A 57,671-nucleotide genomic window follows, 5' to 3' on the forward strand; every position below is an offset into this window, starting at 1 on the left:
CTGCGGAATGTGCAAAAGCAAACCCGAAAAGGTCGGCAAAAAGAGCAAGAAAGCAAAAGCCGAGTAATCAATCATTGAAAAAAAGAAAGCAAGACGTTTGTCTTGCTTTTTTTATCGAATTTTTAACTTTGTGAAATAATTAACAGATTCCCATTTAGCACTTCTTATTTTTGGACGCTTCCCGGGCGAAAATGAATTCGCGCATCAGTTTGGCGGCGATGTTGGCCGACATACCGTTGTCGTATTCGGGCGCGATTTCCATGACGTCAAAACCAACGGTGTAGGGCGCGATTTGGCGCAGCGCTTCGCGGACTTCGCGGTCGGTCATGCCGAACGGCTCCGGTGTGCCGAGTCCCGGACAGAAAGACGGATCGAGCGCGTCCATGTCCAAGGACAAATAGATGTGGGTGCTGTCCAAATATTCAAGCGTTTCCTTGATCACGTTTTGGATGCCCATTTCAAAAACATCGTCGGCAGAGAAATATTTGATGCCGGCGTCGCGCGCGTATTCCCATTCTTCTTGGGGACCGCTGCGGATGCCGATGGAAACGTATTTTTGGGTGATGTCGTCGATGATGTGGCGGGACACGCAAGCGTGGTTGTTTTTAAGGCCCCGGAATTCGGCGCGGAGGTCAAAATGCGCGTCGAGAACAACGACTGCAAAATCATCTTTGTCGTCGCAGGCTTCATAACAGGCTTTGACGGGCGCGTACGTCATCGTGTGTTCGCCGCCGAGCATAATCGGGAATTTGCCGTCGTCCACAATTCTTTTCGCGTCTTCGTAAACCCATTCGAGTGTTTCGTCGGCATTGACGGACACTTCGGAATTTCCGGCATCGTGGACGAGAATATCGGTCATGTTGATGTTGTATTTCGGGCTGTAGGTTTCGAAGTTGAACGCCATTTTCCGGATGGTGTCCGGCGCCCAGCGGCTGCCGGTTCGGAAAGAGGACGTGTTGTCAAACGGCACGCCGAAAATAACGTATTCAGCGTCGTCGTATTCATAAATGGCGTCGTACATAGTGGGTGGGAGAATCATTTTAATTCCTCAAATAAAACAATAATGTGTATCGGAAACTTAGATATTTAAAAATTGCTACAAGGTTTTCGGGGTGGCGGCATGCGCGCGCGTTATGGCGATCATTTTTCTTTTGGATTTCAAAAAGCGGGGTGCCATTTTCTTTTTAAAGGACAGCCCGTTCGTCCGGAGAATTCGAACGCTTCGCGTTCGAATCCCGGACGTTGGGTTTGAATGAGAATTGGTTGGCAGCTGCAAATCGGATCAAGAAAAGACTGTATTGTTAGAAACAGTTGATGCAAAACGGATCAGGAAAAGACTGTATTGTTAGAAACAGTTGGTGCAAAGCGGATTAAAACCTGTATTGTTAGAAACGGTTGATACAAATCGGATCAGGAAAAGACTGTATTGCCGGAAACAGTTGATGCAACCGGTCCCGCTAATTCAGACGCGTTTCGCGTCTGAATTTGCGGAATCCCATAAAATGAACAGATGGAAATTGGAAACAGATACAGTAAATAGGAACAAGAATCAACTGTATTGTAGAAACAGTTGCTGACCCAACCCATAAAATCAAAAATCTAAAATTTAAAGCCACTCGTATCCGTAAAAAGATTCAATGTTGTAATTATTCATCAGCGTCAGCTCGGAATATCCGAAAAACTGACAGCCTTCGCAATTATGAATCTTATCCATTCGTTCACTTTTGCTTTTGTTCCAAACTTCTGTAATCCCATTCACTTTGATGTTGCCGTTTTCATCAAAAACAGATTCAGACAAAACATTTCCGAGCGGTTTGTTGTGAATGCGGCAATTGTACATGTTTTCCGTGTGATCAATCGCCATGATGCTCAAATTGACTTTGCAGTTGGAAATCGGCTTCTGATCCCGCACCATCTTCAAATAAGTTTTGGAATTAATAATCGGATAACCTTTTTTCTTGAGATCAATCAGCTGATTCATGACGTCAACGAATTGCTCTTTCTGGTCTTCTTGAATCAACAAGTCGTCCCAACATGTTTCATTCATGCGTTTGAAAAGATAAATCGGCTCGATCGCCATTTTAACGCCCAATTCTTTGGCCGTATGAAGCAAATCAACGACCTCGTCCAAGTTTTTGGAACTGATGACGCAGTTCATCAACAGAGGCTGGTTCAACTGACCGCTTTCAGCCGCATAACGGATGCCTTCCATGATTTTATCGTAATTGGTTCCCCGGATTTCCTTGGTTGCCGTCGGGCCGTCCATGGAAACCGAAATGTAATCGACGTCGCCGAGATCGTTCATGCGTTTCTTGAGCAAGGTTCCGTTTGTGATCATAAACGTCTTCATGCCGACCGATTTGGCGTATTTCATAATTTCCGGCAAGTCTTTTCGAAGAAGCGGTTCGGTTGACCAAGCGTTGTAAGACAAAATACCGAAATCACGCGCAAGGTCAATAACCTTAAAAATGTCTTCAAGCGGAACGTCGGAAGACGCGCTGCCGGAAGAATCGACACCGGAAGAATTGGATTCGGAAGAGTCGGATTCCAAAGAAATCACATCCGAAGAGAGTTTTTTCTTCCACTCATCGCAAAAAACACAGCGCAGATTGCATTCCGCGTTAACGGAGTGAGAAAGAATCGTTGGGCGCCGTTTAACTTTCATTTGCCAAGCATTTTTGGCCATAAATACAGGATCGAATTTGGACACAAAGAAAAAAGCGTTTGCAGGTTCAAATAGTTTTTTAAGAATTTCCGGTTTGCATCTGCAGGTGCTATTTTTAGATTTCAGTTTGTATCTACAGGTGCTATTTTTAGATTTCAGTTTGCATCAGCAGGTGACTGTTTTCAGTTTCGGTTTCAGGTGCTGTTTTTTAGATTCCGATTGCACCTACAGTTTCCAACAATACAGATGATTCCTTGCTCCATTTTGCATCTACAGTTACTGTTTCCAATTGCATCTAACAAAACTAAAGTCCCCGCAAAAAACAGACGCCAACGGCGTCTGTTTAAGCGGAAACGGCTTTCTTGAATCTTAGAAAATGACAATGCGTTTTTGTTTGAAATCTTCAAAACCGACCCCGTCGATTTTGAAATCCAAAAGAAAATGTGTCGCCATAACGCGCGCGCGTGACGCACGCCACAAAAAACAAAACAGAAAAGGGATTTGGAAAAAATCCAAAAAAAAAGTCCCGCAGGAAAAATCCTGCAGGACTTTGGTTTTCTCAAAAGATTCAGCCGAATTAGCCGAAGAGGGCGCCGAGACCGGCCATGCCTTCTTCTTCGGAGTGGTCTTCTTCTTCGACAACCGGGGCTGCTTCAGCGGCTGCTGCTGCGGCCGGAGCTGCTGCGGCCGGGGCTGCTGCTGCTGCGAAGGCTGCTTTGGAGATGGCTTCTTCGATGTCGATGCCTTCAAGAGCGGCGACGAGGGCTTTCACGCGGGCTGCGTCGACGTCGTTTCCGGCTGCTGTGAGGACAGCGGTGACGGTTTCTTCTGTGATTGTGTTTCCGGATTTGTAGATTAAAAGTGCTGAGTAAATGTATTCCATTTGAATTCACCTTGTATTTTTTGGTTATTTGGTTAATTAATTTTAGTTAATTTATAGTCGATAATTGTTTAAAGGTTTTTTAATTCGTCGTCAACCGCATTGGCGTCTTTGACAGCCACGGTTTTGGCGACGGAAACCATTTCAACGTTTGCTTTTCCGATGAGGATTTCGACAACCGTTTCTTCGAGAATAACCGCTTCAACACCCAAGTTGACAGCTTCCCGGTGAGCCTTCTGGAGGATGGCTTCGATTGTGTCTGCGGTCGGAATCGCAGCATTGACAGACAAGTTGTTGGCTTGTTGGGCAGCGGCCACAAGGTCGGCAAAGATTTTGTCTTCGTCAACAGCCAAAACGCTCGGCAAATAGATTGTTCCGTTTTCGAAAACGGCTCTCAAATTCAATCCGACTTCAAGCGGATAAATTTCGAGTTTGTTGAGCGCTGCGGCCAATTTCGGAGAAACTTTTTCTCCGGCTTTACAAACAACTTTGGATTCCTTGATGGCAATCTTTCCGGCTTCGACAGCCGTCGGGATGCCGGCGGATTGGAATTCGCCCAAAAGCGGGCCCGGCGGAAATCCGGTCGGACCTTTCGTCACGCTGATGTCTGCGGGCGCAATCGCGCCGGCTTTGATCGGGGACGGGGTTTTGGTCTTGGACAGATTCTTGTATAATTTGAACGGGTTGTCGTTCGTGAAGATTAAAGCAGACTGACCTTCGATGTATTGCGTCATCTCGGAAATTTCGTCGCCGCTTTCGTTCAAAGCTTTGGCGTTTAACGTGTTCCGGAGAACTTTCAAGACGGCAGTGCCTTTTAAATCACGTCTCATTGTCTGGATTTGACTGGCCATGATGCCTTCAAAACTGACGACGCCGAAAATCTTGTAGGATTTGATTAAATCTTTCACGTTGTCGACTTCATCCATCTTCCATTGCGGGATTTTTTCCGCGCCACGTGATTCTGTCATCAGATCACCTTCTTGGAAGTGCCCATCGTCGTTGTGACGTGAACAGAGCGGATGTTGTGTTTTCCTTTCACCAATGCGCGTTCAACACGGCCAAGGACGGTTTCGATGTTCTGCGCCAATTTTTCCGGCGGCATGTTTCTGCGGCCGACAGAGACGTGGAACGTCATTTTGTCTTTGGATCTGATGCGAACAGCGCTTTGCTTGGTTTGGATCATATCAGCGATACTTTTTCCCGGAAGAAGCGGAACCGGCATCTTACCGCGCGGACCGAGAACGGTACCGAGGGTTTTACCGATAACCTGCATGTATTGCGTTTCCGCAATGAAGAAGTCACATTCTTCCGCGATGGTTTTGGCGTAGGATTTGTCGTCTTTCATCGCTTCAATGGCGGCATCGTCGAAGACGTAGGCAGCTCCGGCTTGTTTAGCCTGAATGCCAACGTCACCTTTCGCGAAAACTCCGATTTTTAAGTCTTTTCCAAGACCATTCGGAAGAACAACCTCTTCATCGATTCTGTTTTTTGGTTGATTCAGATCGAGATTTTTGAGATTAATCGCAAGGTCGACGCTCTCCATGAAATTGCGTTGAGGCGACTCCTCTAATAATTCTTTTACGATTTCTTCAATTGATACGTCTGCCATTTTAAGGCCTCCCCGTAGTCTTCTAAATTTCACAACGTCCTTGCTGCAAACAGATGTTCACAACGATGACGTCACAATTTTTAAGCGCAGCCGATTTGGCTTTCTACGGTTAATTTTTGAATAAAAACAACAGCATCCAAGGATGCCGATTGTTTCTATAAATGGGATAAGGATTGGTGAAAAATGATAATATTTGAAAATTTGAAATATTGCATGAGCGCCGTTATTATATCATTCAAATGATTCCGACGTCAGATAATATATTCAAATTTATTATCAAATTACCAGGATTCTTTGCTGAGGACGTCGTCGTATTTTCCGGCGTCAATCGCTTTTTGGAATTCGCGGACGTCCATGCCTTCGACGGTCACGCCGACGGAGACACCGGTTCCGGTGACTTCTTTGATGGCGGCTTTTAAGTCGTAAGACAGGAGAACATCTCTCTTCATGCGGGCGATTTTAGCGGCCTGCTGAACCGTGATGTTTCCGACTTTTTCAGCGTTCGGTTTTCCGGATCCTTTTTGGACGCCAGCTTCTTGAAGAAGAAGAGACGCGGTCGGCGGAGTTCCGACTTCGATTTGAACGCTTTTGTCATCAGCAACAATGATTTTGACCGGAACTTGCATTCCGTTGTAATCTTTTGTTTTCTCGTTAATCTGTTCGATCACTTGTTTAATGTTGATTCCGAGAGGACCAAGGGACGGGCCGAGCGGCGGTCCGGGAGTGGCTTTTCCTCCGGGGACTAAGGCTTCAACAGTGCTTACCATTTCATCACCATTTTTATTATAATTAATAAGATTGATAGTTAAATAGAAATTCCGCACTTCCAAAAATGCGGGAGTTCGGGTTCTTAATAAATCGGATTATTTGATTTAAACTTTTCTCATGAAATATCAACAAAATGAATTTGTGAAACGATTCCGTCAAAAATTCATTCCGGTCAAAATTCACAAAAAAATTCAATCATAAATTGGATGGAAAACAGGATTTCATAAACCGGTCAACCCGGATTATGAATCTGAAATCTAAAACTGAATTAAACTGAATTAATTTGTTCTTACTCTTCTTCCTTTTTCAGCACGCGAACCGTGTCGCCGCGAATCGTAATCGGAATCGGAACGACGGCGTCGAACAACTCGACGGTGATTTCGTCATGCTGGCCGGTACCGATGCGTTTGACTTTGGCTTTTTCGCCTTTGAACGGACCGGACGTGATTTCGATGATCGATCCTTCCGTAATGCCGGTGGAAATCGGCTTGGGTTTAAGGAAGTGTTCAATTTCGCCGATGGTCGAGTGGCTTTTGAGCATAGATTTGGCGTGCGGGACAGCTTGAATCAAACTGTCAATCACATCGGAGCGCGGCGTTTCAACAAAAACGTAGCCTTTCAGCTCTTCGGGAGCCAAAATGGCGCGCACGTCCAAATGCTCTTTTTTGGCCACCAAGGCCATGGACTTCGCCACTGATTTTTCCTGATTGACGGTCGTCTTCACAATAAAGATTTTGACGTCGTCGCTGCCTTCAACTTCACTCATATGATCATCTGCGGGAAGACATCCATTAACACATAGAAAAGGAAGCCCACAATACCGATGGCTAAAATACCGGCAGCGGCCACCTTCGCGATGGTCAGGAACTCTTGTCTGGAGGGTTTCTTTGCCAATTTCAAAATTCTGAAATAAGAACGAAGGGTCGGAACGATGTTGTTGATCGATTCCTTAATTTTATCTGTTTTATTGCCTGTTTCCGACAATTTTTCACATCCGAATTATTAAATAACGTAATATGTGAAGGGGCATTACGCCCTAATCATATATAATTAAATCCTTTTTATTTGCCGAAAACCGCGCGGCTTCAAAGATTTCGAGCCTCACAGGTATCCGAGCAAAAACTCAAAAAAGATACGCACGCGTAAATACGTTTCTCCTAAATATACCTTACCATTTGTGAGACGTAAAAACAAAATGCAGTTCATCCGCAACGGCGGCGCCATGCGCGCGCGTTACGGCGAAGGCTTTTCAAAAATCGTCAAAAACGAAGGACTGTTTTTAAAAACAAAATAAAAAAAAAGAGAAGAAAAGAAAAAGAGAAAACTCTTTTTCGATTTTAATTTTTAAATTATTACTCGACAAAGTCGATGCCGTATTTCATAGCGATGGATGTGCCGCTGCCTTGTCCGTAAATTTGGGAGGACTTGACGCCGGTCACGATAATCATCGTGCGGATCTTGTTTTCGAGTTTCGGGTCGACGCGGGCACCCCAAATGAGGCGGGCGTTCGGGTCGATTCTGTTGTGGACTTCTTGGACCACAGTTTGCGCTTCTTCGATGGTCATGTCCGGACCGCCGGTCACGTTCACGAGCGCAGAGGTGGCGTCGGAAATGTCGACGTCGAGAAGCGGGCTTCTGAGAGCCTTTTGGATGGATTCGACCGCTTTGTTTTCGCCGGAGGATTCGCCCAGACCAATCATGGCGACGCCGCCGTTTTGCATAATGGTGCGGATATCGGCAAAGTCGACGTTCACAAGTCCGTCTTCGGTGATGGATTCCGTGATTCCTTTCACGGCGCGCATCAGCACTTCGTCGCAAACCTTAAAAGCGGCTTGGAGCGGTAATTTCGGGACCATTTCAATCAAACGGTCGTTCGGAATAACGATAACGGTGTCGGCGACATCGCGGAGGCGTTCAAGACCGGCTTCGGCGTTGGATCTGCGCACGCGGCCTTCGACCGCAAACGGCAAGGTGACGACCGCAATTGTTAATGCGCCCGCCGCGCGGGACGCTTCGGCCACGACCGGAGCGGATCCGGTACCGGTACCGCCGCCAAGACCGGTGGTGATGAAAACCATGTCGGCGCCGTCGACCGCCTTGCGGATGTCGTCCACGCTTTCAACAGCGGCGTCTTCGCCGACTTGCGGCAAACTGCCGGCCCCGAGACCGCGTGTTTTCTTTTTTCCGATGAGGATTTTTTTGTTGGTGCCGATTTTTAAAAGGTGCTGCGCGTCGGTGTTCACCGCGTAAAGTTCAGCGCCGGAGATGCCTTCTTCAAGCATTCTTTGAATGCTGTTGGAACCGCCGCCACCGCAGCCGATGACTTTAATGTTGGTTTTTAAGCCTTCCAAAAAGGCCCGGAGTTCTTCGTCAACATCTTCTCCGGCAAGATTGACGTTGTTATAAGATGATTGGTAGCGGGTGTCGCGTTCCTCTCTGGCGGTGCGTGCGAGTGCTTCTTCGACGATGGATTTCATGTGTGAACCTCTTATTTTTTCAAAATCGCGGGCTGATTTTCTACCGGTATTTCGGTACAAAGTGGACATCAGCCATTGAAAATTCAAATCATTGAATAACCGAGATAAGATATAATTTTTAAATCACATTGACTTAAAATTTATCACAATATTAGATTATTGGTATTAATACTTTTTATTTCATTTAAAATGATTTTCCAAGAATCATTCTGGGTATATATTCCCATGGTATAATATATGTTTTTTGATACATTGATGCCAACAGCCGCAAAACGGTTATTTTTGAGACAAAATGAAAAAGAGACATCAATTTTTTCAAAAGTCAGGGAAACGTGTCGCCATAACGCGCGCGGCGGCGCCCGCCAAAAAAGAAAAAAAAGAGAAACTAAAAAAAGAAAATAATAAAGAAAAGAGAATCACCGGCCAAACCGGTGACTCAAAATTCAAACGTTGCGTTTACGAGAACATGTTTTCCGGGACCGGAAGCATTTGTTCCTTCTTCTTGGAACTCATCACTTTTTCTTTGGCGTTGATGAAGTCGATTTTTTGAATCGAATCCTTTTCCTCGCGAACGGCAAACATACCGGCTTCCGTGACGATGGCCTTTAAGTCGGCGCCGCTGGTGCCTTCCGTCATTTTGGCCAGTTCCTTGAAATTGATGTCCGGCGACAAGTTCATTTTTGTCGAGTGAATCTTCAAGATTGTCTCACGGCCGGCTTCATCCGGCAGCGGCACAAACACCATCCGGTCAAAACGGCCGGGGCGGAGAATGGCCGGGTCCAAGATGTCCAGCCGGTTGGTGGCGGCAATGATTTTCACATTGGTGCGGCGGCTGAATCCGTCCATTTCGGCCAGAAGCTGCATGAGCGTCCGGTGAATTTCACGGTCGGCGCTGGTCGTGTCGTCCAGGCGGCGGGAGGCGATCGAGTCCACTTCATCAATGAAAATGATCGACGGGGCTTTCTTTTGAGCCATTTCAAACAGCTCGTGAACCATTTTGGCGCCGTCACCGATGTATTTTTGAACCAGTTCGGAGCCGACGACGCGGATGAACGTGGCATTCGTCTTGTTGGCGACGGCTTTGGCGATCATCGTCTTGCCGGTGCCCGGCGGCCCGTAAAGCAAAGCGCCTTTGGGCGGCTCAATACCGATGCGTTCGAAAATTTCCGGCTTGATGAGCGGCAGTTCCACCACTTCGCGAATCTCGCGCAGCTGGTCGCCCAAACCGCCGATTTGTTCGTAAGTGACGTCGGACGATTCGATCAGTTCCAAAGCGGAGACTTCCGGCTCTTCCAGAATCGGAAGAACTTTGGCAATCGAAAACGTTTGCTGGTTGAGGGCAACGTTGGCGCCCGGCGGCAGCTCTTTTTCCGTCATTTCAACCGGCGCGCTCACCACGAGCTGCGGTCCGGCGGAACTGCGGACGACGACGTTTTCGTTGTCGATCATTTTGACGACCGTCCCCAAGAGAAGCGGCGTTGTCTTCATGCGGTCGAGTTCGGCCCGGAGGCGGCGGGTTTCGCGTTCAAAGTGGATACGTTCATAATCAGCCGTCTTCTTTTCGGTTTCCAAATGTGTGATCCGCTCGCGCAGGAAGGTGTTGTCTTCGGTGTTTTTGATGAGCTCGTCGCGCACTTTGGACAAATCGCCGCGGGCTTCGCTCAAGCTGTCTTTAATCGCCAGAATCTCCTTTCTGGACCGCTCAAGCGTCCGCTTCAAGTCGTCCCGTTCCTCAGACAATCTTTTGAAATCGTCCTGAAACTCTTGGGAAACCGCGACGCTCTTTTCGATTTCATTAAGGAAAGCGCGGCGTTCGGCTTCAAAGTTTTCTTTTAAGATTTTGACTTCTTCCAGTCGTTGTGCCGAAATTGTTTTTGTTCTTTTCAGCAAAGTTTCCGCTTTCTTCAGCTCGTTTTGAAGGCGGGTAATTTCCTGACCGGAGATATCTTCCGATAACGGCTTTGCCTTACCGGATTCTGAATAAATGGGTTTGTCTCTGGAATTGACCATATTTGCCATTTTGTATCCCCCTTTGTCACTGTTTTTGTGTATGTGTTCTATTCTTTGAATTTAAATTAAAGTACACCCAATAAATTTGATAGATATATATGCCTTTCTCATTTAACTCTTCTTCGGCGTTAATAAAAGGACTTTTCAACGGCGTTTTTTTCACCGGTTCGATTCGGAAGTGAACCCATAAACAAAAATAAAACTATTAATATATAAAAACGTTCATAATAAAATATCTTCGCAAAAATAAAATCATTAAATTGAAATAGAAATGATTCTTTTCATCCCACACTTTCCATTCATTATATAATGTATAGATGCGAATTTAAGAGACAATAATTTTAAAAAAGAACAACAAAACCAAAAACAAGTGATAATTCTATGGAAGCAAAAGAATGTGAGATTTGCGGTAAAAAGATCAGAGGAGACACCACAACCATCAAAATCGAAGGCGCTGAATTCAACGCCTGCCAAGAGTGTACGAAACTCGGCCCTGTCGTGGTGAAAAAGCAAACGATTGCTCCCCAGGTCAGTTCGTCCGCGCCTGTGAAGCACGTCAAAAGTCCAACCGGCACCCGCCCCGCTAAAAATTACTTTGCGGACTTGGACAACGAGATTGTGGAAGATTACGACGTCGTGATCAAAAAAGCCCGTGAAGCCAAAGGCTTGACGCAGGAAGAGCTGGCGCTTCAAATCAAAGAAAAGGCGCCCTTGATTAAGAAAATCGAAAGAAAGGAAATTCATCCGGAAGAAGCCGTCATTCGAAAACTGGAAAGAGCGCTCGACATTCAGTTGATGGAATCCAAAGAAACCGGCGAAACGTTCCAAAGCCACAAAACCGGCGGCGCAACGCTTGGCGACATCGCTTTTGTGAAAAGAAAATAATTTGAAAAATTATTTTCTTCTTTTTTTTAACAACGTTGACTGTACAAATATTTTATAAAAAATAAAAATCAAGAATCGGAGATGTCACTATGTTTAACGAACCCGCGGATGAAAATATGAACAGCTTGGATGAGTTTGCAAAACAGCGTGTTTTGATGCAAGCCGATATCGCCGCTTCAGAAAAATCATATGGTGTCGGCGGTGTGTTGATTAACCTGAAAACCGGCGCGTTCATTAAAGAGATGCATAACACGGTGATTGCAAGGGATAATGACCACGAACAAAGCCGGCTGAAAGATCCGACCGCTCACGGCGAAAGACAGCTTGTCGATTGGTATTTTATGAACAAAACCGAATTGAACCTGCCCGAACCCAAAGATATTTTGTTGGTGACGTCGCTTGACCCTTGTTTAATGTGTACCGGTTCCACTTTATCCGCCGGTTTTAACGTCATCATCGTGGCGCTTGATGAAAACGCCGGAATTAACTGGGACAGCACATACCGGTTCAACCCTCTTGAAGGTCCTGTCTTGAATCAGATAAAGAACAATTTTATTTACCCGAAAGTTGCCGGCGATCCGGTCCGCCAAGGATATGGAAAAGTTCCGCTGTTCACAAACCCGGTTTTATCTCAACAAGTGGTTGAAGGCTGTAAAAACGCTTTTACCAGCGGCGCGAACGTTGCGCGAAGCATTGTGAAGGATATTGTCCCTTATGATAAGCTGCTGGATTTGTCAATGCCGACGGCTCCGGCACATATCATTCAAGCGTTAAAAGCCGAATGTCCGGATGCTTTGGCCTACAAAACCCGATCAAAAAGCAAAACGCCGGACGAAGGGCTGGCCCAATATTTGATTGCGGCGGCAAAAGAAGATATCAAAAACGGCGGTGATGGTGATGCTGTTGCATTTATCGATCCGTTCGGCAACCTGCTGATGTGTAAATCCGGAAAGAAGAGTATTTCCCCGATTCGATCGGCTTTTATGGAAACGGTGAGAGCCTATCAAAAAGTACGGTACGATTTGTCCAAAACATCAAACACCGATCTGAAATATTTGTGCGACCCCAGCTTCGGCACTTTTGTGTTTGTGAAGGGCTTTGACAAATCCGCGCCGAGCTTCACCGATTTTGGCGCTTACGGCTCGACCATGCTCAATGCGCCGATGCCGGAGAATCTCCAATACATCATTCCGCGCATTGATCATAACGAGCTGCTCAATTACATTGGCGGAATGCCGAAACGGTACGGCAATATCATCAAACCGGTTGTGGTTAAAGATCAGAACTTAGTCAACCGCATGAAGGCGGCGTTGACAAACACGCCTTGAAATATTAATACAAAGAACGCGTAAACCACAGCCATGTCTCGCATCATTCCCGAAAATGAACGGTCGGCCGAACCGCTCGACACTGAAAATATCATTCACCACCCGGATATGGTCCGCGCCAACGAGTGGGTCGTGACCGAATATCAAATTCCGGTCCGGAAAATTTGCATTTTCGTCCCGTGTTCTAAGAAAAAACCGTACCATGAAAGCCCGTCCCACCGCCAGTTCGACAAAGTGATTTTTTCCATGCTGGAACAAGACGACGTTCACATTGTGACGTTCGGCACGTGCGGCGTCGCCCCGCGGGAATTGGATATGGAATATCCGTTTATGGATTATTCGTTCATGATGGGAAAATGCAATGTGGCGAAAGTGAAACGGGATTTCTTAAAAACAGAAGTCAAACGTCTTTCCGAGTATTTGATCCGCACCAAAGACAATTACGAATACAGAATCGCTTACTGCATCGGCGATTTCCGGGAAGCGATGACAAAGGCAGCTGAAGAAACCGGCATCAATGTCGTGATTATTCCGTCGGCGGAAACGATTGAAAAAAACATCCAGCCGAATAAGAAATTTGTTTACAACAGCTTGTCCTGTCCGGATTATTTGGACGATTTCGGAAACGCCATTCGGCAAGCTATGGATGCGACCGGCATTTCACCGAAAGGGAACGCGGACGTGAAATGCGAAAGCGAAACGGATGATATTGAATGGTATGAGTTGTAAAACGCATTCCAATCAATTATAATTTTAAATTTTATCCTTTTTGAAATTATTTAAAAACAGATAAAAGCAATCGTTTTTTCTAAAAAGCATGGATTTTCTGTCGCTGCTTTTTAAGATCAAAATTCTCCTCTGCCTCTTCTTTTTGGCAGCTGCGTCCCGTCAAGACTTGAAAACGCGTACCGTTTCTGATTCAATTTGGATCAAACTGTTGTTTTGCAGCCTTCCAATCCTCATTATTGAAACATATTTTTTAGGAATTTCACACGTCATTTCAATCGTCGGAACCGTGTTTTTGATGTTTGCCATTTCCGCCGCCCTTTTTTATTTCAGAATATTCGGCGGCGCCGACACCAAAGCCCTGATTTGTCTGTCGATTTTGTTTCCGGAAGACCCGATTTCGTTTTTTGAATCTGCGGCCATGACAACGCTGATGAATTCCGTGATTTTCATATTCGTTCTGCCGATCTTCTTGCTTTTGAAAAATATAAAAAATTTCAAACAACAAAACACAAAACCCGCATTAAAAGAGCTGCCGCTTTTTTTGATCGGCTGCAAAACCGATATTTTGAAATTGACGGCAGAATCGGCCGGAAAACAAAAAATAAACGGTTATCCGCTTTTGATGGAACGGTACGATTTTTCAAATTCAAATACAATAACGTCTAAAAAAATCGTTTTGACTGGCATCGATTTTCGGAACGAAGATGAACAAAGATATGTCCGAAAACTCCGACAAATGATCCGGCGCGGAAAAATTAGCCGGATGGGATGGGTAACACCCGGAATTCCGTATCTGATTCCGTTGACGGCCGGTTTTTTAATATCAGTAGAAGTTGGAAATTTATTTTTGAAAATAGTTTTAATTTTATTCAAATACATTTATATTTGTTAAGAGCAATAAAATGCGGAAAAGAACAAATAAAATTATTTTCAAAAAATGATTGGAAGACGCCTATGAATTTTTTAGACAAACTCGGTCAAAATGAATCCAAAAAAACAAAAGTGATCCGCGAGGCCAACCGAAAAACGCTCGGATGGCGGGCAACGATTTTGGAATTGATTTTAGCTTTGGTTTTGGCGGCGATTGTCGCCGGAATTTTACTTTATCTCAATGTTGAAATTGAACCGACAAGCCTGATCAGTATTCTTTTGACATTTTTACAAGTGACGGCTGCGCTTCTCGCCATCATTATCGCCAGTTTGACGATTATCGTGTCGCTGTTTCCGGAACATGATGAAAAGAAATACCGGCAAAAGGAAAAATATTTCATCGAAACCGTGATGGCGCACTATAGAAATGCACTCGGATGCTTAGTCACAATTATTATTTTGATTTTTTCAATCATCGTCACGTCTTCCATTCATCAAGTCCGCGACATTACAGATATCATCCTCAGCGTTGCGGTTTTTCTGTTTTTATATTCCCTTCTTTTGGCGCTGCGCTCCATTAAAGCGACCATCGTTTACGGATTTATTCAAGAGGACCCGGTTTTAACGGACGAAATTAAAGAAAAGATTGCGCCGATTACGGAAAATTCCGATATCATTGATTTGAAAGAAGAAAAGAAACCGGAGAAGACAGAGGAAAGCGGTGTAAAAACAGAAGAGAAGGCCGGCGAAAAAAAAGAAACCGTCAAGAAAACCGAGAAGAAGGAAGATAAAACATTGCTTGAGACGGATATGGAAAAAACGATTGAAAAGAAGAAAGCCGAAAAGGCCGAGAAAAGCGATGCCGACGGCTCTGAAAAAACCACACGTCCTGCAGAAAAATCCGTCAAAAAAGAAGATAAAAAAGAGAACAATATCAACAATTAATTGAATCATTCATTTTTCTTTTTTCATTTTTTGAAGAATGAGCGCCTTCACCAGCCGAACTTCGCCGTCTGTGCAATCGCCGTCCGATTTTTCAATAATACTTGAAGCGGCCAGCCGTTTGATAAATTCGGTTTGGAATTCTTGAATGATTTCTTCAATCTGCGCCTGTTTTTGAACTGAGATCAAAGCGCTCAAATCGTTTATTTGACCGTCCGAAATCAATTCTTCCACATGCGCCGTCACCTTGGAAATCGGCAGACCACGGATTTCGGCAATTTCACCGGCGGAAAGTCCTTGGGAAAACAAATTCAGCGTTTTGCTGAGATCGTCATCCGAAAATGAATCGTCTGAAATCAGAGAGGCGCCGGCTGCGGCATCCGAACCCGAGCTTTCGGTTTCAATGACGCTTTGTTTGGATTTGGACGGCTTTGGCGCCGGCTCTTCACCCATATAATCCACAATTTCTTCAATAAACAACCGGCCGTACTTGTGAAGTTTGTATTCCGCAACGCCCGAGATTTTCAAGAAAGCCGCGTCGTCCGCCGGAAAATCGGTCGCCATTTGTTTGAGACTGGTGTCGGCAAAAATAATATACGGCGGCAGGTTTTTGTCGGCGGCGATTTTCTTTCGGAGAACTTTGAGGCGTTCAAACAAAGCCGGATCGAACGATCCTTTTTTAACGGAGCGGACCGCTTGTTTTTCCGGCGATGCTTTCTTGGATTTGGCCGGAGCTTTTTCCGGAATCGAAATGGTTCTTGTCTCCGTTTGAACCGAAACAGTCACCGGGTTTTTGTCGAGTTCGTCCGACAAAAGCGAACGCCGGCCGTTGTAGACCATCGCGCCGCCCGACGCGTCAAAGTCGCCGCCGATTTCTTCATCGGAATCGAAATCAACCACATCGTCTTCTTCAAATTCGATATCGTCGTCACCATCTTCTGCAGCCGACGCCGGAACCGCATATTCGGAATTCACATTTGTTTTAGAAATTTTAGAGACAAGCGGCTCCGTCAGTTCAACCGTAAGCGTTCCGGCTAAAACCTTTCGGCTTTTTTCATTCATTTTGACGATCGGATAACGTTCGCCGCTGACGCTGAGGCAGCCGGACTGCACCAATTCGTTGCCGATGCGTTTCCATTCATCTTTGGAAACCGTTTTGCCTGAGCCGTGCACTTCCAAGCGGTCATGCCGGCATTCGCGAACCTTTTTGGTTCGGGCGCCGTACAAAACGTCAATGACGTGCGACATGCCGAACTTTTGACCGGTTTCGGACACGCAGCGAATCAGCATCTGCGCCTGTTTCGTGCCGTCGAATTTTTCCCGCGGGTTGGCGCAGGAATCGCAGTTGTTGCACGGCGTCGTCAGATTTTCCCCAAAGTAGCGGAGCAGTTCGTTGCGGCGGCACTCCGTGCTTTCGCAATAACTCATGATTTGAGACAATTGCTGGAAAGCCAAATCGCGTTCCTTTTTGCTCGGCTTTTTCTCAATAAAGAAACGAATTTTATGCCAGTCGCCGCGATTGAAAAAGAGAATACATTCGCATTCCAAGCCGTCACGGCCGCCACGGCCGGTTTCTTGATAATAGCTTTCCAGATTTTTCGGGAGATCGTAATGAATCACGAATCGGACGTCGGGTTTATCGATGCCCATGCCGAAAGCGACCGTCGCGACAATAACGTCAACGTCGTCGCGGATGAATTTGTCTTGGTTTTTGGCGCGCTTGTCGTCGGAAAGTCCTGCGTGGTACGGCAGCGCTGAAAATCCGGCTTTGTTGAGCCGTTCCGCCAGCCGTTCCACGGATTCACGGCTTTGGCAGTAAATGATGCCGGACTTGCCACGGTTTTTTTTCAAATAAGAAATAATTTGTTCGTTGGGATCCTTCTTTTCAACGATCTGGTAGGACAAGTTGGGCCGGTTGAAACTGGAAATTTTAACAACCGGATTTTTAAGATGCAAAACAGAAACGATGTCTTTACGCACCCGTTCGGTGGCGGTTGCCGTGAGCGCGACCATGCCGACGTCCGGAAACAGCGACCGGAGTTCCGACAGTTTGCGGTATTCCGGGCGGAAGTCGTGTCCCCATTCGGAAACGCAGTGCGCTTCGTCGATGGCAAAAAGACTGATGTCGGCTTTTTTGAGCATGGAAAGCGTTCCCGACATCATCAGGCGTTCGGGCGCCATGTAAAGAATTTTGAGATCGCCTTTCATGAGCCGGTTTTTGACATCCGCAGACTCTGTTTCCGAAAGCGTGCTGTTCAAATACGCAGTCGGGATGCCGGCGGCCAGGAGTCCGTCCACTTGGTCTTTCATGAGGGAAATCAGCGGCGAAACGACGATGACCGTCCCTTTCATCATGAGCGCCGGAATTTGATAGCAAATCGATTTGCCGCCGCCGGTCGGCATGAGGACAAAAACATCTTTCCCGGCAATGATTGACCCGATCACTTCTTCCTGATTCGGGCGAAAAGTTGTGTATCCGAAGTATTTTTCAAGAACCGTATGCATTTCCGACCGTGTTTGGGATGGGATTTCAATGGCATCGACGGCTTGGGGGCGGGTTTCCGCATAAATTTCTGACATTCTTCTCAATCTTATGTTTCATCACTTAAAAGGGCTTTTGGTAAGCAGAGTGAAAGTAAAAAACGGCGCCGGATTTTGACGGACGGGCGATGGTGCGCAACGAAGACAGCATCCGCTTTTCGGAAAAAGTAAAAAGAAAAGAAAGGGTCGGCTTTTTAAAAGCCGAAAAATGAAAACAAAAGTGATTAATTAGTATTTCGGGGCGCGTCTGACCTTTCTGGTGACGTAGCCGGCCACTTTGTTGCGGATGACTTTGCTTTCGATGGTCGTGTATTTGGACACAAGGATCTTGTTTTCGTCGAAGTCGCCGGTGAAAGTGTCGCCGTAGGTGTTTAAGAGTTTGAATGTAATCGTTTTGATGTTAGACTGTCTTATGTTTCCCATAATATCTCCTTCTGTTGTTGTTAATGTTAAATCTTCTTGAAATGATGAGCGTGATAAAAATAAAGCTGTCACGAGAGTTCGCGACATAATGTGATCTTTAAATTTATACCTTTTGATTTCGTGGAGGTCCTCAAATGAATTTCCTTATTTAAATAAATTCCGTTTCAAACTTTGAGAGATTTTTCAGGAATACACAAAAACCCACAAATTTTGATGGAAAAAATCCGTTCTTTTTTTGTTTTTTGGCGGCGGTGCCGCGCGCGTTATAGCGACACATTTTTTGAACGTACGAGTCAGAGGGCAATTTTTTAAAAATAATGCGAATCAATCCACACCCTTTTTTTTAATAACAAGCAAACCAACCCGATTAAATCAGACGCGATTCGCGTCTGATTTAATCGGATTTCGCAGTAATGTTAGATGCAGCCGGTTGCTAAATAAGAAATACAAACTGAAAAATAGTAAACAGAAGGTGCAATCAGTACAGTCAGCAGCAACTGAAAATTAAAATTGGAAACAGCAGGTGCAAATTAAAAATTAGAAATCAATTCCCAACTGCAAACTGAAAGTAAAAAATGAATAAATAAGTAATCTGCATCATATTTTTACAGCAATCCGCCAAGTTCATCCACCCTCACGCCTTCGGCGTTCGGATGTCTGAACTTGCGGTTAGATTGGGAATGTATGCGCTGTATGTGCTGTATATTGCGTATATTGCGCGTGTTAATTTCACTTGAAATTCTTCAGCCCATTCAAATCCAACGTCGCAAAATAATCGTCAATGGTTTCCGCCCGTCTGATTTGCTTAACGCTGCCGTCCGGCCTCAACAGAAGTTCAGCCGATCTGAGTTTTCCGTTGTAGTTGAATCCCATGGCGTAGCCGTGGGCGCCGGTGTCGTGAATCACGAGAAGGTCGCCGCGCTCGACTTTCGGAAGCATCCGGTCAACGGCGAATTTATCGTTGTTTTCACACAAGGAACCGGTGACGTCGTACTTTGTTGTTGCCGGCTGATTTTCTTTCCCGAGAATCGTGATGTGGTGGTACGCGCCGTAAATGCCGGGGCGCATGAGATTTGCCATACAGGCGTCGGTGCCGACGTAATCCTTGTAAATGGATTTCAAGTGGCGGACACTTGTAATCAGGTAACCGTACGGACCCGTGATGACGCGACCGCATTCCAAATACACTTTGGGAGGCGTCAGTCCGTTCTTGACGATGGTTTCATCATAGGCTTTTTGAACGCCGCTTGCGATTTTGTCAAACGACACACGGTCTTGTTCCGGCCGGTACGGAATACCGATGCCGCCGCCGAGGTTTACGAATTCGAATTGGATGCCGACTTTTTTGGAGATTTCAACAATCACTTCAAACAAAATGCGGGCGGTTTCAACGAAATAATCCGGATTGAGCTCGTTGGACGCGACCATCGTGTGCAAACCAAACCGCTTCACGCCTTTTTTCTTGAGAATTTCGTAGCCTTCAAAAAGCTGTTCGCGCGTAAAACCGTATTTGGCTTCCTCGGGCTTTCCGATGAGAGCGTTTCCTTCCTTTAAGGGCCCCGGATTGTACCGGAAACACAAAACGTCGGGGAGACCGGCCGTTTTTTCCAAAACCTCGATGTGAGAAATGTCGTCCAAATTGATGATGGCGCCCATTTCCCTGGCTTTGACGAACTCGTCCGCCGGCGTATCGTTGGAACTGAACATGATGTTTTCGCCGGTGATGCCTGCTTTTTCGGCGAGCAGGAGTTCCGGCAGCGAACTGCAGTCGGCGCCGAATCCTTCTTCTTTGAGAATTTTTAAAATATACGGGTTCGGAAGCGCTTTCACGGCAAAGAATTCCTTAAAACCATTGACCTTGGAAAAAGCCCGCAGCATGTCTTTGGCGTTGGCGCGGATGGCTTTTTCATCATAAATGTGAAACGGCGTCGGGTATGTTTGGATAATTTCTTCGATTTTTTCTTTGGTGAAAGGAAGTTCTTTTGAAACCATTTTAAGGACTCCGATTGTTTTTATTGAATTATTTTTTTATTTTATTGAATTTTATTTTTGATTCAATTGTTTTTGGATAAATCCTAATTTTGAATTGAATAGCTTTGATTCTTATATATTTTTGTTTTTATTTTGATTCTATGTCGATTTGTTTTGTTTGTATTTGTTTTGAGTTATTGTTTTGCAGTGTTTTGGCGAGCGCCGCCGCGCGCGTTATCGCGACACGTTTCATTCAGATATTAGAGACGAAGGGCGGTCTTTGTTCGAGTTGCACATTTTATTTTTAATCAGAATGTCCAATATATTCATGCGCCGGAACCATCCTTACTGTCAATCCGTCTTTTTCAAATTGATCTTTTTGATTGAACGTCACCAACGTTCCTTCCGTCAAATCAAAAAAGGCCATGGCTTCCATCAGACCGTTCAGTTCCCGTTCAAAATTCAAATCGTCGATTTTGTAACAAACTTGAACGGCTTCCTTTGCTTTTCCTTTTTCAAAAACAATGAAGTCGCATTCTCCTTTTTCTTTGAAATAAAAAAGGTCGTCGACTTTGTTTTTGCGGCGCAGATCCAGGTAAATCAGATTTTCAAACCGGTGCCCGATGTTTTCCGTAAACGCGCCGGAAATTTCAGAGATCATGCCGGTATCAATCGAATACACTTTTTTCGGGTTTCGCGCTTGGGACTTAAGTGACCAGCCGAACTGCGGCAAAAATTCAAACAAATACGAATTTTTCAAATAGGAAAAATATTCCAAAATAGTTGTGCTTGATTTGATTCCAAAAAGACCCGTCAGCTTAGAAGCCGACACCGGATTTCCGATGTTCGACATCAAATAAACAGATAATTTTCGAAGTGCTTCAACATCACGGATTGAATATCGAACGGCAATGTCGCGCATTAAAATATCGTCCATCAGCGCCGGTAAAATTCCGCCGCGTGCGGCCGGATTTTTCTTGACGTATTCAGGCATTCCGCCATCTTTTAAGTATTCTTCCAGCGATTTTTCATTGATTTCCAAATTTTTGAGCCGGACATATTCGTGATAGGAAAACGGGAACAATTCCATAGACAAATGCCGGCCGGTCAGCCGCGTTCCGAGTTCTCGGCTGAGCAGGGAAGCGTTAGACCCGGTCACAAAAACGGTATAGCCTTCCGTCAGCAGCTGGCGGACAAAAATCTCCCATCCGTCAATAAATTGAATTTCATCAAAAAACAAAACGTTGATTTTTCGCCGAACGATTTCATCACGGAGACGTGACAAATCCGATGTTTCAAATTCGGCCAGCCGAATGTCTTCAAAATTCAAATAAAGAGCGTCTGTGTATTTTTTTTGGAGCAGCTGAAGCAAAAGCGTACTTTTTCCACATCGACGGATCCCGGTGATGATGGTCGCATAAGATTCCGATATCGGAACACGCTCCAAGTATTCACGATCAAGTCCCGCATCTTTGTTCAAAAAAATATCTTTTTGCATATCAATTGTTGCGGCAATCTGTTCCTGTCTCAGCATAATTTCATTTATTCATTTGAAATATTTAAATTCATCCATTACTAATGGATGAAATCTTTCATTTGTATTGGATGAAATCATCCATTACTAATGGAAGAAACGAATAAACAATATCAATAGATGTTTTTTACACATTATTAATTCCAAATATTGACATATTTGAGTCCGAAATAACAAATGATTTTTAAAAATAAAATTTTATTAAAAATGATTGAATATATTCGAAAGCAAAATTTTATTACATTTGAGTATATATCGGTCTATTTCAAAAATTTCAACTTATAAATTGAATTTGAATCAAAATCAAACCAAACAAAATCAAACGAAATCAAATCTGTTTCATGATTTTCCTTTGACTTAAAATCAAAGCTTGAGAATCATTAGAAATCAAATATATATGCTATGAATTATATAATTATACATTCCGTATAATATGAAATCTATGTAATTCATCCGCTTTGATTTTGGTTGAATCCTATTCAAATTCAAAAAAAGGACAAGGAAAAACATGAGTGAAAAATCATTAAACGTCATCGAGCTTCTCCTGACGGCTGAAATATACAACACGGAAAACAGTTTGTATGCCAACGACATTCCGTCCGAAATCCGGCGCTCTTTTTGGGACAGCAAAATCCGCGGCATCCAAAAACCGATCAAGGTCAACAAGGCGGCCGTGAAAAAAATTTATGACATCGACAACGTCGAAGAAGCCTTAAAGGTCAACGGCAAAAAATTCAGCTACGCCATTTTTGATGAAAATTCGGGAAACATTCGTTTGACCGACGGCGGTCTTGAAGCGGCCGCCCAATGGTTTGAAAAGCAAGACGGTGCAAGCGACAGAATCAATTTGAATCCGGTTCTCGCCTACTATTTCCAAAACGTTTTGAAGCGCGACAACATCAATTACGAAAACACCGCCGCCAAAAACCCGCCCAAAGAAGCTTCCCGCGAATGGATTCAATCCATCATCGAAGAGCTGGAGGATGACAAAGGAAACGGCAAGGAATGGCTGAAATTGGCCTACATTAAAGCGCCGGAAGAAGTTCGGGAAACGATGGAAGAACTCATTTTGACTGAACGCCAGAAAAACGAGCTTCAGAAGATCGAAATGGCCATCAAAAACAAGGACCACTTGAAACAAATCGGCCTTTACGACATCGGAAAAGTGTTGTTCGTGGGACCGCCCGGCACCGGTAAAACGTCGTTTGCTAGAGCCTTATCCAAAAAATTGGCTGTCCCGATCATTGAAGTTCACTTGTCCATGATCACCGACCAATATTTGGGCGAGACGTCCAAAAACATCGACCGTGTGTTCGCGCTTTCCAAGAGATTCAATCCGTGCATCCTGTTTATTGACGAATTCGACTTTATCGCCATGTCCAGAAGCTCCGCCGACGAGCATGCCGCGATCAAACAGGCCGTCAACACCCTTTTAAAGGCAATTGACAACGTCAGTTTGGTCGAAGACGGCGTCCTTTTGATCGCCGCCACGAACCACACGCGCCGCCTCGACGACGCCGTTTGGCGCCGTTTCGATGAAATCGTTGACTTTGAAAAGCCGACCATCGAAATGCGCAAGCAAATTTTGGATTCGATCCTCAAAAAAATCGAAGGCGACATCGACACGGAAGCGATTTCCCGCCGGACGGAAGAATATACGGGATCCGATCTGAGAATGGTTGTCCGGGAAGCCGTGTTGTCGGCTTTGCTTGAAAACCGTTACAATTTGATCCAAACAGATCTGGAAAACGCCATCAAATCCTTTGACAGAAGATCCGGATTGAAATCGGCGTCTTACATCGAAAGCGTTTAAACTTTGAAATATCTTCATCGGGAAAAGGAAACTTTTTCCGATTCATTTATTTACTTCTTTTGTTTTGTTGTTCATGGCTTTTGATGTTGACATCTTGTTATGATGTTATTGTCATTTAGCTTCATTTATTGTCATTTAGTTTCATTTATGTTATTATTTCTGAATTATTTGAATAATTTATTGACTTATTTGGACGAACATCATGAAAATCACGCTTCTCGGAACCGGCGACGCCCCCGGAACGCCCACGATCGGCTGTTCCTGCCCGTCCTGTACGGACGGCAAATTGTCCGGCAGCAAGAGCTCACGCACTCGATTTTCAATTTTGGTTCAAACCGAACAAGGAAACGTGTTAATTGACACCAGCCCCGACATGCGCGCTCAGCTGCTGCGGGAAAATGTTTCTCACGTCGACGGCGTGATTTGGACGCACGGCCACTACGACCACTACGGCGGTTTTGCCGAATTTTACCGTGTTCAGCGGGACGTTTCCGTTTACGGCGTGAAAGAAACGGTCGACTACATCACAAACATTTATTTTTTCATTTCGGCCGATAAACATTACGTCAACCTTCACGAGCCGTTTTCACTCATCGGTCTTGAGTTTTCCCTTTTTGAAGTCAAACACTTCCCGGAAAAGTTGCCGGTTGGCGTTGTCATTTCCGACGGCAAGCACAAAATTGTCATCAGCGGCGACTGTGAAATCGATATTCCCAAAGAAAGTATTGATTACATGCAAAACCCGGACTTGTTTATTGTCGACGCCATCGTTCCGGAACATATGGCCGTTAACAAACATATGAATTCGACGCAGGCATTTGAAATGGCTGAGCAGATTCATGCTAAAAAGACTGTTTTTACGCATTTGAGCCACTTTTATGGGGCTCATGATGTTGAGTGTGAGAAGTATCCGTTGGGGTATGATGGGATGAGTTTTGAATTTGACTGATTTAGATTCATATTGTCGAATGGACAAAAAGAAGAGAAAGACATGAGAATTTATAGGCAATTGATAATTTCTATGATATTTGTTGGTGCTATTTCACTGATAATTTCGGGATTTTTTTATTAGTACGAATATAATTTTTGGTCAAATATTTCTATTGGAATTTTTGCGAGCAGTTGTGTTCTTTTAATTAATGGATTTATTGGGTATTATATTGAAGAGAAAAGACAAATCGCATTATTAAATGACTATATAAAAAAATTATATTGGACTCATCGTGATTTCATTATTTTTCATTTTAGTCGGAATAATTTAGAAAGAGATAATCAAACACTCCGATTAAAAGTTGACCGTGGCATTATTGATCTTTCCATTAAGGATAATGTATTAAAAATAAATGATAATATTGATGAATTATCAAATATATTATTTAGTTTAAATCCAATTGTTGAAGACATCTATTTTTTTAATCCCTGTAAACAAAAAGATTTCAAAAAGATATACGATCTTATAGAGAATTTTTGGAAAAATACTGCTAATACAAAAGAAATTCTTCGAACAGTACTGGCATCACCTAATTCATCAATTGATCAATATAATAGAAAAATCCTTGAATTTTATTCAACCGCCCAACCAGAATCAATTGACGATTTAATGGACAGGTTTGATGAATTCAAAAAAGATTACTATACGAGGTTTTTTAATATTAGAGATGAATCATGATGAAATTATAAAAACAATTATATTTATCTTTGATAAAATATGGACCTTATCAAACCAACCATGGCAGGTAATTGATGAAAATCTACTACCTGCGTCATGAAATGAAAATTATTAAGTGTTAAATAGCTTGCACCAAATTATTTTCATTTTTATTACGTATGAGTTATCTTTTTAACAACTATGTAATGGTAAATTGCCCTATTCTTTTTATTTATTTTTCTGTAAATTGGATCCTTGTGCATTGACCCTGATCTTTCTATTTCATCCAAATTACAACCCCACCCCTCAGAAATCAGATTGACAATAAATCTTCCTATATCATTACCCTCCCGATCTCCCCAATAAAAATCAAATTCAGGCCAGGTTCCTTCAATATTCCTATTATTTAATATGATAGGGTAACTAAAATCTGCCAAAAAATCAATGTTACTAAACTCAATTAATTTATCACCTTTATTGTATAATTGCTCATAGGAAATGATAAAATATTCATTAGATTCATTTTTTCGGACAATGCTTATAATTTCATCTGAACTGACATATTTGCCGTTGTGCTTTGCGATTTTTAATTTACCAGTTGTTCCCTTTAAAGATCTTGCGCAAGAAGCAATTGACACTTGAATCTCTTCATCTAGTTCAAATTTTGATAATTTTTCAACTTGACTTTCAATCCATTTGTGGAGAATATTTCTTTGTACCGTTGGAAGAACACTATCCCTTGATGCTCTTTGACTCTCCCCTTTTAGTATTCCAATAATTCCATACAAATCTGATGTTCTAAATCCACCAACGGTAACGGCACCTGAAAAATCTTTGTGCTCTACTTCTAATTCTGAATCTACAATTCTTCCAATCAAAGATGCTCGCCCTACAACTTCACCACCTTCATTAATCAAAAATTCCATATTTTCAATAGCCATATCTATTTTTGATTTATGTTGACTGCTATACAATTTCTCATATAGTTCATTACCAATCAATCTAATGATCAAATCTTTAGGAGACATTGTCATCCAATCATCTTTTTGAACAACCGTTGTTTTAATTTCATTTTCAATTACAAAAATATTGCAATCAAACCCAATGCACTGGTTCTTTATGAAATCTGATATGTTCCTGTGCCTAAACTTTTGATTATTTCCATCCAATACTCCCCGATAGATTTCATTATCAATCCAGACTTTAATTCTGGTACCACCATTTTTTATTTGCTCATCTTTTTCAGCAATTCTCAAGAGGGGACGAGAATATGAACCATCTTCAAATTCTAAAACTAAAGAATCATCCCTTCCTTTGTCACATCGGTTTGTTGTCACTTTGACTTTTTTCCCCCACATAAATACTGAAAAAAAACCAATTCCATATTTGCCGGTTGATAAAAAATTCTTTGACTCTAATCCCGGAAACTCTCGACGCATTAAATCAGTACCCCAAAATGATTGGCCAAAATCCAAAAAAGGTCCTGTTAAAACGTCCTTTGACATTCCAATGCCGTTGTCTTCAATTTCTATAAATTTTCCATGACAATCTTCATCAATTCGGAGAATAATATCACCAAAATCTTCATCCTCGTTATCTATTTTTCTTCTTGCCCTGATGGCATCGGCTGCGTTTTGTAAAAGTTCCCTTAACGGAACCTGCATATCATTTCCATAAAGTTGAGAACCACCCAACATGTTCACTAATTTTCCAACATTGCTTACTTGAATTTTGGTATCTATGGGCTGCCATCCTTCAACCGTAATTAATCTTGATAGTCTTTTGACATCTTCAATTGACTCAACACCAATGATATCAAATGTTAAATCATAGTTTTCAGACAGTAAAGAATCAACTTCTTTTAACTCTTGATCTATCATTTTAAGGGTATCAAAACAAACCCACCACGATTTATTTTCATCTTTTTTAAATGGAGATTTTGATGTAAATTTCAATCTTTTGTTTTCAACTATTGGCTGATTTAATTTTGCTTGAAAGTTCCAATGCAAATCAGAATATTTGGATGGTTTTCGCAAAGTTCTCAAAAAAAGAGGAGCACGACGATCATCAATTTGAATGGCATCTGAAATTCTTAAAATACATGATAATTTTAGAGGATCGATTGTCCATTCTTTCGGAAAACCCCCAATAGCACCCTGTATTGATGGCAATTTTTCTTCTAATTCTTCAACTTTCCACCCGTGACTGGATGCAATGAGACCGATTATATACCCATAAGAATGACGAAGTAATTCATTTTCTATCAGATAAACGTCATGATTTTCATGGTCTTTCCAGGGAGTTTCAGGCAATTTAGAAGCTTTTGAAGCATGCAAAGATCTGAGAGTTTGAATTGTTGCTTCCTTTTCAATTTCGGGGTCTAGGTTTTCAAAATCTTTTTCAGTAATATGCCGACCCAATTTTCCTTTTAAGATTGAAGCAACTGTGTCTTTCCACATTGGGTTTTTTTTAATCTCTTTGATACCACCTTGATAAGCAACAAGAGCCATACCTAGATCATGAAATAAAAAAGCGCTACCTAAAACATAAGCCTCTGCAGGATTTAATTTAATATTTGATTTATTCAGAATCATATCTGCAGAAGTCCACAATGCATCAGAATGTGTGACATCATGAACTGTATATTCTTTAAAATAATCAGAGATTTCACCAGCCAATTGAGATGATTTATCTCTTAATCTGAAATATTCCGTTCTTAAGATTTCTCTTTCTTTCTCATATTCCTTTGATTGCTGCCCTAATGTACGCTTCCAAATATCAGTTTCTTCAAAATCAACCATATTAAACCAACCTTGCCTTTTAACCACTTATTTGATATTTGACTTTATGAATCTAATTTATATTTCTGAGCAGACTTGAAATAATCATTTGTGTTTAGCCTCATTTAAAATTCAATAAAAAATAAATCTCTCTCACTCCTCTTCCCCCCCAACCCGAACCATCCTCACGCTTCTTATTTGCCCTTCAACCTCATAAACCGCCTTTTGCGTCTCCAAAGAAACTTCCTGCGCCTTCAAAGAAGCCCGTCGAGAATCTTCCGCCATACTTTTCGTCTCTTCAATCGACTTTTTAATTTCCGCCACATCCCGCGTAACGATTTCAAGACCGCCACCTTTGATGCTTTTTAAAGAATCCAAATTGAAAAGCGCATACAAAATGCAAGCAAAAAGCATGAATGTTGCCATTGCAGTTGGATATTCCATAATTGCCAGAAAAACTGAAAAAAGCAAAATGAGTATAATAAAAACAATATTGAAAATGAGTTTCAGAATACTTTTCTGCGGCTTTTGATTGAGGCCGGGCTCCGAGTTTTCATTTGAATTTTGACTCAACGAGGATTCCTCCGAATTTTATGATAAGTTTACAAATCTTTCAAAGGATAAATAAAATTCCTTTGAAAAAATTCAGCTCATATCTCTTTCCGAAAAGAATTCAAAGTCTTTTTTTGAATAATATCCGGCATAAATTCAAAATAAAATACGCGAACGTTTTTAATAGATGTCAAGAAAACCATCCCGTAACATCAACCGAAAAATTCCTTCGCTTCGCGAGGAATTTTTCAAAGGCGGTGGGATTCTGAATGCATAGAATTCGCTTCGCGAATGCTCCCTTCGGTCGCAAGAAATAATTCGGCAAATTAAAAACTCCAAGCAAACCACCCCGTAAAATCAAACGCGACAGCGTTTGTATTTTACGGATACCACTCAACAGATACAGTTAAACAGTTAACTGTAGGTGCAAACCGGAACTGTAAACAGAAATCCGATAAATTACACATTTCCAACTGATCGTAATCCGCAAAATACAGACGCAAAGCGTCTGATTTTGCGGGTTGGTTTGCTCGCTGTCGAAAGAAAAGTTTGCGGGACGGTTTGCTTGGTTCTAAATTAAAAACGGAGATGATTTTTAAAACTCAAAAAGAAAAAGTGTCGCCGTAACGCGCGCGCCGCCCCCGCCTCAATCAAAACCATTGATCCAATGTCGTTTTCTTCTTAGCAGCCCGCGCAGCATTCAACTTCTGAACCGCATTCATAACCCTGTCTTCGGAAAAGTCGCGTTTGCGGCACAAAAATTCAACCATTTTATCAGCGTCCGGTTTTTCCCACTTGACCGTATATTCCGTCGTCACCGGCGGGTGTTGGAAAAACGCTTTGGCCGCGTGGTAACTCGGCGTCAAATCCGTTTTATCCTTGGCTCGAAGAATCTCTTCAACCGTTCCTTTTTCTTTAATCAACTTGAGGGCCGTTTTGGCGCCGACGCGTTCCAAACCTTTGTTAAAATCGGTGCCGACGCACAAAGCGATGTCGATAAACTGTTCGCGCGAAATCCCGAGCCGTTCCAGATTTTTGTTCAAATCAACTTTTTCGGGAACAACATCTACGTAAACACTTTTTCCGGGCAGTTTTCGTTTGCCGGAAACCGTCAAATTCCGGACGACCGACGTCGCCCCGAAAATGAAGGCGTCGTAATCTTGCGACGACACGAAGTCGACATCTTTGTTTTCAAGCATAAAAGCCGCTTGCGCTTCGCCTTCGGACGGACTTTCGACAATCGGAATGCCCATCATGGGCAGCAGCATTTTCGATTCGTCAATCACTTGCGGGTCGATTCTGGCGGACGCTTGCGCGTACTTGTAAATTTCAGCCGGGTCGCCTTTCTCAACGGCCAGCTTCCATTTTTCGTGCGCTTTGTCCCGAATTTCGCGGCGTTTCTCGATGGTTTCGGCTTTCAATTCCGGCGGCTCGCCGTCGAAAACAAAAACCGGTTTGATGCCGGCTTCCGCAAAACTCGTCGTCCGGTAGAGAAGTCCGGCCAAGTGCGACGTCGGGTTGCCGTTGGAATCCGTCAGCGCCTGCCCGTCGCGTCCGCGAACGGTGGTCACAAATTGATAAATCACGTTAAAAGCGTCAAAAGCAACAATTTTGCCATCCAAATCTTTCATGGAAATCGTGTCGCGTTCCAACAAATCGCCGATATCTGCACCCATTTTTTCACCACAGAGGAAAAGGAAAACGTCCTATAAAATGATTTGGAGGGCGGGAACGAAAACGAGGGGCGGCTGTTGCGGCTGGTGGCGGCGCGCGCGTTACAGCGATCATTTTTTATTTGATTTCAAAAACGGTGGACAATTTTAATAAATGTCAAGAAAAACACACGCTTACAGCAGACGCGTACCGCGTCTGCTCAAGCGGGTTCCATTTTAAAGAAGGTAAAAAAGAAAATAAAAACAGAATTGAAACAGAAGGGGCAGACACTCACAAGTAACCAGAACGAAAATAGAAGTTAAAAAAGATCAAAAGGGCGGACTCTCGTCCTTCTTTTTCATATATTTTCAAAAAACGTTTAGGAGGGTTGTGTTGTGATATCAATGACGGGTCCTTCAGCCGCGTCGAATTTAGAAACAGTCAGGAGATTTCCTTTGCGCTCAACCAATGTCGCTTCGGAAATTTTTATTTGCCGCGCACCATCTTTGCATTTGTGGACAATTAATAATTTTTGTCCTTTCTCAGGATGGTCGCCGAATTTATTAACCATGCTTGTGACGACTTGCTCGAACTCCGAATAAATTAAAATTTCGGTTCTGTTCGCTTGTTTTCTAATACTGCCAATCGGTTCGACCGTAAGGAGCATATGCAGATTCCATCCCTGTTAAATGAAGTTTAACGTGAAATTCAATCAAATTCGTATTCAGATTAAAGTTTCATTTAAAATATTCATTAAATTTATTTCCGACAAATTAATGTTCGACCGCCTGAAAAGGCACCAGACATCAACTTTTCGTTAGTAGTCGATAATCAATTCGCAAGTATATATTCATTTCGTTGATGAACGTAATAAAGTTTTATGATTGGTATAACAAAAATATGCCTCCATACTCTGAAATATTCGAAGGTTAGCAAGGATACAAACAAGAAATGAATTAAAATGTGTCGAAAAATCAGGGATTTGTCGATAAAGTGAAACAGAAAAATAAAAAAATAGAGAAATAAAAAAGTGAAGGAAATAATAAAAAATAAAAAAATTAAGGAAAATATGAAAAAGATTTAAGGAAAAACAGTCCGAACGCCGTACGGCGCAATCAGCTGATATCCTTTGGGCGAATCGTACAAATAAAGAAGACAGCGGTCACCCGGTTTGAAATCCCAGCAGTGCGGCGGATCAATATTGTACATAATCACGTTATCGACCTGGCCGTCCGACAGGAAAAGAGCAATTTCATCCGAACAATTACCTTTCATTTTTCTGTCGACCGTGAAATAAACGTAAGTATGAATTTCATACTTTTCGGATTCGACATATTGCTCGATGTGGGTGACATTTGTGTTATGGTCGACCCATTCTCTTGTTTGAACGTCGCCGAGTTCGGGCGCGCTGCCATCCGGCGTTGTCCAAAAGGAACGGACTTCCTTGGCCGTCCCGTAAACCACGACATCCGAATAACTTGTCGCCGACCGTGGCGTGTAAGCGACATAATCAAGGGTGTAAAGACCTGTCGACTTTGAATAAGCCCGGATGGTTGAATCTCTCGGAATGTTTTCCGGATTTGAAACGAAAGCTTTGGTCGGAATACCTGTATAGTCAACAGCGATCGGAGCGCCGGAATAATAAAGCAAATACCTTCCCACGAGCAAATATCCGGCTGAAAAAATCGAAATCAAAAGAACCAAAATGATAAGGACGGCAATGGTTTTTCTTTTCATGGTAAATTCCCCGTTTTTAATTTAAGAAACAATCGGCCGGACGCCGTACGGTCCGACCAGATCATATTCATCCGAATATTCCTTCAAACAAAGGAAATACTGTTCGCCCGGTTTGAAATCCCAAGAAGCGGGATAATCCGTATAAGAACTGAGGCCGTACATAACGAGGTTATCCATTTGTCCGCCCGGCAGCCAAAGATTGATTTCATCCGGACAGTCGCCTTTAACGCGTTCATCCACCGTGAAGTAAATAAAAGTTTGAATTTCGGCGCCGACTTCAACCTGTTGTACTGTATATGTTTCATTTGTCGAATAATTCGTTCTTTCATAGGTCTGAACTTCACCGATGAACGGAGCTGCGCCGTTTGACGTTGCCCAAGAACATTGAATCTCTTTGACCGTTCCGTAAATGACCACATCAGATTCCTTGATGGCGTCCACCGGGTCATAAGATATGTAATCTATTGTCGTGAATGTGTTAGACATCACATAAGCCCGAATAGTCCCCTCGGGAACTGTTTCGGCGGCACCGGGACCAAAATGCTTCGTTTTAATGCCCGTATTGTCAACACTGATTGGTTTATCAGTGACGTAATCAGGCGGCTGCCATTCACCGGATTCATCCAAGATTCGGTCCAAACAACCGGCTGCTAAAACCGACATCAAAAGAATGAGTCCGACAAATACAATTTTGAGTTTCACGGCAGATCACACTCCAACTTGAAAAAATAAAAAGTTAAAGAAAATAAATTTTAAGGCACAACCGTCCGAATTCCGGATGGAATGAACAATTCGTAGTCATCCGAATATTCTTCCAAATAGAGCAAACATTGGTCCCCCTGTTTGAAATCCCAATATTTGGGGAAATCGCTGCCATACATTACAATATTGCCGACTTGGCCGCCCGGCAAATAAAGATTGATTTCTTCAGGACAGTCACCCTTCACGCATTCATCAACCGTGAAATAAACATACGTGTAAATTTCATAGCGGCCGGAATCGTAATACTCTTCTCGGTGCGTTTCGTTTGTGAAATAATCTGTCCATTCACTGGTTTGAAGTTCACCTAGATCCGGTTGGGTTCCGTCGGGAGTCGTCCAAAATGAACGGACTTCTTTTACGGTTCCATAAACAATCAGATCAGAACGCTCTGTTACATAGACCGGTTCATAAAAAATATAGTCCGTGTTGACAGAGATTGAATTTTGTTTAAAGGCCCGCACCGTGAGATTATCTTTCGGAATCTGATCATAATCGGAAATAAAACGGACCGTTTTAATGCCGGTACAATCAACAGCAATCGGCGGACCGGAATAATAGTCTTCAAACGTACGGCCACTATTGATTTCACTGATATTGCAGACACTTTCACTTGTATTGCAAATATTCATACTTGTATAATCGGGCGAACTGTTCAAGCAGCCAGCAACCAAAACCGAAATCAAAAGAACGATTCCGAGAGAGAGGATTTTGAGTTTCATGATGAATCACTGTTTAATTTGAAAAAATAAAAGAAAATAAATTTTAAGGCACAACCGTTCGAATTCCATCAGGCATGATCAAATCATATTCATTCGGATGTTCTTCCAAATAAAGCAAACATTGGTCTCCCGGTTTAAAATCCCAAGATTTAGGGAAATCACCATAATCCATCACAATGTTGCCGATTTGACCGCCCGGCAAATAAAGAGTGATTTCTTTCGGACAGCCGCCTTTCACACATTCGTCGACTTTGAAATAAACATGTGTGTAAATTTCAGAATCAACAACGACATACCTTTCCATATAAGGACCGCTGCCGTTGTTGCGCTCACGTTCCTGAATGTCGTTCGGATTGATGGTTAATGTGCCGTCCGGCGTCGTCCAAAAAGAACGGACTTCCTGAACGGTTCCGTAAACAACAAGATCAGACCCGTTTGTCGCATTTTCAGGGTCGTAAGACACATAATCAATATTCGGATTAACGATCAGATAATTGAGAGCCACAACGGTGGAATTATTTCTCAGAATACGATCCCGGTCGGATTCAAATTTGATCGTTTTAATGCCGGTGCAGTCAACACTGATTGGCGTATCGGAATAATAATCCTCGTATGTGTGATTGCGGTTGATTTCACTGATATTGCAGGCGTTCGTATTTGTGCTGTCCGGCAAATTATCTAAACAACAAGCTGCTAAAACCGAGATTAACAAAATGATTTCGAGAGAGATAAGTTTGAATTTCATGAACACACCTTCACCTTGGATTGAAGTCACATAAAATAATCAAATAATCAAATTCCCGACCCTTTGAATAAACGAGATTCTGCTTTAAGAAATAACCGTCCTGATACCGTGCGGTGCAACCAAATCCCATTCGTTCGAATACGTTTTCAAATAAAGCAAACATTGATCTCCTTCTCGGAAATCCCAGCGGTTCGGATAATCGCCGCTCGACATTACCACGTTGTCCACTTGTCCGCCCGGGATGTAAAGATTGATTTCATTCGGACAACTGCCTTTGACACGTGTGTCGACCGTGAAAATAACGTAAGTATAAATTTGATTGCTGCCGGAATCATAAAATTGGCTCACGCGAACCGTTCCGCTTTCATCCGTTTCTTTAAACGTTCGGACGTCGTCCGGATTGATGGCGAGCGTTCCGTCCGGTGTTGTCCAAGCGGACGGCTGAATTTCCTTGACCGTTGCGTAAACAATCACATCAGACCAGCCGGCAACTAATTTTGGCTCAAAAGCCGGATAACTGTCATTGACCGGCGGTCCGTAACACTGAATAATATGGTTGCCTCTCGGAACATTATATGGTTTGCCGGAAACAAATTTGACGGTTTTGATGCCGGTTTCGTCTAATTTGACCGGTTTGTCCGAATCGTAAACATTGGAATTGCCGCCCAAACAGCCGGCTGCAAAAATTGAAATCAAAAGAATGAATCCGATAAATGCGATTTTGAGTTTCATAATCCGTTCCCACCAAATTTTATTTTAAATTGAATAAAAGAAAACAAGGAGTCATACATATTAAATATTTTTAATTTTTATAAAAAAATAAAAACAAAAAACGATAAAACCTATAAATCATCCGCACAAACAAATGACGTTTAAAAAACAGGAGGCAAAATATGATTGATTTTCAAAATGGTTTTATGAAACTCTCACCGGTTGACCCGAACAGCTTATCCGACAAAATAAATCCGATGCTCATCGACGGCGAACAAATTCTGTCGGCGTTTAAAGGCATTCGCGATTCCGTCGTTTTCACCAACAAAAGAATCATCGCCGTCAACGTCCAAGGTTTGACCGGCAAAAAAGTAGACTACACATCCTTACCGTTTTCCAAAGTGCAGGCCTTTTCCGTCGAAACGTCCGGCACGTTTGACCGCGACTGCGAATTGGATTTGTGGTTCAGCTCGGTCGGACACGTGCGGTTTGAAATCAAAGGAGACTTTGATATTGTTGGTTTTAACAAATTAATCGGCAGTTACGTGCTGTAAATTTGTTTTTTTATTTGGTGCTTCCGGCAATTATTTTATAATTTCGGATGTCACCTGCTGTTTTCTATTTTTTGGGTACAGTTTCTGTTTTTGAATTTACGGTTTGCACCTACCGTTTACTGTTTAGATTATATCTGCTGTTACTGTATCCAATCCATTTCATCGGATTCCGAGAAAATCAAACGCAAAGCGTTTGATTTTTCGGGATGGTTTGCTTGAAAAAGAAAAAGGGGAAACACCGTTTTCTGATATTTTGCAAAAATGTGTCGCCATAACGCGCGCGCACGCCGCTCGTCAAAACCCAAAAAAAGAAAACAAATGAATAGAAATTAATCGACTCAATTCATTTGTTATTCATTGACAAAAAAGGCGCCGCCGGGCATAAGATAATATGTTCCTTCTTTCGGAATTGAAGAAACCGTCAAATACAAAAGGTATTCTTGACCTTCTTTTTGCTTTTCAAAATCCCAAGGCGACAATGGTCCATCAAAGAAAATTACAAAATCGTCAACTTCGCCACCCAAAAAAGTCACGACAACTTCATCGCCCGGGTTTCCTTTGGCCGGATCGGTGACAGTAAAGACGATGTCCGTGTAAATGCAATAGTTATCATAATGGAAGGCTTGCTGCGGGTTTTCCGGCGTTTGTCCGTCGGGCGTCGACCAATAAGACGGATGAATCTCTTTGACAGTGCCGTAGAAAGCCAAATCCGATTCGTTGGGCAAATCTTCCGGAGAATAGGCCGGCATCGAATTGTTGACTTGGATAAAATGGTAGAAATCCATAAACTGTTTCTGGGATGGCGTTCCGTTTTCATCCAACGGATAATACATCGGAACCGGAACATTTTCAATGCCGCCTGTGTGGAATTCAGAAACATTTTTGTTGAGCGGATTAAAAGTGTCTTCGGAATTGCTGAGGCAGCCGGCTGCCAAAAATATAAGCAAAATCGAAACGGATAAAATGATTGTCTTTTTCATTTTCATATTTAAACCCAAAAAAAGAAGGACTTCTAAAGGTTTTATATTTATTCATTTTTAAAAAAATATAAAATGAATTATTCATTCACAATAAAAAGCCCGCCACACACAATCTCGTATCTTCCGCCTTCCCCGTCTTTGGAATAAACCAAAAACTTATCCCCGGGTTCAAAATTCCACGGATTCGCATAACTTCCCTGCATAGCAAATTTTCCGACCTGCCCGCCTTCAACGGAAATAATCACGTCTTCCGTGGCCGGACCCATCACCCAATCATCAACTTCAAAAACAATATCCGTGTAAATGTATGTGTCTTGTGTAAAGGAAGATGAAACGGATTTGTATTCCCAAGAACCGGATATCCCACCCGTTGTCCTTTTGCCGGGATATGTGAAATAAAGAAACAACGGTGTTTTACCACTATAAGTTGACCAAACCGACGGCTTGACCTCTTTGACGGTTCCATAAAAAATCAAATCGGATTCCTCAATTAAAGCTTCATCCGAAAAGCACGGACGTGAGTCATTTCCCCATTTTTCATACCAGATAATGCTCTTGTTTTCCTTCAGATCTTTCGGAATATAACCACTCAATTCGTATTTTGTGATATTTTTGTTCAGCGGATTGATGGAATCAGAGTTCAAATTGATGTATTCGACATCTGTTTGTTGATTTTCCGTCCCATTTTGTTGACCGATGCATCCGGAAAATAAAATTCCGACACATAAAATCAAGACGAGGAATAATTTTTGGATTTTCATAGAAATCGCCTAAAGAATTATTCTATTTCAATTTAATAAATTTGTGCATTAATTACTGATTTCTAATTTCCAGTTTGCACCTATACTGTTTTTAGGCTTTAGTTTGCATCTGCTGTTTTCCAACAATACAGTTGATTCCTAATCCGATTTGCACCTGCTATTTCTAACAATACAGTTGTATTCTGATCCGATTTGCATCTGCTGCTATCCAATCCATTTTATCGAATTCCGGTAAATCAGACGCGAAACGCGTCTGATTTACTCGGGGATTTTGCTTGACTCAAAAATAAAAACGCCCCTTTGGTCTTAAAAACGCAAAAAGAAAAATTGTCGCCATAACGCGCGCGCATGCCGCTCGCCAAAAAACCTAAAAAAAGAAAAATGCAAATGAAACAAAGAAAATATAAAAAATAAAGAAAAACAACCGGAGAATACCGGTTGCTTTCATTTATGGAGAAAAAAACCCTAAAGTTATTTGTCCAACTCGAATTTGGTACCGTAGTAAAGAATACCATCTTCACCGTCGCTGCCGAGTTTTCTGAACACGGAGTGAACGCGTTTTCCGATGGCGGCTTTCTCCGGCTCGTCCACGATTTGCGTGGTCAGGCACGGACCTTCGTCCAACTTGACGATGGCAAGCGTGTACGGAACCAAGTCGTTGAATTCATCGGACGTGGTGTGAGTAATCGTGAGCGTCACGATTTCGCCCTGTCCTTTGAATTTGTGCTGCTCGATGTCGCCGTCGCGCCGGCAGTTCGGGCAGAGGTTTCTTGTCGGGTAGAAGTATTGCGTTAAAAAATTCCGTCGCTTCGCTAGGAATTTTTCAAAAGCGGTGGGAGACTGATTCTGTTTGAGTTCGCTTCGCGAACGCTCCCTTCGGTCGCAAAAATAAAGTTACAGTTTCAGTTCATACCTGCTGTTTTCCAACAATACAGTTGATTCCTAATCCGATTTGCATCTGCCGTTTTCCAAAAATACAGATATTTCTTGGTCTGATTTGCATCTACTACTGCTATCCAATCCATCTCATCTAAATTCTGGTAAATCAGACGCGATGCGCGTCTGATTTACTCGGGTTTTTCGCTTGACTCAAAAATAAAAATAAACAGCCGGTTTAATCGACGCAAAAAGAAAATGTGCAGCCATAACGCGCGCGCCCGACGCTCGCCAAAAAACCCCAAAAAAAGAAAAATGCAAATGAAACAAAAAAAGTAAAAAGAAAAACAACCAACGGAAAACCCCGTTGATTGCTTTCATTTATGGAGAAAAAACCCTAAAGTTATTTGTCCAACTCGAATTTGGTACCGTAGTAAAGAATACCATCTTCACCGTCGCTGCCGAGTTTTCTGAACACGGAGTGAACGCGTTTTCCGATGGCGGCTTTCTCCGGCTCGTCCACGATTTGAGTGGTCAGGCACGGGCCTTCGTCCAACTTGACAATGGCGAGCGTGTACGGAACCAAATCGTTGAATTCGTCAGACGTGGTGTGGGTAATCGTGAGCGTCACGATTTCGCCCTGTCCTTTGAATTTGTGCTGCTCGATGTCGCCGTCGCGCCGGCAGTTCGGGCAGAGGTTTCTTGTCGGGTAGAAGTATTCGTTACATGTTTTGCAGTGGGATCCGACTAAGTTGTAACGGCTCGCCTGCTCTCTCCAGAATCTTGGTACTGTCATTTAAATCACCTCTCGTTAGAGAAAATGTGCACAACAGCCGTCGCACCGGAGCCGCCGACGTTGTGAGTCATTCCATACTTGGCGCCGTCCACTTGGCGTTTGCCGGCGTCGCCGCGCAATTGCGTCACGGCTTCAACGGCTTGCTTGACGCCTGTGGCGCCGACCGGGTGGCCGCAGGACTTGAGACCACCGGACGGGTTGACCGGGATTCTGCCGCCGAGTTTTGTTTCGCCGTTGAGGGACACGAGACCGCCCTTTCCTTTTTCGGCGAATCCGAGGTCTTCGATCGCACAAATTTCGGCGATGGTGAAACAGTCGTGAACTTCGACGAAGTTGATGTCTTTGGGGGTAAGGCCCGCCATTTCATAGGCGCGCTTTCCGGCAACAACCGACGCGTCAAGCGTTGTGATGTCGCGGCGGTCATGCAAAGCGATGGTGTCGCTTGCTTGTGCGCTGGCTTTCACATAAATCGGCTTGTCCGTGTATTTTAAAGCGTCTTCGGCCGGAACCACCACAACCGCGGCTGCGCCGTCGGAAACCGGGGAGCAGTCCAAAATGTGGAGCGGGTCCGAAACCATAATGGATTTTAAAACTTGGTCGATGGTGATTTTGCTCTTGAACTGAGCAATCGGGTTGTGCATACCATTCTCGTGGTTTTTCACGGCAACCGCGGCGAGTTGTTCGCTGGTTGTGCCGTATTTCGCCATGTGCAGTTTCGCAATCATGGCGTAAATGCCCGGGAACGTGGCGCCCTGGATACCTTCCCATTCACGGTCCGCCGCAGCCGACAAAGCGTCGGTGGCGCCGGAGGAAGAAATATCTGTCATTTTTTCCGCACCGGCCGCAATGGCAACATTGCTGTAACCGGACGCGACGGCTTGAATCGCTTGGCGAAGGGCCAAACCGCCGGAGGCGCAGGCCGCTTCCACACGGGTGGAGGGGACGTGAAGGCCGCGTGCGAGACCGGAATAGTCCGCAATGAGCGCGCCCAAGTGTTCTTGTTCGACGAAACGGCCGCCACTCATGTTTCCGACATACATGGCGTCGATTTCCTTGCCGGAAATGCCCGCGTCTTCAATCGCACCGATACCGGCTTCAACAACGATGTCACGCAAGGACCGTTCCCAAAGCTCTCCGAATTCTGTCGTTTTTGCACCGACAATTGCAACTTCTCTCATGTTATCCCTCCTCATCCGAATCTAATCTTACCTTTGTGGTGCGCGTATTTACCGTAGCTCAGGTAAATCGGGTCGGCCAAAAGCTGCTGGACGGACGGCGCCAAGTTTCTCTTGGCTTCGATTTTGTCGGTCACAAGAATGCTGAACGCGTCGGATCCGGCACCGGAACCGTAGGCGGTTGCAAAAATTCTGTCACCGGGCTGTGCAATGTCAAGCGTTGCGGCGATGCCCATCAAACAGGATCCGGAGTAGGTGTTTCCGAGTTTCGGAACCACAAGTCCCGGTTGAATTTGTTCTTTGGTGAAGCCGAGCATTTGAGCGGCGCGTTCCGGGAATTTGCCGTTGGGCTGGTGGAAAACCGCATATTTGTAATCGGACGGGGTGGTGCCCATCTTTTTCATGAGGCCCTTGGCCCCGCTGGTCACGTGTTTGAAGTAACCCGGGTCGCCCGTAAAGCGGCCGCCGTGGCCGGGGTACGGTTGTCCCTCACGCCGCCAGAAGTCGGGCGTGTCGGTTGTAAAAGAGTATGTGTCTTCGATGATGGCGATGAGTTCGGATTCTTGGCGTCCGATCACATAAGCGGCGCCGCCGGCGGCCGCCGTGTATTCCAAAGCGTCGTTGGGCGCACCCTGGGAAACGTCTGCGCCGATCGCAAGTCCCAAATCAATCATACCGGAGCCGACCAATCCCATACAGACTTGAACGGCTGCTGATCCGGCTTTACAGGCAAACTCAAAGTCCGCCGCTGTCATGTCGGGCGTCGCGCCGACCGCTTCGGCCACAATCGTACTGGTCGGTTTGACCGCGTACGGGTGGCTTTCGGAACCGGTGTAAACCGCGCCGATTCTTTGCGGATCAACGCCGCCGCGTTTCATTGCGTTTCTCGCCGCTTCGACCGCAATCGTCGCCGCGTCTTCATCAACATCAGGAACCGATTTTTCAAATACTTTTAAACCGGCTTTTAAAATTTCGGCGTCGCCGCCCCAAACACTCGCGATTTCTTCTGTTTTAATCCGGTATTTGGGAATATAGGCGCCATAGGAAACAATTCCGACTGTCATTTATTCACCTTTATTTTTTTTAATAATTTCATTAAAAAAGCTTAAAGTCAAAAAAATTAAAAAGAAAAGAGAAGCATTTCAAAAATGCCTCTCGGTCTTTTTGAGGTTCTTTAGAATACGTTTTTTTATTTTATTTGTTTTTGTTGTTTACTTGGGTTTTTGAGGGAATTTAAAGATTCTTACGGTTCTTTAAATTTTTTAGGTTTGGTATTTTGATCGTTTTTCCGTTTTTGTTCTTCAAATTTTTCGTTTTTTTATTTCTAACCATTTTTTCGAGCTGACCTCTGAAACTCCGAAATTGTGCTTCCAATTCAAGAGGCACGATTTCAGAGAACTTAACCTCAAAAATGAATATGAGGTATATAAATATAACGTAGGCGACTTCGTTCTTTGACGAAGTTTTTGAATCAAATGATTCTAAAAAATACGGTATCGACGAAGTTAAAAAAATATAAGAGGGATGAAGCGCCAAATTTCGAAAACAAAAGGGGACCGAAAGAACCATATATCAAAGATTTTCGAAATAAAATAAAATTTAAAAAATAAATAGCCTGATAATTATTTTTAGTGAATACGTATCTGATTCTATGATGAATATATCTGTCAAAGGAATTCATCGAAAAATAAAAAATAAAACTGCCGCCCCTATTGATTTATTTTATAAAACGTGTTGCTGTAACGCGCGCGGGCGGCGCGCACAAAAGCAAAAAAGAGCCGAAAAAACAAAGAAATAAAAAAATAGGAATCGAGGATTAGATTCCCTTGATGGAGTATTGCCCGTATTTTTTCAATTCGGCAATCGCTTCGGTAATGTCTTTGGTGGTGCACAAGAGCGGAATCCGGTCGACTTCCGCCATTTTAACCGCCATCGGATCCACTTCGTCTTTGCCGAGGCCGTGCAAAACAATGGCGCCCGGCTTGAGGTTCGTCACGCGGATGGCGACAAGCGGCGACTTTCCGGTCGACACTTTTGTAAAAATCATAGCGCGGTCGGTGCTCCAGCCGTAAAGGCGCTGGAATTCGTACGACGACATTTCCAAAATGGAGCGCTTGCTGTCGACAACGGAAAAACCGTAAAGCGGGCGTTCCATACCGCGGTAAAGAACGTGAGCGTCGAGAAGCGACACCAGTTTTTGAAATTGAATCGGGATGGAATATTCGTAAGTCGAATAGATGGACTCTTTGGAACTGTCATTGGCCAGCATCGTTTCATACGCGTGGATTTTTTGTCCGCCGCGTTCGGTATCGATGGCCAAAAGAGATTCGACGATCTTGCTGACCATGAGCGTTCCCGGAGATTTCCGGCGGCCGCTTTCATAATCGCTGATCACCGAGGGTGAGACTTGAAGCGCGTTTGAGATGTCGGTTTGCGACACTTCGAAGTTAAGACGCCATTTTTTGAGGCATTCGCCGGGTTTTTCGGAAAGCGTAATCTCTCCGGCCATTTTCTCGGCAAGCCTTTTTTTCAAATTTTCAAAAGCTTCGTTGTCTGTCATGACAAACAAGAGAAGGGTTGAATGAAATATAAACTTAACTCACCTGTTATAAAAGTTGACAAATAAAAAAACAAAACCGAACGGCTTTTTATAAAACGAAAAATCAGATATTCGAAAAAATCAAAATTCATCACATATAAATCCATCGATTTTGAAAAAATGAAAAAGAAGATGAATACCCTCTGTTTTTTTCGGTTTATGATTCAAAAGAGCAATGACAACAGCAATGGCAGCGGTAACGGCAACAGCAATGATAAGGACAAATATTCCGCAAGACCGGAAACCGGTTTGAATTTTGAACAAAAACAAACGCGTACGACAGTTTCGGATATTCGAACGTGGCTGATTTGTCCGCGTTTGTTTTTCTTCAACGAATCCCACCGCGAAAAAAACAAAATTTCATCGGAAAGTGATGAATTTTCAAATCATATTCTGTATCAAAAAGATCCGGTTCGTTTTTTTGAAGCCGAGTTTTTGAAAGAAATCTGCTTCTTTTTGCCGGAAATGGTGACAGCGGCGGCTCAAGAAAATGAAAACGGCAACTTTTTGGATGAAAGCAAATTGAAAAAGGAATTAAAGCAATTGGCTGACGATTTAAAAGAAGAAATGACACTTTGGACGCCGGATGAAAACGAGTTTTCAAAATCAGTTTCCGTCAAAACAAAATCAGCGGACGGTCTTTATGACGCGGATTCAAAAAATCCGGTTTGGGAAAAAACGACGCGTCAAAACCCAAATCCGGCCTTCCCTTCCGCGATCGTCGCCGAAAAAACGGATTTGGGCTATCTGGCGGCTCCCGAAAAAATCAAACCGGTTTTTGAAGAAAACGCTTCGAAAACCCCGTCCGTGTTCACATCTTCCTCCTCTTCCGCCTCTTCCGCCGCCATCGACGACGCTTACGACGCTGCCGTTCGCCGGATTCCGAAATTGATTCAAAACGTTTCAAAGACAATTGAATGCTACGGTTTTTCGCTTTACGACGCCGCCGGAAATCCGGCGGCGGCAAATACATCCTATTATTATGAAAAACTGAATCTGTCGGGCGCGCCGCACAAAATCGTTGTTCTCGACGGCAAACTTCTGCCGTATTTGATTAAAACGTCAAAAACGCCGGCAAACGGCATTTGGGAGAAAGACCGGATCGCTGCGGCCGCGTATGTTCTGATTCTTGAAAACCGGTTCGGAAAAGCGAATGTTTCCGACAATTTTATTGCGGATTATGCCGGAGAATTGCGCGTCGGGCGCGTGCGTTCCGATGACAAAAAGATGGTTTTGCGGATTTTGAGGCAGATGAAAGAAGCGAGAAACGGAAAAATGCCCAACGAGCGAAACATTCGGTTTTGCAGCCATTGCCCGCACCAAGAAAAATGCCGGCCGAAGCTGACATCGTTTTTGTCCCGGCTTTTTGAATAACCGGCGGTGATTTGGGATTGAGGGATTTGGGAATTTATAAATAGAGAATCGGTATAGTTAAGAAAATCAATCTTTCAGGAAATAAACAATGGAAATCGGAAAAGTGCCGCACGATGTTTTAAAAAACATCGTTTTTGACAAATTAAAATTCTTCGACCCGGACGTCATGATCAAACCCGGCATCGGCGAAGATTGCGCGGTTTTAAATTGCGGCGAACAGCTCGCCGTTTTGTCGTGCGACCCGATTACCGGCGCGTCCAAAGAAGTCGGGCGCTTGGCTGTTCATGTTTCCTGCAACGACATCGCCGCCAGCGGCATTCGTCCTCTCGGCCTTCTGGTTTCGATTCTTCTGCCGCCCGGAACAACGGAAAACGATCTTGAAATGCTGATGACGGAAATCGCCGAAACCGCGACCGCCATCGGCGTCAGCGTGATCGGCGGCCACACGGAAGTCACCGACGCCGTCGCCCGCACCGTGATCAACATGACCGCAATCGGCATTTCCAAGAAAGATCAAATTATCCGTTCTTCCGGCGCCCGCCCCGGCGACAAAATCGTCGTCACCAAAACTGTCGGCCTGGAAGGAACCGCGATTATTGCCAACGAAAAAGAAGCCGAGCTGAAAAAGAAATTCGGCCTTCCGTTCGTCGAAAAAGCCAAGTCTTGCATCACGCAAATCAGCGTTGTGGAAGAAGGCATCGCCGCCGGTGAGATCGGTCCCGAATTCGTTCACGCGATGCACGACATCACCGAAGGCGGCGTTTTCGGCGCCGCGTGGGAAATGGCGGAAGCCGCCAACATCGGCGTCACCGTGTCTGCGGATCAGATTCCGGTCGCCCCCGAAACAAAAACCGTTTGCGAGCATTACCAATTGAATCCCTGCCGGCTGATATCAAGCGGCAGCATGATGATTGCGACGTCAAAGCCGGAACTGCTGATTGAAAAATTGAGCGAAAAAGGCGTTTTGGCAACCGTTGTCGGCGAATTCTTGGACAAAGCGGACGACCGGTTTGTCGTCAAAGGCGATGAGAAGAAGGTTTTAGAACCGCCGAAATCGGATGAATTGTATAAATTAGATTGATTGAATTATTTTTCCTTTTTTTCTTGCGCCGGCATGCGCGCGCGTTACAGCGACAATTTTTCTTTTTGATTTTAAAAAGTGTCCATGATTTTTTAATTTTGGGCCAAACAACCCGTCCCGCAAACTTTTATTTCGACAGCGAGCAAACCACCCCGCAAAATCAGACGCTTTGCGTCTGTATTTTGCGGAATCCGATCAGTAAGATGCATTCCAACTTGCAGTACTGAGTTGCATCTGCAGTTGACTGTTTTTAGGTTGGTGGTTGCACCTACTGTTTCTGAAAATACAGTTGTTTACTTGTTCCAATCTGCACCTACTGTTTCCAACAATACAGTGTTTACTTGTTCCAATTTGCACCTTCTGTTCGCAGTCCAAATTGTATCTGTTCAGCGGTATCCGTAAAATACAGACGCTATCGCGTCTGATTTTACGGGATGGTTTGCTCAACATCGTCGAAAAATCGCCGATCACTTTTCAAAAACTCGAAACAAAAAAGTGCCGCCATAACGCGCGCGCAGCGGCTCACCAAAAAAACAAAAAAAACAAAAAAGAGTTGAGAACGAATTGTCGATCTCAACAATGTTTTTCATGGCCGGCAGAACAGCCGGCGCCATCATCAATAATGACTTTCAAATCTCTCTGCCGGCACGGGATTTCGATTCCTTCTTCCCGGAAACGCTTCAAAACGGTCGTGTTGATGTAGTCGCGCGACTCCCATTTTCGGTCGAAACGGTTGGTCCAAAACGTCACCATCAAGTTCAAACTCGACTCGCCGAACTCCAGGAAAAAGACTTCCGGCGCCGGCACTTCTAAAATGTGGTCGAAATTTTTGGCGGCCTGCGTCGCCACTTCTTTCAGAATCGCTTTGACTTTTTCAATATCCGAGCCGTAGCCGACGGAAAACGCCAGACGGACTTTCAGATTGATGTCCGGCATCGCGTAATTGGTAATGATGCTGGTGGAAACCGTCGAGTTCGGAATGGTCATGAGTTCGTTGTCCAACGTTTTGATGCGCGTGCTGCGGGAGCCGACGTCGAGGACGTCGCCGACGTGGTCGCCGATTCGAACGCGGTCGCCGACTTTAAACGGCCGGTCCGCGTAAATCATAGCGCCGCCGAAAAAGTTGCCGAGCGTATCCTGAGCGGCCAGCGCCACCGCAATGCCGATGACGCCGATGCCGGCCAACAGCGGCGTGATGTTGACGTCATAGATTTTTAAAATAATGACCACGGCGACAAACCAAATGATGTATCCGGCAAGCAAATCCAAGAGTCCGAGCAGCCGCGTTGTGATGTCGTTCTTGGAACTTTGGATGACTCGGCGTCCGTAAAATTCCATGATGTTCTGAACCAGCGCCGACAAAAACCAAGCGCCGATGATGACCGCCAGCACTTCGTCGATTTCCGTCGCCAGCAATTCTTCCATACCGGCCGGCGTCAGAATGTAATTTTTAACGCCGTAATACGCCGGAATCAAAAAAGCAACAATGGTCACCGGCTTTCCGACCGACCCCAGCAAAATGTCGTCCCATTTTGTTTCCGTCGTTTCAACTTTTTTGAGCATCCATTTCCGAATCTGCCGCAATCCGAAAAAGAGCACTAGTCCCAAAACAATGAACAAGCAGCCGATAAAAAATGAAGGATCCGTGTAGTCAATATATGATAAGTAGTCCGCCATAAAATCCCGTTTAACGTTGAATTATCCTTTTTGTATATATTAATCAAATTATATATTTCAAATAATCATGTAGAATCAGATAACCTTTATAATTATTAATTTACATTCTACAATCATTCAATCTATTTATTTAATTCTGATTGAAGAAGTCGGATGAGGGCGTTTTATTTTATAAAAAATATTTAAAAAAAGATAAATAAATTAATTTTTCGGGATATTTATGCGGGCGCTGAGCGGAAAAAATTTACTTTTGGTATCGTTGTTGATTTTTTGCGGGTTATATTTGATGGGAACGGCTTTTGCAGATGAAATTATTGTTCAAACCAGTCCCGATGTTTATACGATTTATTTGGATCCGGCTTTGGTGAACAACAGCGGAACGATTCGGGGTACGGGCGGCGTCGTTTATGGGGATATTTATGAATCTTCCGGTACATTTTACTATAGTGGAACTTATTCGTCTGATATCTCCTATACATTTACGAGTCTTAGTGTTTCTGATGGTTTTTATGTACATTTCTCTCCTTCCACAGTAACCGATGCCAATATTGTTTTAACAGGACCTTATACGGGTGCAAATAATTTTAGTCTCCTCGTAGATTCAAGTTCACTCGTTCCGATAAATATTACTTTAAATGAAAACAATTTTGAAACGGTTAGCAACATAACGCTATTCAATGGTCCTTATGGTAATGTCCATATTTCAAATTTGAATATTTCACAGGGCGATTTGATTATTTCAGGTGTTAATGCGTCAGATGTATCAGTTTCCGTTAAAAATTCGAGTGTAAACGGCAGCGTCATTATTTCACGCGTTAATGATTCTTCTTCCCCTTCCGGTCCGGTGACGGTTTCAAATTTAACTTTGACAAGCGGAACACTGGCTTTAACAGATATCATTGCAACAGACATTACAATTTCAAATTCCAATTTGATTGCCTCTTCTCCAACATCCGAATTGCTGTTGCTCAACAACATTTCAGCTGACAGTGCGTCAATTTCCGGCATGAATATTGAAAACGGGTCTCTTTTTTTTAATCATACAAATTTTGTATATCCGGTGAGTATATTTAATAACACAATTTCGAATGATTCCTATGTTCTTGAATTTGATGAACTTCACACAGATGTTCTTCAAATATATAACAATAAATTTGTCATCGGAACCGGAATTAATTACGCTAATATAATCTCATCGTCTTCGATTTATTTTAACGAAGTTGATCCCTTCGGTGTTCTGATAACTCCTCATTCGGGTCGGAACATTGTTGGCGGCCCATACATCGCCGGAAACTATTGGACCACCTTGGTCGAAACCGGTTATTCGGATATGTTGACTGCGACTTCAACCGGTTATTCGGATGTGCCATATCCCATTCCAATTTCAGGCTCCGGAAGTTTTACAGATAATTATCCGCTCACAAAATACACTGCACCGCCCAGCGGCGGCGGCACCGGCAGCCCCGTTGTTATTACGACGCCTCCTGTTGATCCCCCGTCATCGGACCCGCAACCCGGAACTCCTCTTGATCCTGTTAACCCACCGGCCGACCCGGTCACGCCGGGAAATCCGACACCGGCCGGATCAGGTTTCACAGCAGGCAGCGGCGGTATTCACGGAACATTGAAAACGTTGAAAGAAGAAGATATGCCGACCGATGAAGTTGTTTCCGATTACATCGCGCCGGCGGCGGTCATTATCGGCGCGGCGGGCGGCACGCTGCTCATTCTCATTATCAGTTTGATCGACACGTTTTTCGACGCCACGTCCGCGCAAGTTCGCGGTTCGGCCAAAGGCCGGTTCCATTTGAAATTCAACCCGCCGAAATGGGCGGACATTATCAGCGCCCGGTTCGCGTTCATGGTTTTGATGTTCTTCGTCGGCGTTTGTATCGTGGATACGATTTTGGCAGACACGGTTGACAAAGCGATGAACGGCGGTCTTTTAACGTTCCTGGCGGCGATCATTCCGCCGATTTTCGTCATCGCATTCCTCAACATCGGGGGCGGCCTTTTCATTGACGAAATTTTGGATTACATTTTGGAAAGAACCGGCAAATACGCCCGGAAAAAAACACGGCTTTTGGACGTGATTGACTCCAACCGCAAGATCAACATCGCGGTCTTCTTTGTGATTGTCGTCGTGGCGATCGCTTTGGTGACGTTCTTCACGCTATTCTTGGATTGGACGCTGTTGTAATTGTCACCCGAAATTCAATTTAAAAAACAAAAATTACAAAACAAAATAATACAAAACAAAAAAACCAAATCAAACAAAATCAAATCAAACAAACCAAATCAAACAAAATCAAATCAAACAAACCAAATCAAACAAAATCAAACAAAATCAAATCAAACAAACCAAATCAAACAAAATCAAATCAAACAAACCAAATCAAACAAACCAAATCAAACAAAATCAAACCAAATCCGAATTTGAATAAAACAACATCTTTAAAAAGCCGGCAGATGTATAAACTGCCGGCCGCTTTTTTAATTTTTCATCTTCCAAATTCGGAAAGTTTATATGTCATTAATCTTATTCAGGGAAGTTACCATTCGAAAAAGTATTGTATATCTGATTTTTATTAACACGATTTTTGATCCGTTATATCAAATTCAGGATACCGTATTTTCGAACGCTGTCGGCTGTGTTTTCAGCCGAATGGTACACTATAATATAGAGTCAAAGATCGGATCTGCGCGATCCCGCATCTTCGCACTATAATGTAGAAAAAGCGTGAGTAGGATTTTTGTTTATTTTCAAAAAATCTTGCGGAGGAAAATAATGGGTAAAAGAACACTTGTAAAACTCTCGAGAAAGACGAATCCGAGAATGATCAATCTCATTTTGACGCTTAAAAACGCGGCCAATGAGAACGACGCGCCGATCTGGTCGGCGATTGCCAAAAAATTTGAAAACCCGTGCAGAAACTATGCCGATGTGAATCTGAGCAAAGTGAACCGGTACGCCAAGGAAAACGAAGTCCTTTTGGTTCCGGGAAAACTTCTCGGCGCCGGCGACGTTGACTTCCCGGTGACCGTTGCAGCACTCAGCTTCAGTGTTGCGGCAGCTGAAAAAATCACAGCGGCCGGCGGCAAATGCATGAGAATCGAAGACATCCTTGAAGAGAACCCCAAAGGGTCAGGCATTCGGATTTTCCAGTGAGGTGCAAAAATGACAGTTATTGACGCAAACGGATTAATTTTGGGCCGCCTCTCCAGTGTGGTCGCAAAACGCCTTTTGAACGGCGAAACCATCGATATTATCAATGCCGAAAAAGCAGTTATCTCAGGCTCCCGCTCCAACATCTTCGCCGACTATGAACACTCGGTCGAAAGAGGACGCCCTGAATTCGGTCCGTACTTCCCGAAAAGACCGGACAAAATCATGAAAAGAACCGTCCGCGGTATGCTCCCGTACAAGAGACAAAGCGGTCGAAAAGCCTTGGGCAACTTAAAGGTCTATGTCGGTGTTCCGGCCGAATTCAAAGGCAAAGAAACGGAAACCGTCGAGGCCGCCAGCATGGAACGCCTCAGCTCCAGAAAATACGTGCGCCTCGGAGACGTCAGCAAAAAGCTCGGAGCAAACTTCTAAGGAGGAAACATAAATGGCAGAAAAAGTTGTGAACACATCCGGTAAACACAAGACCGCCGTTGCCAGAGCCGCTGTTAAAAGCGGAACCGGCGTCATCAGAATTAACAAAATTCCGCTTCCGATTTACGGAAACTATCTTGTGAACCAAAAAATTTCAGAGCCGGTCAACATTGCCGGTGAAAGCGTGATCTCCAAACTCGACATCAGCGTCACCGTTTCCGGCGGCGGCATTGTCGGCCAGGCTTACGCTGCAAGAACCGCAATTGCCAAAGGCATTGTCGAATTTACAAATGATGTTGCCGTCAAAGACGCTTTCGCGGAATTTGACAGAAGCTTGCTTGTCAGCGACTCCAGACAAAAGGAACCGAAATACTTCGGTGGTCCGGGTGCCCGCGCAAGATACCAGAAATCATACAGGTAAGGCGAATAACTATGATACCGGTCCGTTGTTTTTCATGCGGAAAAATCATTTCATCCAGTTACGAAGAGTTTAAAGCACGCTCCGAAGCCGGCGAGGATAAAGGCAAGGTCTTAGACGACCTCGGCATTAACCGCTATTGCTGCCGGAGAATGATTTTAAGCCACATCGAAATGGTTGATGTGATTGCTCCATACCAGTAATGGAATCGCAGCGACAAAATCGCTTGAAAAATAAAACCGAACAATCAATAATGGTCGAATGGATTTTGACGCGTCAAAACCATTCCGCTTTTATTTTTTAAGCGGAAGCATTTAAAACAATTATTTTGGTGATGGTATGGAAATTAAAATTCAAGAGTACACGCGGTTCGAACGCGCCCGCATCGTCGGCGCCCGCGCCCTTCAAATTTCGATGGGTGCGCCTGTTTTAATTCAAGATTACGAGAAGTCCGGGGTCGACCCGCTTTACATCGCGCTTGAAGAATTCAATAGAGGCGTTGTCCCGATTACGGTGAAAAGGGAATAACCGCTTCATCGCTTGACTCAATTCAAAATTCAATATTATACAGTCTTAAAAGGAATCTTAACTTAAAGAATTAAGGAAAATTTATTGTCAACAAATAATTTCGGTGATTCAATGGAAGAAGAAAACTATTCAGCAAACATTTCAGAAGATGTGTCCGCACCCGAGCAATCCTACCTCGTCTCTATCGACGAATACTTGGCCGCCGGCGTCCACATCGGTACCCAACAGAAAACAAAAGACATGATGCGCTTCGTTTACCGCGTCAGAACCGACGGTTTATACGTTTTGGACATTCAGGCCACCGATGAAAGAATCATCGCCGCCGCCAACATGTTGTCCAAATACGACATCTCCCGCGTTTTGGTTGTCTCATCCAGACAATACGGTCAATTCCCGGCCAAAATGTTCGCGAAAGCAACCGGCTGCCGCTCCGCGCTTGGCCGCTTCATTCCGGGCATGCTCACCAACCCGCGCATGGACAGCTACTTTGAACCGGAAATCGTCATCGTGACCGACCCGGCCGGCGACGCCCAAGTGATCAAAGAAGCCTTTGACATCAGCGTTCCGGTGATCGCCCTTTGCGACTCCAACAACCTGGCGAAAAATGTCGACCTCGTGATTCCGACCAACAACAAAGGAAGAAAAGCCTTGTCCTTGGTTTACTGGCTCCTCGCCCGCGAGATTGCCAAAAACAAAGGTATGCAATTCAGCTACGAGCTTTCTGACTTTGAAGTGCCGTTGTAATTCTGAAATTGTTAAAATTAAAAAAAGATTGGCAGCCGTTTCAACGAAACGGCTGCCTTTTTTTATTGATTTTTGGAGTTTTGGGTTTCAAGTCCAATTGTTTTTGTTTTTTTGTTTTTCACTGTTACCGTGCATTGAAAATTGTTTCGGTGCCGGCATATCTTTGAAAAATCTGATGGTTTATACGTGTTTTTATATGTGGTCGGCTCATATTTATTTCAATTTTATTAAATTGAATTAAATCTAATTCTCTTTTATTTCCAAAAAGACTCTTTATCCCAATTTTTAACAAATCCCATATCTCCTCTTTTGTCGGCAGGTAATTTTCTCATTAATTCTTTCAGTTCTATTCTGAATTGATTTTCCGGTTCAATAATATCCAAAAGATATTGGATGCAGCAAATTGATGAATATATTTTTGTTTTGTATGTCGGCTGCTTATTGATAAATGGATTGAGAACACCGGCTAAATCTAACACTTCAATCGGGATTGATTTATTCCATAGTCTACCATGGTGAGCGCATGTGTTGCGAACAATCTGAATGCAACGAATCCATTTACTAAGCAGGCGTGTACTTTTTAGCCCGAATTGCTTTGCGATATCTATTTTTGGCGCCTTTGAATCATCTAATATCTTGTAGAGAAATGATAGTTCTCCAATGCTGATTATTTCTAAACACATCCAAACCGGAGGGACCAGCGGGTCATCATATGTCTTTTGATAATCTGTTATGGATTGTTCTTCGCTTCTGTAAACATTATCCGATAAGCGGTTTATAAATTCGGTATAATCATCTTTACAATAGCTGTGACCATCTTTCCCTTTTTTTATTGCAGTGGGTTTAAAGAGGGACGGATCAAGGTGCCAATGACTTCCATATTTCATAGCATATTGGTTGGAAATTTGAGTTTTTAGGGCAATTTCAATTTTTCCGATCGAGACAAAGAGTAACGTTCTGAGGTCTTGATCAAAATCGTATAAATTAAGAATCTGTTCAAAATCCGTTCCGTTTTTAAAAGAATGTTCTGCATCATTTCGATTCTGAAATATAAACATATATCCGCTGAATCTGTAATAGCAATTATAAGAGAGAAAACGATCTGCAGCGGTTTTGTCGCAGCTATCAAATAACAAACCTTTTTGTTCCAGCACATTAATTTGATCTGAAACAGAAATGGCTGGTTTGCAGTATTTGGTCATAACAATCAAAAAAGAAGTTGTTATGGATTTATCACATAACAACAAGTGTTACGTAATAAATCCGGCATGACCTAATAAGCATCGTTGAGTGGCTCATTAAATTCTGTTAAAAATGACATCTACTTTATAATATTTATAAGTTCTGTATTTTCAAAATAACATTCAGTTGAGTTCATTGTTTATTCCTCCAGTATTTCGCCGCGCTTTGAAATTTAATTCTCTGCGGGCATATCGTTGAAAAACGTGGAGGTTTATACGGCTTTTTATATGTGGTCGACTCATATCTATTTCAATTATATTTATTCAATTAAATCTAATTCTTTGTTTAATTCAAATAGCCGGTGGCTGTTTTGTAGAAATCATCAAAAATGATTGCCATAACGCGCGCGGTGGCACTTGCAAAATTAAAAAAACAAAAACAAACATAATCTCCACTCACAAAAAAAGAGTTTGAGAGGGCAGTCAAGCCCTCAAACTTTTTCGTATTCGGTATTTAATTTCTTCAAGTCTTTATTTACAAACTTTCCTGAACAATTGAAAGCATTTTTTCTGTATCGATTTCTTGATCAAATCCGTTGACTGCCGTTTTTTCGTCAACAATTTTCAATTCGCCTTGCGGGTGGACATAACGGAATGTTCTTCCGGTTTTTTGGTCGACGTCGCTTCCGAAAAGATAAAGGATGACGCTTTCCCCTTCGGAATATTCTGTTTGGTCATCGCAAACCATCGTGATTCCGTCGAGTGTTCCACCGATTTGCCGGATGTAAATTTCGTTTTCCGACAGTTTCCCTTTGTAAACATCATCAACAGAGATGACGACGTCGTGGACAATTTGATTGTTGCCGATGGAAATTGAATTTTCTTTTTTGACCACAGGTTCAGCTTTGTCAAAAGAGACCCAATGAGCCGGAAGTTCTCCTTTGACCGTTCCTCGAATCACAAGATCTGCTTTTTGTGCCAGTTCCTGATCCGAAACCTCAGCGTAACATTGGTGAACTTTGAAAATGGGTTCGTTGATTTGTTTTTCCTCTTCCGGAATCGGCGTTATGCCGGAAGTCATGCTTTTCGATTTTGTACCATACAAATTCTTAACACCGTTGATATCATCTTGGCTCAAGAATGACAAATATTTGTAAGGTGTTTTCATGATGGCATTCAATACGTTCGAGTGCTCAAGTCCGAGCGCATGCCCAAGTTCGTGAAGGGCAAGTCTTTCCACATTAAAATATCCGTTTTGCAGGGATTGTGAGTGGCTGGTTGTGAAATTGTTTGCGTAGTAGGTATTGTATCGAACATCTGAGTCGTTTATATACCATCTGTTGTTTTGTCTTTCAAAGTTCATCGCTTGTGCTTGTGCAAGCCAGGGCAAAGTGCTGTTGTTCGTGCCGTAATACGTCATGTAAACGGAAACATTTAGCTGATTCGCAGGTGTTGCAAACCGGAAATTTGAACCGGCGTTGGACCACTTGTTCGCTGCGCTCAAAAACGAAGCTTGATAAGAGGTTGGAAATGAAGATTCGAATTTGATGGTTGCTGTTTTGTTGTACCAAGTGTAGTTTCCGGCACTGTATGCCGCGGCCGGAATGATAACGGCGCATAAAAATAAGACCATTATCAAAATCGGCAGAGCTTTAGTTAATTTATTTGTTGTCATTTTATTCCTCCATATAGTTTGCCGCACTTTGAAATTTAATTCTCTGCGGGCATATCGTTGAAAAACGTGGAGGTTTATACGGCTTTTTATATGTGGTCGACTCATATCTATTTCAATTATATTTTATTTGATTTTATCCAATTCAATCCTCAATTCATTTCTATTTATTTCATTTCTATCAATCTCATTTCTATCTATTTTTATTTTATACAATAGTTTACATTAATCTTTTAAAAAATATTTCGAAATATTTTTATACATAGCGATTTTTTCTCTTTTAACCCTTTTAATTGAGGAGGTTATTCACATGGAGAAAAAAACAAAACAAATTATCCTTTTCGCTGCTACCGCTATTTTGGTTGTTGCACTTGCGGCAGCTGCAATGTATCTTATATCTCAAAACAACTCAGCTGATTCCAACGGGATTCAAAATTCAAGTTCAAATCAAACACTTGAATCCGTCACAAAAACCAATGACAATATTAATTATTCATATCTGAGGGGCGGAACTCGAATTGTCCGGCAATTTGATCCGAACGATTTTGTCTCTCGACCACATGTGACGTACCCACCAGAGTCTGCGCCGCCTTGGACGGAAAAAGGAATCATGGATGACGCGGATTTGATTGTTCGGGGAACGGTTGTTCAAGTTCAGCCGGACCGATGGGACACGCCGGACGGGACCAGCCCGGTCATTCGAACGCCGAATTTCTTTTCAGTCCGGGGTGAAATTTACCACTTGATTGTCGTTGACGTGGAAGAAGTTTACAAAGGAGAATTGAAAGGCGCCGTTGACGGAAAAATTTACATTCGGCAAATGGGCGGCGCCGACGACGGCGTTTCTATGGATGTTGGACTTCCGGATTACCGGGAGAATGAATCGGTTATTTTGTGTTTGACAGTTCTTCCGGAAATTCAAAATCAAGCGGAATCCGTTCATTATAATGGGAATCCCGGTGGCGTTTTTTTCGTTGTGAATGAAACGACATGTGTGAACGGGTATAATCAAAAAGCAAATTTAGAAGAAGTTTTTGTTCTTCTTAATGTTTCCAATCCGTACGTTCAATTTTAATTGATGAAAAATTAAAAATCAAGGTTGAATTTGGTTGACATCATCAAAAATGATTGCCATAACGCGCGCGCCGGCGCCAAAAACTCAAAAAAATAATACAGTTCCCGCAATCAAAAAAAAGAGTTTGAGGGGGCAGTCTAAAACCCTCAAACTCTTTTGGTTGGGCTGTCGGGTCCTTTCAGACCTTCATGTTTCTCGGGTCGACGCGTGTCCGGTCAACCAATTCTTGTTTTTTGCCGGCATTCCAGCCGTTCACGGATTGGAGGTATCCTGTGATTCTTGACAAGTGGTCAATATTTCCGGAACCGCACTTCGGGCAGCATTCTTTGATGCCGGAAGCCACGTATCCTTCGTCTTTACAAACGGTGATGTCGCGTGTGAAGGCGAAATATCCGGTGTGGGTGTTCTTGGCGATGTGCATGGCCATCTCCTGAAGTCCTTGCGGATCCGGGTTTCCTTCGCCGAGCCAGATGTGGAGGATGTTTCCGCCGTCAACGATCGGGAAGAAGGTTTGTTCAACATTGATTCTTTCAATAATGGAGATGTCGGCGCTCGGCGGGACGTGGGTGCCGTTGGTGTAATACACCGGAAGATCTTTTCCACTGCCGTTGGCAAGTTCGCGCTTGGCCAATTCCACGTCGCCGTTCATGTTGCATTCGGCTTTTCCGGCGTATTCCGGATGAAGGAGGTCGGAAACCGCAAAGCGCTGGGCGGTGGTTTCGGCCGGCGTTCTTGCAAGGGCGATTTCGATGCCGTTTTCCTGAGACAACTTTTGAGCGTACATTTTCATTTCGTACATGACGCGGATGGCGAATTTGTAGGAATCTTTGGATTCGTAAATGGAGCTGCCGGTGTGGTATTGGACCATTTCGTTGATGCCGACGACGCCGATGGTGTAAACCAGGCTGTCGAAATCGACGGCGATGGCGCCTTTTTCGCCGGTGTTCGGGTCTTTGGGCGTCATGGCGGCAAACGGAATCCGGTTGCAGTCCAAGAGGTGGTCCATCCACTTCTTTTTGACGCGGAAGACTTCGATGGATTTTGCCATCAGGTATTTGAGTTCCTCAAAGAGCTTTTCATCATCGTGCTCGGCTTTGTAAGCGGCGCGCGGGCAGTTGAGGGACATAACCATCCAGGAGCCCATGGAGAAGTGTTTTCCGTCCCGGAAGTAGAGTTTGTCGTCAAATTCGCTGTCGTCGGTCGGGTTGGCGGAGAACTGGTAGGCGCAGCACTGGTAGCAGCTGATGCCTTCGCCGGCGCCGCGGTATTCCGGAATCTGGTTGTCGAAATACGGGGTGCCGAACTTGGCGGCCAATTCAAAGGTCAAGCGGTAGAGGTCGTTGTAAGACAAAACGTCCGGGTTGGCTCTGTTGAAAGTTTCGTCTTCTTCCATGAAGTCGGGTTCGATGGAGATTTCCGGTTTCGGGAAGCTGAACGGCTTTCCCCAGGCGTCGCCTTTCAGCATAACGACCATGAGGGCGCGGAATCCTTTGCGGACTTCTTTTTCGAGTTCGCCGTATTTCCAGACTTTTGTGCCGTGTTCGCCGTCCCAGACTTTTCCCATGGCAACGACCGGCTTGTCTTTCCAGAGTTTCGGAATGCCGGGGGACAACTGAACGGACGAGAAGACCGTTTGTCCGCCGCGGGCGCACATCATTTGCATCATTTCGTACACGAACATCTGCATGAGCTGTTCGAGTTCCTTGTCGGTTTTGCCGACAAAGTACGGGGCGAGGAAGGTCAGGAAGTTATAGAATCCCTGGCCGCCGGCAAAGTTGGTTTGGGCGGATCCCATCACTTTCACGGCGTGAAGGATCGCCACTTCGGCGT

At 43.7% G+C, this 57,671-nt stretch carries 54 protein-coding genes and 1 pseudogene (2 of these 55 cut by a window edge); 21 read left to right on the forward strand and 34 right to left on the reverse strand.

Annotation, left to right across the window (positions count from 1 at the left end):
• Nucleotides 1–67, forward strand: partial view of a hypothetical protein gene (locus MsAg5_RS04090; protein ID WP_338099348.1) — the final stretch only. Its footprint begins 89 nt before the window's first position; the window shows 67 of its 156 coding nt (coding positions 90–156); the start codon falls outside the window, past its left edge; its stop codon occupies nt 65–67.
• Nucleotides 68–154: 87 nt separating this feature from the next.
• Here MsAg5_RS04090 and speB read toward each other — a convergent pair whose 3' ends face one another.
• Complete coding sequence (gene speB, locus MsAg5_RS04095; RefSeq protein ID WP_338099349.1) at nt 155–1,039, reverse strand: agmatinase; 885 nt, start codon at nt 1,037–1,039, stop codon at nt 155–157.
• Between the two features lie 94 nt (nt 1,040–1,133).
• On the opposite strand from speB, the gene MsAg5_RS04100 reads away from it, so the two are divergent.
• Nucleotides 1,134–1,256, forward strand: a complete 123-nt coding sequence (locus MsAg5_RS04100) for a hypothetical protein (RefSeq protein ID WP_338099350.1) — start codon at nt 1,134–1,136, stop codon at nt 1,254–1,256.
• A 350-nt stretch (nt 1,257–1,606) separates the two neighbouring features.
• Here MsAg5_RS04100 and MsAg5_RS04105 read toward each other — a convergent pair whose 3' ends face one another.
• From MsAg5_RS04105 to MsAg5_RS04145, 9 genes and pseudogenes are all read right to left on the reverse strand, one after another.
• Entirely contained in the window at nt 1,607–2,710 is a 1,104-nt protein-coding gene (locus MsAg5_RS04105) for a radical SAM protein (protein ID WP_338099351.1), read from the reverse strand.
• 532 nt (nt 2,711–3,242) lie between these two features.
• Nucleotides 3,243–3,548 (reverse strand): 50S ribosomal protein P1, encoded by a 306-nt coding sequence (gene rpl12p / locus MsAg5_RS04110; RefSeq protein WP_338099352.1) that lies wholly within the window; start codon nt 3,546–3,548, stop codon nt 3,243–3,245.
• Nucleotides 3,549–3,619: 71 nt separating this feature from the next.
• Nucleotides 3,620–4,516 (reverse strand): annotated as a pseudogene (locus MsAg5_RS04115) (50S ribosomal protein L10); the annotation flags it as partial.
• Entirely contained in the window at nt 4,513–5,154 is a 642-nt protein-coding gene (locus MsAg5_RS04120; protein WP_338099353.1) for a 50S ribosomal protein L1, read from the reverse strand. The gene MsAg5_RS04120 and the pseudogene MsAg5_RS04115, both read right to left, overlap by 4 nt.
• A gap of 281 nt (nt 5,155–5,435) precedes the next feature.
• Nucleotides 5,436–5,921: a 50S ribosomal protein L11 gene (locus tag MsAg5_RS04125; RefSeq protein WP_338099354.1), complete on the reverse strand. Its 486-nt coding sequence runs from the start codon at nt 5,919–5,921 to the stop codon at nt 5,436–5,438.
• A 290-nt stretch (nt 5,922–6,211) separates the two neighbouring features.
• Nucleotides 6,212–6,688 (reverse strand): transcription elongation factor Spt5, encoded by a 477-nt coding sequence (locus MsAg5_RS04130; protein WP_338099355.1) that lies wholly within the window; start codon nt 6,686–6,688, stop codon nt 6,212–6,214.
• Nucleotides 6,685–6,876, reverse strand: coding sequence for a protein translocase SEC61 complex subunit gamma (locus MsAg5_RS04135; RefSeq protein WP_338099417.1), 192 nt, complete (start codon nt 6,874–6,876; stop codon nt 6,685–6,687). Before MsAg5_RS04135 ends, MsAg5_RS04130 begins: the two co-directional genes overlap by 4 nt.
• A gap of 398 nt (nt 6,877–7,274) precedes the next feature.
• Nucleotides 7,275–8,399 (reverse strand): cell division protein FtsZ, encoded by a 1,125-nt coding sequence (ftsZ, locus tag MsAg5_RS04140; RefSeq protein WP_338099356.1) that lies wholly within the window; start codon nt 8,397–8,399, stop codon nt 7,275–7,277.
• Between the two features lie 456 nt (nt 8,400–8,855).
• On the reverse strand, nt 8,856–10,418 hold the full coding sequence (locus MsAg5_RS04145) for a proteasome-activating nucleotidase (RefSeq protein ID WP_338099357.1): 1,563 nt from the start codon (nt 10,416–10,418) through the stop codon (nt 8,856–8,858).
• A gap of 372 nt (nt 10,419–10,790) precedes the next feature.
• Here MsAg5_RS04145 and MsAg5_RS04150 point away from each other — a divergent pair, with 372 nt between their 5' ends.
• The 5 genes from MsAg5_RS04150 (at nt 10,791) to MsAg5_RS04170 (ending at nt 15,166) form a co-directional block, all read left to right on the forward strand.
• The gene (locus MsAg5_RS04150) at nt 10,791–11,294 is read left to right on the forward strand and encodes a multiprotein bridging factor aMBF1 (protein ID WP_338099358.1); all 504 of its coding nucleotides are present in this window, start codon (nt 10,791–10,793) and stop codon (nt 11,292–11,294) included.
• Nucleotides 11,295–11,383: 89 nt separating this feature from the next.
• Nucleotides 11,384–12,622, forward strand: a complete 1,239-nt coding sequence (locus MsAg5_RS04155) for a cytidine/deoxycytidylate deaminase family protein (protein WP_338099359.1) — start codon at nt 11,384–11,386, stop codon at nt 12,620–12,622.
• 33 nt (nt 12,623–12,655) lie between these two features.
• Nucleotides 12,656–13,351 (forward strand): DUF5591 domain-containing protein, encoded by a 696-nt coding sequence (locus MsAg5_RS04160; RefSeq protein WP_338099360.1) that lies wholly within the window; start codon nt 12,656–12,658, stop codon nt 13,349–13,351.
• 88 nt (nt 13,352–13,439) lie between these two features.
• Complete coding sequence (locus MsAg5_RS04165) at nt 13,440–14,243, forward strand: A24 family peptidase C-terminal domain-containing protein (protein ID WP_338099361.1); 804 nt, start codon at nt 13,440–13,442, stop codon at nt 14,241–14,243.
• Nucleotides 14,244–14,305: 62 nt separating this feature from the next.
• Nucleotides 14,306–15,166 (forward strand): hypothetical protein, encoded by an 861-nt coding sequence (locus MsAg5_RS04170; protein ID WP_338099362.1) that lies wholly within the window; start codon nt 14,306–14,308, stop codon nt 15,164–15,166.
• A 9-nt stretch (nt 15,167–15,175) separates the two neighbouring features.
• Here the strand turns inward: MsAg5_RS04170 and recQ are convergent, their stop codons facing one another.
• The 4 genes from recQ to MsAg5_RS04190 all read right to left on the reverse strand — a co-directional run bounded on the left by recQ (nt 15,176) and on the right by MsAg5_RS04190 (nt 21,632).
• Entirely contained in the window at nt 15,176–17,743 is a 2,568-nt protein-coding gene (recQ, locus tag MsAg5_RS04175; protein WP_338099363.1) for a DNA helicase RecQ, read from the reverse strand.
• A 189-nt stretch (nt 17,744–17,932) separates the two neighbouring features.
• On the reverse strand, nt 17,933–18,127 hold the full coding sequence (locus MsAg5_RS04180) for a 30S ribosomal protein S17e (RefSeq protein ID WP_338099364.1): 195 nt from the start codon (nt 18,125–18,127) through the stop codon (nt 17,933–17,935).
• Nucleotides 18,128–18,856: 729 nt separating this feature from the next.
• Complete coding sequence (gene lysA, locus MsAg5_RS04185; RefSeq protein ID WP_338099365.1) at nt 18,857–20,119, reverse strand: diaminopimelate decarboxylase; 1,263 nt, start codon at nt 20,117–20,119, stop codon at nt 18,857–18,859.
• A 283-nt stretch (nt 20,120–20,402) separates the two neighbouring features.
• Nucleotides 20,403–21,632 carry an ATP-binding protein gene (locus tag MsAg5_RS04190; RefSeq protein WP_338099366.1) on the reverse strand — a complete coding sequence of 410 codons (1,230 nt, stop codon included), beginning with the start codon at nt 21,630–21,632 and terminating at the stop codon, nt 20,403–20,405.
• A 508-nt stretch (nt 21,633–22,140) separates the two neighbouring features.
• Here MsAg5_RS04190 and MsAg5_RS04195 point away from each other — a divergent pair.
• Entirely contained in the window at nt 22,141–23,445 is a 1,305-nt protein-coding gene (locus MsAg5_RS04195; RefSeq protein ID WP_338099367.1) for an ATP-binding protein, read from the forward strand.
• 202 nt (nt 23,446–23,647) lie between these two features.
• Nucleotides 23,648–24,394 carry an MBL fold metallo-hydrolase gene (locus tag MsAg5_RS04200; RefSeq protein WP_338099368.1) on the forward strand — a complete coding sequence of 249 codons (747 nt, stop codon included), beginning with the start codon at nt 23,648–23,650 and terminating at the stop codon, nt 24,392–24,394.
• Between the two features lie 872 nt (nt 24,395–25,266).
• Here the strand turns inward: MsAg5_RS04200 and MsAg5_RS04205 are convergent.
• The 9 genes from MsAg5_RS04205 to MsAg5_RS04245 all read right to left on the reverse strand — a co-directional run bounded on the left by MsAg5_RS04205 (nt 25,267) and on the right by MsAg5_RS04245 (nt 34,773).
• Entirely contained in the window at nt 25,267–27,894 is a 2,628-nt protein-coding gene (locus MsAg5_RS04205; RefSeq protein WP_338099369.1) for an HD domain-containing protein, read from the reverse strand.
• Between the two features lie 132 nt (nt 27,895–28,026).
• Nucleotides 28,027–28,317, reverse strand: coding sequence for a hypothetical protein (locus tag MsAg5_RS04210; RefSeq protein WP_338099370.1), 291 nt, complete (start codon nt 28,315–28,317; stop codon nt 28,027–28,029).
• A 758-nt stretch (nt 28,318–29,075) separates the two neighbouring features.
• Complete coding sequence (gene fen, locus MsAg5_RS04215; protein WP_338099371.1) at nt 29,076–30,101, reverse strand: flap endonuclease-1; 1,026 nt, start codon at nt 30,099–30,101, stop codon at nt 29,076–29,078.
• 356 nt (nt 30,102–30,457) lie between these two features.
• Entirely contained in the window at nt 30,458–30,745 is a 288-nt protein-coding gene (locus tag MsAg5_RS04220) for a hypothetical protein (protein WP_338099372.1), read from the reverse strand.
• A gap of 413 nt (nt 30,746–31,158) precedes the next feature.
• Entirely contained in the window at nt 31,159–31,815 is a 657-nt protein-coding gene (locus tag MsAg5_RS04225) for a hypothetical protein (protein ID WP_338099373.1), read from the reverse strand.
• Between the two features lie 21 nt (nt 31,816–31,836).
• Complete coding sequence (locus MsAg5_RS04230) at nt 31,837–32,517, reverse strand: hypothetical protein (protein WP_338099374.1); 681 nt, start codon at nt 32,515–32,517, stop codon at nt 31,837–31,839.
• A gap of 50 nt (nt 32,518–32,567) precedes the next feature.
• Complete coding sequence (locus tag MsAg5_RS04235) at nt 32,568–33,296, reverse strand: hypothetical protein (protein WP_338099375.1); 729 nt, start codon at nt 33,294–33,296, stop codon at nt 32,568–32,570.
• Nucleotides 33,297–33,339: 43 nt separating this feature from the next.
• Nucleotides 33,340–34,041, reverse strand: a complete 702-nt coding sequence (locus MsAg5_RS04240) for a hypothetical protein (RefSeq protein ID WP_338099376.1) — start codon at nt 34,039–34,041, stop codon at nt 33,340–33,342.
• A gap of 84 nt (nt 34,042–34,125) precedes the next feature.
• Entirely contained in the window at nt 34,126–34,773 is a 648-nt protein-coding gene (locus MsAg5_RS04245) for a hypothetical protein (RefSeq protein ID WP_338099377.1), read from the reverse strand.
• 161 nt (nt 34,774–34,934) lie between these two features.
• Between MsAg5_RS04245 and MsAg5_RS04250 the strand changes: the two genes are divergently transcribed.
• Nucleotides 34,935–35,306: a PH domain-containing protein gene (locus MsAg5_RS04250; RefSeq protein ID WP_338099378.1), complete on the forward strand. Its 372-nt coding sequence runs from the start codon at nt 34,935–34,937 to the stop codon at nt 35,304–35,306.
• A gap of 350 nt (nt 35,307–35,656) precedes the next feature.
• Here the strand turns inward: MsAg5_RS04250 and MsAg5_RS04255 are convergent, their stop codons facing one another.
• The 7 genes from MsAg5_RS04255 to MsAg5_RS04285 form a co-directional block, all read right to left on the reverse strand.
• Nucleotides 35,657–36,292, reverse strand: coding sequence for a hypothetical protein (locus MsAg5_RS04255; protein WP_338099379.1), 636 nt, complete (start codon nt 36,290–36,292; stop codon nt 35,657–35,659).
• A gap of 71 nt (nt 36,293–36,363) precedes the next feature.
• Nucleotides 36,364–37,047, reverse strand: a complete 684-nt coding sequence (locus MsAg5_RS04260) for a hypothetical protein (RefSeq protein ID WP_338099380.1) — start codon at nt 37,045–37,047, stop codon at nt 36,364–36,366.
• Nucleotides 37,048–37,518: 471 nt separating this feature from the next.
• On the reverse strand, nt 37,519–37,782 hold the full coding sequence (locus MsAg5_RS04265) for a Zn-ribbon domain-containing OB-fold protein (RefSeq protein WP_338099418.1): 264 nt from the start codon (nt 37,780–37,782) through the stop codon (nt 37,519–37,521).
• 544 nt (nt 37,783–38,326) lie between these two features.
• Complete coding sequence (locus MsAg5_RS04270; RefSeq protein WP_338099381.1) at nt 38,327–38,719, reverse strand: Zn-ribbon domain-containing OB-fold protein; 393 nt, start codon at nt 38,717–38,719, stop codon at nt 38,327–38,329.
• 5 nt (nt 38,720–38,724) lie between these two features.
• Nucleotides 38,725–39,897, reverse strand: coding sequence for an acetyl-CoA acetyltransferase (locus MsAg5_RS04275; protein WP_338099382.1), 1,173 nt, complete (start codon nt 39,895–39,897; stop codon nt 38,725–38,727).
• Between the two features lie 11 nt (nt 39,898–39,908).
• Nucleotides 39,909–40,958: a hydroxymethylglutaryl-CoA synthase gene (locus MsAg5_RS04280; protein ID WP_338099383.1), complete on the reverse strand. Its 1,050-nt coding sequence runs from the start codon at nt 40,956–40,958 to the stop codon at nt 39,909–39,911.
• 752 nt (nt 40,959–41,710) lie between these two features.
• Nucleotides 41,711–42,454, reverse strand: coding sequence for a helix-turn-helix domain-containing protein (locus MsAg5_RS04285; RefSeq protein ID WP_338099384.1), 744 nt, complete (start codon nt 42,452–42,454; stop codon nt 41,711–41,713).
• A 198-nt stretch (nt 42,455–42,652) separates the two neighbouring features.
• Here MsAg5_RS04285 and MsAg5_RS04290 point away from each other — a divergent pair, with 198 nt between their 5' ends.
• Both MsAg5_RS04290 and MsAg5_RS04295 read left to right on the forward strand, forming a co-directional pair.
• Nucleotides 42,653–43,867: a CRISPR-associated protein Cas4 gene (locus MsAg5_RS04290; protein WP_338099385.1), complete on the forward strand. Its 1,215-nt coding sequence runs from the start codon at nt 42,653–42,655 to the stop codon at nt 43,865–43,867.
• Between the two features lie 88 nt (nt 43,868–43,955).
• Nucleotides 43,956–44,948 carry an AIR synthase family protein gene (locus tag MsAg5_RS04295; protein ID WP_338099386.1) on the forward strand — a complete coding sequence of 331 codons (993 nt, stop codon included), beginning with the start codon at nt 43,956–43,958 and terminating at the stop codon, nt 44,946–44,948.
• 573 nt (nt 44,949–45,521) lie between these two features.
• Here the strand turns inward: MsAg5_RS04295 and MsAg5_RS04300 are convergent.
• Nucleotides 45,522–46,625 carry a mechanosensitive ion channel family protein gene (locus tag MsAg5_RS04300; RefSeq protein ID WP_338099387.1) on the reverse strand — a complete coding sequence of 368 codons (1,104 nt, stop codon included), beginning with the start codon at nt 46,623–46,625 and terminating at the stop codon, nt 45,522–45,524.
• A gap of 286 nt (nt 46,626–46,911) precedes the next feature.
• Here MsAg5_RS04300 and MsAg5_RS04305 point away from each other — a divergent pair, with 286 nt between their 5' ends.
• The 8 genes from MsAg5_RS04305 (at nt 46,912) to rpsB (ending at nt 51,913) form a co-directional block, all read left to right on the forward strand.
• Complete coding sequence (locus tag MsAg5_RS04305; RefSeq protein ID WP_338099388.1) at nt 46,912–48,825, forward strand: hypothetical protein; 1,914 nt, start codon at nt 46,912–46,914, stop codon at nt 48,823–48,825.
• Nucleotides 48,826–49,065, forward strand: a complete 240-nt coding sequence (locus MsAg5_RS04310; protein WP_338099389.1) for a hypothetical protein — start codon at nt 48,826–48,828, stop codon at nt 49,063–49,065. It abuts the gene before it with no gap.
• Between the two features lie 348 nt (nt 49,066–49,413).
• A complete protein-coding gene (locus MsAg5_RS04315) occupies nt 49,414–49,794 on the forward strand; it encodes a 50S ribosomal protein L18e (RefSeq protein WP_338099390.1) in 381 nt (126 codons plus the stop codon).
• Between the two features lie 9 nt (nt 49,795–49,803).
• Nucleotides 49,804–50,223, forward strand: coding sequence for a 50S ribosomal protein L13 (locus MsAg5_RS04320; RefSeq protein ID WP_338099391.1), 420 nt, complete (start codon nt 49,804–49,806; stop codon nt 50,221–50,223).
• Between the two features lie 13 nt (nt 50,224–50,236).
• Nucleotides 50,237–50,644 carry a 30S ribosomal protein S9 gene (locus tag MsAg5_RS04325; RefSeq protein WP_338099392.1) on the forward strand — a complete coding sequence of 136 codons (408 nt, stop codon included), beginning with the start codon at nt 50,237–50,239 and terminating at the stop codon, nt 50,642–50,644.
• An 11-nt stretch (nt 50,645–50,655) separates the two neighbouring features.
• A complete protein-coding gene (locus MsAg5_RS04330; RefSeq protein ID WP_338099393.1) occupies nt 50,656–50,844 on the forward strand; it encodes a DNA-directed RNA polymerase subunit N in 189 nt (62 codons plus the stop codon).
• 136 nt (nt 50,845–50,980) lie between these two features.
• Nucleotides 50,981–51,169, forward strand: a complete 189-nt coding sequence (locus MsAg5_RS04335; protein WP_338099394.1) for a DNA-directed RNA polymerase subunit K — start codon at nt 50,981–50,983, stop codon at nt 51,167–51,169.
• A gap of 111 nt (nt 51,170–51,280) precedes the next feature.
• Entirely contained in the window at nt 51,281–51,913 is a 633-nt protein-coding gene (gene rpsB, locus MsAg5_RS04340) for a 30S ribosomal protein S2 (protein WP_338099395.1), read from the forward strand.
• A gap of 254 nt (nt 51,914–52,167) precedes the next feature.
• On the opposite strand, the gene MsAg5_RS04345 is transcribed toward rpsB, so the two are convergent.
• Together MsAg5_RS04345 and MsAg5_RS04350 are read right to left on the reverse strand one after the other, a co-directional pair.
• Entirely contained in the window at nt 52,168–53,115 is a 948-nt protein-coding gene (locus tag MsAg5_RS04345) for an Abi family protein (RefSeq protein WP_338099419.1), read from the reverse strand.
• Nucleotides 53,116–53,629: 514 nt separating this feature from the next.
• On the reverse strand, nt 53,630–54,769 hold the full coding sequence (locus tag MsAg5_RS04350) for a matrixin family metalloprotease (protein ID WP_338099396.1): 1,140 nt from the start codon (nt 54,767–54,769) through the stop codon (nt 53,630–53,632).
• 307 nt (nt 54,770–55,076) lie between these two features.
• On the opposite strand from MsAg5_RS04350, the gene MsAg5_RS04355 reads away from it, so the two are divergent.
• On the forward strand, nt 55,077–55,841 hold the full coding sequence (locus tag MsAg5_RS04355; protein ID WP_338099397.1) for a hypothetical protein: 765 nt from the start codon (nt 55,077–55,079) through the stop codon (nt 55,839–55,841).
• A gap of 178 nt (nt 55,842–56,019) precedes the next feature.
• On the opposite strand, the gene nrdD is transcribed toward MsAg5_RS04355, so the two are convergent.
• Nucleotides 56,020–57,671: the 3' portion of an anaerobic ribonucleoside-triphosphate reductase gene (nrdD, locus tag MsAg5_RS04360; RefSeq protein WP_338099398.1), read on the reverse strand. It continues 667 nt past the right edge of the window; 1,652 of the gene's 2,319 nt are visible here — the last part of the coding sequence; its start codon lies beyond the right edge, outside the window; its stop codon occupies nt 56,020–56,022.

Origin of the sequence: Methanolapillus africanus, from assembly GCF_032714475.1 — an archaeon.
GTDB lineage: Archaea > Halobacteriota > Methanosarcinia > Methanosarcinales > Methanosarcinaceae > Methanolapillus > Methanolapillus africanus.

Bases quoted from the DNA above. Each gene is read 5' to 3' on its own strand.
- speB (WP_338099349.1), bottom strand. From the start codon at position 1,039: ATGATTCTCCCACCCACTATGTACGACGCCATTTATGAATACGACGAC.
- MsAg5_RS04100 (WP_338099350.1), top strand. From the start codon at position 1,134: ATGGCGATCATTTTTCTTTTGGATTTCAAAAAGCGGGGTGCCATTTTC.
- rpl12p (WP_338099352.1), bottom strand. From the start codon at position 3,548: ATGGAATACATTTACTCAGCACTTTTAATCTACAAATCCGGAAACACA.
- MsAg5_RS04120 (WP_338099353.1), bottom strand. From the start codon at position 5,154: ATGGCAGACGTATCAATTGAAGAAATCGTAAAAGAATTATTAGAGGAG.
- MsAg5_RS04125 (WP_338099354.1), bottom strand. From the start codon at position 5,921: ATGGTAAGCACTGTTGAAGCCTTAGTCCCCGGAGGAAAAGCCACTCCC.
- MsAg5_RS04130 (WP_338099355.1), bottom strand. From the start codon at position 6,688: ATGAGTGAAGTTGAAGGCAGCGACGACGTCAAAATCTTTATTGTGAAG.
- ftsZ (WP_338099356.1), bottom strand. From the start codon at position 8,399: ATGAAATCCATCGTCGAAGAAGCACTCGCACGCACCGCCAGAGAGGAA.
- MsAg5_RS04145 (WP_338099357.1), bottom strand. From the start codon at position 10,418: ATGGCAAATATGGTCAATTCCAGAGACAAACCCATTTATTCAGAATCC.
- MsAg5_RS04150 (WP_338099358.1), top strand. From the start codon at position 10,791: ATGGAAGCAAAAGAATGTGAGATTTGCGGTAAAAAGATCAGAGGAGAC.
- MsAg5_RS04155 (WP_338099359.1), top strand. From the start codon at position 11,384: ATGTTTAACGAACCCGCGGATGAAAATATGAACAGCTTGGATGAGTTT.
- MsAg5_RS04160 (WP_338099360.1), top strand. From the start codon at position 12,656: ATGTCTCGCATCATTCCCGAAAATGAACGGTCGGCCGAACCGCTCGAC.
- MsAg5_RS04165 (WP_338099361.1), top strand. From the start codon at position 13,440: ATGGATTTTCTGTCGCTGCTTTTTAAGATCAAAATTCTCCTCTGCCTC.
- MsAg5_RS04170 (WP_338099362.1), top strand. From the start codon at position 14,306: ATGAATTTTTTAGACAAACTCGGTCAAAATGAATCCAAAAAAACAAAA.
- recQ (WP_338099363.1), bottom strand. From the start codon at position 17,743: ATGTCAGAAATTTATGCGGAAACCCGCCCCCAAGCCGTCGATGCCATT.
- MsAg5_RS04180 (WP_338099364.1), bottom strand. From the start codon at position 18,127: ATGGGAAACATAAGACAGTCTAACATCAAAACGATTACATTCAAACTC.
- lysA (WP_338099365.1), bottom strand. From the start codon at position 20,119: ATGGTTTCAAAAGAACTTCCTTTCACCAAAGAAAAAATCGAAGAAATT.
- MsAg5_RS04190 (WP_338099366.1), bottom strand. From the start codon at position 21,632: ATGCTGAGACAGGAACAGATTGCCGCAACAATTGATATGCAAAAAGAT.
- MsAg5_RS04195 (WP_338099367.1), top strand. From the start codon at position 22,141: ATGAGTGAAAAATCATTAAACGTCATCGAGCTTCTCCTGACGGCTGAA.
- MsAg5_RS04200 (WP_338099368.1), top strand. From the start codon at position 23,648: ATGAAAATCACGCTTCTCGGAACCGGCGACGCCCCCGGAACGCCCACG.
- MsAg5_RS04205 (WP_338099369.1), bottom strand. From the start codon at position 27,894: ATGGTTGATTTTGAAGAAACTGATATTTGGAAGCGTACATTAGGGCAG.
- MsAg5_RS04210 (WP_338099370.1), bottom strand. From the start codon at position 28,317: ATGGAATATCCAACTGCAATGGCAACATTCATGCTTTTTGCTTGCATT.
- fen (WP_338099371.1), bottom strand. From the start codon at position 30,101: ATGGGTGCAGATATCGGCGATTTGTTGGAACGCGACACGATTTCCATG.
- MsAg5_RS04220 (WP_338099372.1), bottom strand. From the start codon at position 30,745: ATGCTCCTTACGGTCGAACCGATTGGCAGTATTAGAAAACAAGCGAAC.
- MsAg5_RS04225 (WP_338099373.1), bottom strand. From the start codon at position 31,815: ATGAAAAGAAAAACCATTGCCGTCCTTATCATTTTGGTTCTTTTGATT.
- MsAg5_RS04235 (WP_338099375.1), bottom strand. From the start codon at position 33,296: ATGAAACTCAAAATCCTCTCTCTCGGAATCGTTCTTTTGATTTCGGTT.
- MsAg5_RS04240 (WP_338099376.1), bottom strand. From the start codon at position 34,041: ATGAAATTCAAACTTATCTCTCTCGAAATCATTTTGTTAATCTCGGTT.
- MsAg5_RS04245 (WP_338099377.1), bottom strand. From the start codon at position 34,773: ATGAAACTCAAAATCGCATTTATCGGATTCATTCTTTTGATTTCAATT.
- MsAg5_RS04250 (WP_338099378.1), top strand. From the start codon at position 34,935: ATGATTGATTTTCAAAATGGTTTTATGAAACTCTCACCGGTTGACCCG.
- MsAg5_RS04255 (WP_338099379.1), bottom strand. From the start codon at position 36,292: ATGAAAATGAAAAAGACAATCATTTTATCCGTTTCGATTTTGCTTATA.
- MsAg5_RS04260 (WP_338099380.1), bottom strand. From the start codon at position 37,047: ATGAAAATCCAAAAATTATTCCTCGTCTTGATTTTATGTGTCGGAATT.
- MsAg5_RS04270 (WP_338099381.1), bottom strand. From the start codon at position 38,719: ATGACAGTACCAAGATTCTGGAGAGAGCAGGCGAGCCGTTACAACTTA.
- MsAg5_RS04275 (WP_338099382.1), bottom strand. From the start codon at position 39,897: ATGAGAGAAGTTGCAATTGTCGGTGCAAAAACGACAGAATTCGGAGAG.
- MsAg5_RS04280 (WP_338099383.1), bottom strand. From the start codon at position 40,958: ATGACAGTCGGAATTGTTTCCTATGGCGCCTATATTCCCAAATACCGG.
- MsAg5_RS04285 (WP_338099384.1), bottom strand. From the start codon at position 42,454: ATGACAGACAACGAAGCTTTTGAAAATTTGAAAAAAAGGCTTGCCGAG.
- MsAg5_RS04290 (WP_338099385.1), top strand. From the start codon at position 42,653: ATGATTCAAAAGAGCAATGACAACAGCAATGGCAGCGGTAACGGCAAC.
- MsAg5_RS04295 (WP_338099386.1), top strand. From the start codon at position 43,956: ATGGAAATCGGAAAAGTGCCGCACGATGTTTTAAAAAACATCGTTTTT.
- MsAg5_RS04300 (WP_338099387.1), bottom strand. From the start codon at position 46,625: ATGGCGGACTACTTATCATATATTGACTACACGGATCCTTCATTTTTT.
- MsAg5_RS04305 (WP_338099388.1), top strand. From the start codon at position 46,912: ATGGGAACGGCTTTTGCAGATGAAATTATTGTTCAAACCAGTCCCGAT.
- MsAg5_RS04315 (WP_338099390.1), top strand. From the start codon at position 49,414: ATGGGTAAAAGAACACTTGTAAAACTCTCGAGAAAGACGAATCCGAGA.
- MsAg5_RS04320 (WP_338099391.1), top strand. From the start codon at position 49,804: ATGACAGTTATTGACGCAAACGGATTAATTTTGGGCCGCCTCTCCAGT.
- MsAg5_RS04325 (WP_338099392.1), top strand. From the start codon at position 50,237: ATGGCAGAAAAAGTTGTGAACACATCCGGTAAACACAAGACCGCCGTT.
- MsAg5_RS04330 (WP_338099393.1), top strand. From the start codon at position 50,656: ATGATACCGGTCCGTTGTTTTTCATGCGGAAAAATCATTTCATCCAGT.
- MsAg5_RS04335 (WP_338099394.1), top strand. From the start codon at position 50,981: ATGGAAATTAAAATTCAAGAGTACACGCGGTTCGAACGCGCCCGCATC.
- rpsB (WP_338099395.1), top strand. From the start codon at position 51,281: ATGGAAGAAGAAAACTATTCAGCAAACATTTCAGAAGATGTGTCCGCA.
- MsAg5_RS04345 (WP_338099419.1), bottom strand. From the start codon at position 53,115: ATGACCAAATACTGCAAACCAGCCATTTCTGTTTCAGATCAAATTAAT.
- MsAg5_RS04350 (WP_338099396.1), bottom strand. From the start codon at position 54,769: ATGACAACAAATAAATTAACTAAAGCTCTGCCGATTTTGATAATGGTC.
- MsAg5_RS04355 (WP_338099397.1), top strand. From the start codon at position 55,077: ATGGAGAAAAAAACAAAACAAATTATCCTTTTCGCTGCTACCGCTATT.